This window comes from Pseudomonas fluorescens (genome assembly GCF_000730425.1).
GTDB lineage: Bacteria > Pseudomonadota > Gammaproteobacteria > Pseudomonadales > Pseudomonadaceae > Aquipseudomonas > Aquipseudomonas fluorescens_X.
On the sequence record NZ_CP008896.1, the window covers coordinates 115344 to 173014 of the forward strand.

Annotated in this window: 44 protein-coding genes, 2 pseudogenes and 1 riboswitch (2 of these 47 cut by a window edge); of the genes and pseudogenes, 26 read left to right on the plus strand and 20 right to left on the minus strand. The window is 61.9% G+C overall.

The genetic code is table 11. The annotated features are described in order from the left end of the window. The 3 genes in view from HZ99_RS00310 to HZ99_RS00320 are tightly spaced (each overlapping or abutting the next) and all read right to left on the minus strand, a layout consistent with a single transcriptional unit that may run on beyond the window. Positions 1–70 carry the beginning of an ABC transporter substrate-binding protein gene (locus HZ99_RS00310; protein WP_038440431.1) on the minus strand. Its footprint begins 845 nt before the window's first position, so the window shows 70 of its 915 coding nt (coding positions 1–70); its start codon is at positions 68–70; its stop codon lies beyond the left edge, outside the window. After that, on the minus strand, positions 67–426 hold the full coding sequence (locus HZ99_RS00315) for a (2Fe-2S) ferredoxin domain-containing protein (RefSeq protein ID WP_038440433.1): 360 nt from the start codon (positions 424–426) through the stop codon (positions 67–69). The genes HZ99_RS00310 and HZ99_RS00315 overlap by 4 nt, the downstream gene beginning before the upstream one ends. After that, positions 426–2363 (minus strand): TonB-dependent receptor plug domain-containing protein, encoded by a 1938-nt coding sequence (locus HZ99_RS00320; protein WP_038447727.1) that lies wholly within the window; start codon positions 2361–2363, stop codon positions 426–428. Before HZ99_RS00320 ends, HZ99_RS00315 begins: the two co-directional genes overlap by 1 nt. A gap of 94 nt (positions 2364–2457) precedes the next feature. Next, positions 2458–2663: riboswitch (cobalamin riboswitch) on the minus strand. A 99-nt stretch (positions 2664–2762) separates the two neighbouring features. Between HZ99_RS00320 and HZ99_RS00325 the strand changes: the two genes are divergently transcribed. From HZ99_RS00325 to cobF, 4 genes are all read left to right on the plus strand, one after another. Next, positions 2763–3314 carry a histidine phosphatase family protein gene (locus HZ99_RS00325; RefSeq protein ID WP_038440435.1) on the plus strand — a complete coding sequence of 184 codons (552 nt, stop codon included), beginning with the start codon at positions 2763–2765 and terminating at the stop codon, positions 3312–3314. Positions 3315–3426: 112 nt separating this feature from the next. Beyond that, positions 3427–4917: an AAA family ATPase gene (locus HZ99_RS00330; RefSeq protein WP_038440436.1), complete on the plus strand. Its 1491-nt coding sequence runs from the start codon at positions 3427–3429 to the stop codon at positions 4915–4917. Beyond that, entirely contained in the window at positions 4914–5876 is a 963-nt protein-coding gene (locus HZ99_RS00335; RefSeq protein WP_038440438.1) for a hypothetical protein, read from the plus strand. Before HZ99_RS00330 ends, HZ99_RS00335 begins: the two co-directional genes overlap by 4 nt. A 141-nt stretch (positions 5877–6017) precedes the next feature. Then, entirely contained in the window at positions 6018–6776 is a 759-nt protein-coding gene (cobF, locus tag HZ99_RS00340; RefSeq protein WP_038440440.1) for a precorrin-6A synthase (deacetylating), read from the plus strand. Between the two features lie 147 nt (positions 6777–6923). Here cobF and HZ99_RS00345 read toward each other — a convergent pair whose 3' ends face one another. Continuing rightward, positions 6924–7508 carry a hypothetical protein gene (locus HZ99_RS00345; RefSeq protein WP_038440441.1) on the minus strand — a complete coding sequence of 195 codons (585 nt, stop codon included), beginning with the start codon at positions 7506–7508 and terminating at the stop codon, positions 6924–6926. 73 nt (positions 7509–7581) lie between these two features. Beyond that, positions 7582–9390: a monovalent cation:proton antiporter-2 (CPA2) family protein gene (locus HZ99_RS00350; protein WP_038440443.1), complete on the minus strand. Its 1809-nt coding sequence runs from the start codon at positions 9388–9390 to the stop codon at positions 7582–7584. A gap of 313 nt (positions 9391–9703) precedes the next feature. On the opposite strand from HZ99_RS00350, the gene HZ99_RS00355 reads away from it, so the two are divergent. The 3 genes from HZ99_RS00355 (at position 9704) to HZ99_RS00365 (ending at position 25227) form a co-directional block, all read left to right on the plus strand. Next, the gene (locus tag HZ99_RS00355; protein ID WP_235205545.1) at positions 9704–22156 is read left to right on the plus strand and encodes an autotransporter-associated beta strand repeat-containing protein; all 12453 of its coding nucleotides are present in this window, start codon (positions 9704–9706) and stop codon (positions 22154–22156) included. Positions 22157–22312: 156 nt separating this feature from the next. Then, on the plus strand, positions 22313–23869 hold the full coding sequence (locus HZ99_RS00360) for a DUF726 domain-containing protein (RefSeq protein ID WP_038440445.1): 1557 nt from the start codon (positions 22313–22315) through the stop codon (positions 23867–23869). A 38-nt stretch (positions 23870–23907) separates the two neighbouring features. Then, positions 23908–25227 (plus strand): Nramp family divalent metal transporter, encoded by a 1320-nt coding sequence (locus tag HZ99_RS00365; protein ID WP_038440448.1) that lies wholly within the window; start codon positions 23908–23910, stop codon positions 25225–25227. Between the two features lies 1 nt (position 25228). Here the strand turns inward: HZ99_RS00365 and HZ99_RS28220 are convergent. Beyond that, positions 25229–25360, minus strand: a pseudogene (locus HZ99_RS28220) (LysR family transcriptional regulator); the annotation flags it as partial. Here HZ99_RS28220 and HZ99_RS29075 point away from each other — a divergent pair. Further along, positions 25354–25488, plus strand: a pseudogene (locus HZ99_RS29075) (EamA-like transporter family protein); the annotation flags it as partial. The pseudogenes HZ99_RS28220 and HZ99_RS29075 overlap by 7 nt on opposite strands. A 53-nt stretch (positions 25489–25541) precedes the next feature. Next, positions 25542–25976, plus strand: coding sequence for an SRPBCC family protein (locus HZ99_RS00370; protein WP_404942422.1), 435 nt, complete (start codon positions 25542–25544; stop codon positions 25974–25976). A gap of 26 nt (positions 25977–26002) precedes the next feature. Here the strand turns inward: HZ99_RS00370 and HZ99_RS00375 are convergent, their stop codons facing one another. Together HZ99_RS00375 and HZ99_RS00380 are read right to left on the minus strand one after the other, a co-directional pair. After that, positions 26003–27391: a sensor histidine kinase gene (locus HZ99_RS00375; RefSeq protein WP_038440451.1), complete on the minus strand. Its 1389-nt coding sequence runs from the start codon at positions 27389–27391 to the stop codon at positions 26003–26005. Further along, complete coding sequence (locus HZ99_RS00380) at positions 27369–28052, minus strand: response regulator transcription factor (protein WP_038440453.1); 684 nt, start codon at positions 28050–28052, stop codon at positions 27369–27371. Before HZ99_RS00380 ends, HZ99_RS00375 begins: the two co-directional genes overlap by 23 nt. Positions 28053–28446: 394 nt before the next feature. On the opposite strand from HZ99_RS00380, the gene HZ99_RS00385 reads away from it, so the two are divergent. Continuing rightward, entirely contained in the window at positions 28447–29334 is an 888-nt protein-coding gene (locus HZ99_RS00385; RefSeq protein WP_038440455.1) for a hypothetical protein, read from the plus strand. Between the two features lie 142 nt (positions 29335–29476). Here the strand turns inward: HZ99_RS00385 and HZ99_RS00390 are convergent, their stop codons facing one another. After that, positions 29477–30382 (minus strand): MurR/RpiR family transcriptional regulator, encoded by a 906-nt coding sequence (locus HZ99_RS00390; RefSeq protein WP_038440458.1) that lies wholly within the window; start codon positions 30380–30382, stop codon positions 29477–29479. 239 nt (positions 30383–30621) lie between these two features. Between HZ99_RS00390 and HZ99_RS00395 the strand changes: the two genes are divergently transcribed. The 11 genes from HZ99_RS00395 (at position 30622) to HZ99_RS00450 (ending at position 43972) form a co-directional block, all read left to right on the plus strand. Then, positions 30622–32559, plus strand: coding sequence for a bifunctional 5-dehydro-2-deoxygluconokinase/5-dehydro-2-deoxyphosphogluconate aldolase (locus HZ99_RS00395; RefSeq protein ID WP_038440460.1), 1938 nt, complete (start codon positions 30622–30624; stop codon positions 32557–32559). Positions 32560–32707: 148 nt separating this feature from the next. Further along, positions 32708–33601: a myo-inosose-2 dehydratase gene (iolE, locus tag HZ99_RS00400; RefSeq protein ID WP_038440461.1), complete on the plus strand. Its 894-nt coding sequence runs from the start codon at positions 32708–32710 to the stop codon at positions 33599–33601. After that, complete coding sequence (gene iolB, locus HZ99_RS00405) at positions 33598–34392, plus strand: 5-deoxy-glucuronate isomerase (protein WP_038440462.1); 795 nt, start codon at positions 33598–33600, stop codon at positions 34390–34392. Before iolE ends, iolB begins: the two co-directional genes overlap by 4 nt. 33 nt (positions 34393–34425) lie before the next feature. Next, positions 34426–36357, plus strand: coding sequence for a 3D-(3,5/4)-trihydroxycyclohexane-1,2-dione acylhydrolase (decyclizing) (gene iolD, locus HZ99_RS00410; RefSeq protein ID WP_038440463.1), 1932 nt, complete (start codon positions 34426–34428; stop codon positions 36355–36357). A 19-nt stretch (positions 36358–36376) separates the two neighbouring features. Beyond that, positions 36377–37387: a Gfo/Idh/MocA family protein gene (locus HZ99_RS00415; protein WP_038440465.1), complete on the plus strand. Its 1011-nt coding sequence runs from the start codon at positions 36377–36379 to the stop codon at positions 37385–37387. A gap of 159 nt (positions 37388–37546) precedes the next feature. Then, the gene (locus tag HZ99_RS00420) at positions 37547–38593 is read left to right on the plus strand and encodes a Gfo/Idh/MocA family oxidoreductase (protein ID WP_038440467.1); all 1047 of its coding nucleotides are present in this window, start codon (positions 37547–37549) and stop codon (positions 38591–38593) included. Positions 38594–38960: 367 nt separating this feature from the next. Next, a complete protein-coding gene (locus HZ99_RS00425; RefSeq protein WP_038440470.1) occupies positions 38961–39896 on the plus strand; it encodes a sugar ABC transporter substrate-binding protein in 936 nt (311 codons plus the stop codon). 62 nt (positions 39897–39958) lie between these two features. After that, entirely contained in the window at positions 39959–41497 is a 1539-nt protein-coding gene (locus tag HZ99_RS00430; RefSeq protein WP_038440472.1) for a sugar ABC transporter ATP-binding protein, read from the plus strand. Positions 41498–41517: 20 nt separating this feature from the next. Beyond that, positions 41518–42555: an ABC transporter permease gene (locus HZ99_RS00435; RefSeq protein ID WP_038440473.1), complete on the plus strand. Its 1038-nt coding sequence runs from the start codon at positions 41518–41520 to the stop codon at positions 42553–42555. A gap of 427 nt (positions 42556–42982) precedes the next feature. Then, the gene (locus HZ99_RS00440) at positions 42983–43387 is read left to right on the plus strand and encodes a TraR/DksA family transcriptional regulator (protein WP_010173153.1); all 405 of its coding nucleotides are present in this window, start codon (positions 42983–42985) and stop codon (positions 43385–43387) included. Between the two features lie 381 nt (positions 43388–43768). Beyond that, the gene (locus HZ99_RS00450) at positions 43769–43972 is read left to right on the plus strand and encodes a hypothetical protein (protein WP_029293050.1); all 204 of its coding nucleotides are present in this window, start codon (positions 43769–43771) and stop codon (positions 43970–43972) included. A gap of 7 nt (positions 43973–43979) precedes the next feature. Here HZ99_RS00450 and HZ99_RS00455 read toward each other — a convergent pair whose 3' ends face one another. Both HZ99_RS00455 and HZ99_RS00460 read right to left on the minus strand, forming a co-directional pair. Beyond that, entirely contained in the window at positions 43980–44216 is a 237-nt protein-coding gene (locus HZ99_RS00455; protein ID WP_038440478.1) for a DUF2789 domain-containing protein, read from the minus strand. A 69-nt stretch (positions 44217–44285) separates the two neighbouring features. Next, positions 44286–44552, minus strand: a complete 267-nt coding sequence (locus HZ99_RS00460; protein WP_038440479.1) for a hypothetical protein — start codon at positions 44550–44552, stop codon at positions 44286–44288. A 369-nt stretch (positions 44553–44921) separates the two neighbouring features. On the opposite strand from HZ99_RS00460, the gene HZ99_RS00465 reads away from it, so the two are divergent. The 3 genes from HZ99_RS00465 to HZ99_RS00475 all read left to right on the plus strand — a co-directional run bounded on the left by HZ99_RS00465 (position 44922) and on the right by HZ99_RS00475 (position 46722). Beyond that, a complete protein-coding gene (locus HZ99_RS00465) occupies positions 44922–45392 on the plus strand; it encodes a hypothetical protein (protein WP_038440481.1) in 471 nt (156 codons plus the stop codon). Then, a complete protein-coding gene (locus tag HZ99_RS00470) occupies positions 45392–45589 on the plus strand; it encodes a hypothetical protein (protein ID WP_038440483.1) in 198 nt (65 codons plus the stop codon). Before HZ99_RS00465 ends, HZ99_RS00470 begins: the two co-directional genes overlap by 1 nt. Positions 45590–45705: 116 nt before the next feature. Then, positions 45706–46722, plus strand: coding sequence for an ABC transporter substrate-binding protein (locus HZ99_RS00475; RefSeq protein WP_038440485.1), 1017 nt, complete (start codon positions 45706–45708; stop codon positions 46720–46722). Positions 46723–46791: 69 nt separating this feature from the next. Here the strand turns inward: HZ99_RS00475 and HZ99_RS00480 are convergent, their stop codons facing one another. Both HZ99_RS00480 and HZ99_RS00485 read right to left on the minus strand, forming a co-directional pair. Then, positions 46792–48906 carry a TonB-dependent receptor gene (locus tag HZ99_RS00480; RefSeq protein ID WP_038440487.1) on the minus strand — a complete coding sequence of 705 codons (2115 nt, stop codon included), beginning with the start codon at positions 48904–48906 and terminating at the stop codon, positions 46792–46794. Between the two features lie 95 nt (positions 48907–49001). Further along, positions 49002–49391, minus strand: coding sequence for a DUF2946 domain-containing protein (locus HZ99_RS00485; RefSeq protein ID WP_038440489.1), 390 nt, complete (start codon positions 49389–49391; stop codon positions 49002–49004). Between the two features lie 90 nt (positions 49392–49481). Between HZ99_RS00485 and HZ99_RS00490 the strand changes: the two genes are divergently transcribed. Beyond that, a complete protein-coding gene (locus tag HZ99_RS00490) occupies positions 49482–49919 on the plus strand; it encodes a DUF3995 domain-containing protein (protein ID WP_038440491.1) in 438 nt (145 codons plus the stop codon). Between the two features lie 137 nt (positions 49920–50056). On the opposite strand, the gene HZ99_RS00495 is transcribed toward HZ99_RS00490, so the two are convergent. The 7 genes from HZ99_RS00495 to HZ99_RS00525 all read right to left on the minus strand — a co-directional run bounded on the left by HZ99_RS00495 (position 50057) and on the right by HZ99_RS00525 (position 57223). Next, positions 50057–50425 carry a Na+/H+ antiporter subunit G gene (locus HZ99_RS00495; protein WP_038440494.1) on the minus strand — a complete coding sequence of 123 codons (369 nt, stop codon included), beginning with the start codon at positions 50423–50425 and terminating at the stop codon, positions 50057–50059. Further along, positions 50422–50700, minus strand: coding sequence for a K+/H+ antiporter subunit F (locus HZ99_RS00500; protein WP_038440496.1), 279 nt, complete (start codon positions 50698–50700; stop codon positions 50422–50424). The genes HZ99_RS00495 and HZ99_RS00500 overlap by 4 nt, the downstream gene beginning before the upstream one ends. Next, positions 50697–51185, minus strand: coding sequence for a Na+/H+ antiporter subunit E (locus HZ99_RS00505; RefSeq protein ID WP_038440498.1), 489 nt, complete (start codon positions 51183–51185; stop codon positions 50697–50699). The genes HZ99_RS00500 and HZ99_RS00505 overlap by 4 nt, the downstream gene beginning before the upstream one ends. Next, positions 51182–52864: a monovalent cation/H+ antiporter subunit D gene (locus HZ99_RS00510; RefSeq protein WP_038440500.1), complete on the minus strand. Its 1683-nt coding sequence runs from the start codon at positions 52862–52864 to the stop codon at positions 51182–51184. The genes HZ99_RS00505 and HZ99_RS00510 overlap by 4 nt, the downstream gene beginning before the upstream one ends. Further along, a complete protein-coding gene (locus tag HZ99_RS00515; RefSeq protein ID WP_005789164.1) occupies positions 52861–53205 on the minus strand; it encodes a Na+/H+ antiporter subunit C in 345 nt (114 codons plus the stop codon). Before HZ99_RS00515 ends, HZ99_RS00510 begins: the two co-directional genes overlap by 4 nt. Further along, positions 53205–56132 (minus strand): monovalent cation/H+ antiporter subunit A, encoded by a 2928-nt coding sequence (locus HZ99_RS00520; RefSeq protein ID WP_038440503.1) that lies wholly within the window; start codon positions 56130–56132, stop codon positions 53205–53207. Before HZ99_RS00520 ends, HZ99_RS00515 begins: the two co-directional genes overlap by 1 nt. Before the next feature lie 191 nt (positions 56133–56323). Further along, positions 56324–57223: a DMT family transporter gene (locus HZ99_RS00525; protein ID WP_038440505.1), complete on the minus strand. Its 900-nt coding sequence runs from the start codon at positions 57221–57223 to the stop codon at positions 56324–56326. A 92-nt stretch (positions 57224–57315) separates the two neighbouring features. On the opposite strand from HZ99_RS00525, the gene HZ99_RS00530 reads away from it, so the two are divergent. Then, a protein-coding gene (locus tag HZ99_RS00530; protein ID WP_038440507.1) for a helix-turn-helix domain-containing protein crosses the window boundary here: on the plus strand, positions 57316–57671 show its 5' portion. The gene runs 208 nt beyond the window's last position; only the first 356 of its 564 coding nucleotides appear in the window; it begins with the start codon at positions 57316–57318; its stop codon lies off the right edge, out of view.

Below are 57671 nucleotides of genomic sequence, written 5' to 3' on the forward strand. Positions count from 1 at the left end.
TGCGATAACCGCCAGCCAGGGCGGTTGCGCTGCACAACAGGCTAATGGCAAGCCCTCCCAGGCGTTTCATGGGCGCTCCCGGATCAACAGCTCTTCGAGCACTTCGCCGCCCACCAGGTGTACATCCACCAGGCGCACGGCATCGGCCTTGTTGCGCACGCCATACCAGCAGCGCTCCGGGTACACCGTGAGCACCGGCCCCAGGTTGCACGGGAACTGGCAATGGGTGCGTGTCAGCAGTACGCCGCCGGGCACTTCGATGTGCTGGTGTTCCAGCAGGCGCCGGCGCAGGGTTTTCCACAGCTGCAAGGCGCCGCGCTGGGTACAGCGCGGGCCGGTGCATAGCAGCACATGCCGGGCGTGGTCGGGGATACGGGACCAGTCGGGGTGGGTGTCAACCCCGTCGATTTGCGTGATTTGAGTCATCAAAAACGATACGTGTAACGCACCTCTGAGGTGAACGGTCGGCCCAGGTTGTCGACATTGCTGGAGCGGCTGGTGACGTAGTCGCGGTCGAAGAGGTTTTCTACCAGCAGGCTCACCCGATGTTGATGGGCATTGTCGAGGTAGCGGTAGGCATCGGCATCCACCACCGAATAATGGCCGTACTCGATCCGTTTCGAGCTGATCACATCGTGGATATAGCGGATGGCCGCGCCGGCGCCCCACAGGCGATTCTGCGACTCGAAACCCACCCGCGAGCGGGCGAAGAAACTCGGCACATCATTGATGGTGACTCCGGCGCGCGACTCGGTGAGGTTGCGGGTCATGTCCGCCTGCAGGCTCCACTGCTCGTTGAGTGCCAACTGGGCGTCGGCCTCGAAGCCGCGCATCTGGATCTGCCCCTGGCCGTTGACCCACTGGCTATCGTCGAGGGTGATCAGGTCGGTGATCTTGCGCTTGAACAGGGTCACGCTGGCGCTGAATTCACGGTCGGCCAGCAGGCCCTTGTAGTCCAGGCCCAGCTCGGCGTTGCGGCTTTTCTCCGGCTTGAGGTTACGGTTGCCGATCTCGTCGCCGGGCTCGTTGACGAACAATTGCTCGGCATTCGGCAGCTTGTAGGCGGTGCCGTACTGGCCGCGCAAGGCCCAGTTGGCGTTGAGGTCATACAGCGAGGTGAGCATGCCGACAGTGGCACTGTCACCGCCGCTCATGGTTTCGTGGCGCACGCCGAGGCTCGGGTGCCAGTCGGGCAGGGCGTCGATCTGCGGTCGCAATTGGGTGTACAAGGCATGGGCTTCGGCCTTGTTGTTGTCGATGACCATCACGTCGTCCTGGCCCTTGAACCACTGGTTATCGGAGCCGAACACCAGCACATGGCCGCCCGTAAGCTCAGCCTTGCCTTCGGCCTGTACGCCCCAGTCGGTAAAGCCCCAGTAATCGTTGTGATTGCGCACCACGGTGCCGCCGCCGGCGGTGTTGTTGACCCGTGAGTAGCGGGTGTCCCAATCGTTGATATGGCCTTTGACGAAGTAGCTCAGCCGCTCGTTGACGCGCTGTTCGAAGGTCGTCGTAGCAATCTGCTGCACGCGATCGTTGGTGGTCTTGCGGTGGTTGGTGGCGCCGGCGAAGTCCAGGTTGGCATCGGAGTACTGGTAAAACAGCTCCAGGCGTGAGTCATCGCCAAAGGACTGGATGGCCTTGGCACCGAAGGTGGTGACTTCGTAGGAACGTTTCTTGTCGGTGACATTGCTCATGTCGCGGTTGCGAAACGGCTGGTAGCCCTCGGACGCGTTATGGCTGACGTAGGCCAGCAGCCCCAGGTCGCCCAGGCCATTGCGCAAAATCCGCTCGGCCCGGGCATCGCCGGTGGTACCGCCGAAGGTATCGACGCCGAGGTTGGTTTCGCCGGAAACGTCACGGGTCTGCGGGCTGCGTGTGACGATGTTGATGACCCCAGCCACCGCCTGGGTGCCGAACAACAGGCTTTGCCCACCCTTGAGCACTTCGATGCGCTCCACGGCGTTGGCCGGTAGGGTGTCCAGGTACAGGCCGCCGTACAGGCGATTGTTCAGGCGTACGCCGTCGAGCAGGATCAGGGTGTCGTCATTGCGTCCGCCCAGCAGGGAATAGGTGCCGTAATCGAACGGGCCGTTTTTCGGTGCGACGTAGAAGCCGGGGATGAACATCTGCATTGCCCGGGTGATATCCGCGCTGGGGCCGGCGCGTTCAATCTGCTCGCGGGTGACAATCTCGACCTTGCTGCCGTATTGGGCCATCTCGGCCACCGTGGTGGACTCCACCGACGGTGCGGAAACGGTCTGTGGCTTGAGCTCCAAGGTGCTGTTGTCTGCAAGCAGCAGGGGGCTGAACAGGCAACCCAGCAGGAGGGTCGAGCCAGAGGTAGAGGAACGTTGGAACATCATAGGTCTTCTCGAAAGTATCTTCGCAGAAGCACGCAAGAGAAGGCACCGGGCACACACCGATACCGGCCCATGCCCGCCCACCGCAGGATTATGCCAAACAGAAATTCCAGGCCGGTCTCCGGGCTCTCGCGTATCGAACCCTTCACCTTCCCATGGCGTTCTGGCCACAGTGGTGTGTCGAAGGGGTCACGCGAATACCGTTGCGGGGGCAGCACCGGACTTGCTCGAACGAGCGTACCGGTTTCCCGTTTCACCCCATGCACGGCGGCATGAGGCACCTGAAACAGGCCGGCATCTGAACATTCCCACGACCGTTGGTCAACATTGCGATGCACTGCTGCGAGATCTGATCGTTGTAAGATGCGTCCTTCACCTGATCACCCGAGATCCATACCCATGCAGAGCACACGCCTGACGCTGATTTGCCATGACGCGACCCGGGCTCAGAAACGCGGGCAATGGCCCCTCGACGAGGCCCTGCAAGTACCGCCCACACCCTTGAGACTGGCCGGCCGTTTTAAAAAAGCGCCACGCTTGCTATGTGGGCCAGAACGGCGGACCCGGCAAACGGCGATGCTGTTTGGCGAGGACGCCAGGGTCGATGACGGCCTGCGTGATATGGATGTGGGCCGTTGGCATGGCCAGGATGTCAACGCCATCGATCATGAGGAGATGGCAACCTGGCTTGCCGACAGCACCCGTGCTCCACACGGCGGTGAGTCGGTAGTACAGCTCTGTGAGCGGGTAGGCCAGTGGATGCAGGCCCTGCAAGACCAGCCCGGCCATGTGCTGGCGGTGACGCACCCATCGGTGATTCGCGCGGCCCTGCTGCATGTCATGCAATGCCCGGTTGGTCTGTTCTACCTGATCGATGTGGAGCCGCTGTCCTCCACTGACCTGCGCTTCAACCGTGTCTGGCGTTTGCGCCTGGACGGGCACCGTGAATAACGGATGAGGTGGCAAAATGAAATCATTTGCGTTTATATACGGCGCTGTTTCGGCGATGGCCGTCGTGCGCTATCGAGTGCGTATACATTTTGCAGATTGAGCAAGGACGTTTATGAGGGCAAGAAAGCTGATTGCGGTGGAAACCGGCAAGCACACCTTTGAGTTTGAAAACAAAGAAAGCTTGAAGTGGCAGGGCTTTTTTGATGTGGACACGGTCCGCCTGGTCCTGGGTAACAACGGCTCTGGTAAGACGTCACTCTTGAGCGACATGGCGGCGTCGATCTCCTCGATGCGTGCATTGCCTCAACGTTCTGTGTTTGGTCAGTACGAAGAAGGTGTCGGTAAATTGTCAGCGGCCGAGTTGAGCAAAGTGGGTGTTATCTATTTTTCGCCTTTGCCGTATCGCAGAAGAATCCCGCTCAGAAATAGATTTGTCGATGCCTCGCCTCGATTTGAAAAAAATGCAAGCCTGGATCAGTTGGAACAGTTTTATTCGGTTGCAGCGGAGTTGGGGCTGAGTTCGAGTCTGCGTGCTGCGATCACTTATAGCTCAACGTTATGCAAGGACATCCTTGCGCCGGCACTGCTCTCATTGGTGCGCTCGAAAACAGGGCATTTAAATTCGCCAGTGCTCGAAAGTTTTATCATTGAATATCGAAAGCTGGTGATGAGTGAGGAAGATTTTCGATCACCCTATTATGAACGGGGTCACCCCAATAGTTTATTTGAAAAACGCTTCGATGCGCTCTTGCTGAAGATTGAAGGGGCAGTGTTAAGCAACTTGCCCGCAGGGAAGGGCAGGCTTGCAATGCTGGCTACTTTGGAAAAAATGGTAGAGAAGCATTCAAGTAAGTTGCGTGTGGGTCGGGCTTTTCTAAAATTGAACAGTATGGCCGACTACATGCAGGACCGGCGTGATGACCTGATTACGAAAGATATCGTGAAAAGCTTTGATTCTACGTTGGAGTGGTTGCGCCTCGGGAAAAAGAACCCTGAAAGAAAAAAACGGAGCTATACGTTTACCATTGAGTCGGCTGTGCAAGCTGCGCAGTTGGTCTCCTCCCCAGCAGCCGTCGAGATACTGTTGGGGGAACAGAGTTCGGGTGTGAGGGCATTGGTTGATCAGTTTTTTCTGTTGCGAAAAGCCTTTGAGCGGATGCGTGATAAACGGTTGAATCATGTGCTTGTGTTGATTGATGAGGGGGACGCCTATTTGCATTTGGCTTGGCAGCGTCGTTACATATCTTTATTGAATAAATTTATGGCGGCGGCCAAGAAAAAATTCGATGTTGACGTTTTGCAGCTGGTTGTTGCCACTCACTCTCCGGTGATAACCGGTGATTTTCCAACGTGCATGGTCACTAATCTGGATAAAGAACAAGGATTGGGGGCGACCTTCGCTACACCATTGGAAGATATCGTTTTCAAAGCGTTTGATTCGGTTGCATTAGGTGAGTTTGCTGCAGAAAAAATCAATCAGTTGCACGCACGAATAACAGATCACGCGCTGTTGCCGCAGGATCAGTTATTGCTGGACAGCATTGGTGACGCGGGCATCAAAAATGCGCTGCTGCGTGTGCGCAAGGACAGTCAGAAATCATGATCATTAATGTCTCTGATATGTGGTATAAGGCGCGTACTCGGCATCGAACATTTGTCGCGAGTAAAATCGACGACATGTTGATCGCCCTGCGTCAGTTCAAGGGGCCTTGCCAGGCTGGCGTTATGGTGCAGTATCGATTGGCTGATTTCATGGCGCAGTATAAAAACCAGATATGCCGGGAGTTGGCCGGAAGTTTGCGCGCAATCGCTGAGGACTTTCGTAAAAGATTCAAGTCGAAGTCCGAACGCAAGGCTGTTCGCCAGCTTTTGGAGAACTACTTGAATTATAAGAGTTTCAGCGCCAAGCCTTCGGTTTTTCCGCCAGTTAACTGGTGTGCGTATGCGCTGTGCTCTACGGTTGATTATGTCATTTGTCCGTATTGCCATATGGCAAGCATTGATGTGAGGGAGGGGGACGAGAGCATTTCGGGATACCGGGGGAGCCTTGACCATTATTATCCCAAGGCCGCAATACCATTCCTTTCCCTGACATTGGGTAACTTGGTGCTTGCCTGCGAACAATGCAATGGCTCGTCCATGAAGGGCTCTAAGCGCTTCGACAAAATTGCCCACCTTCATCCTTTTCTGGATCAGGAAAGCATTGGGTTCTCATTGGTGTTCAGAGGCAAGAAACTCAGTGTACAGCACTGGGCACTCGACCTTGATTCAACGATGTATAAAATACGGCTCTCGTTACCGACGGATAATCAGGAACGTAAAAAGGCTATTCATTCAATCCGAACGTTTCAATTGGGCGCGCGCTATCAGCTTTTTGTCGAAAAGGCATTGTCCGTGCAGAGAATCTCCAGGGTTGAAACGCGCCCGTTAGCGGTTAATAGTCAGCTGACCAACTTTAAAGTTACGCGCAATGACTATATAGGCGTGGACCCCCTGAATTATAAAAATACCCTGGCCGGAAAGTTCATGGTGGATATTGCCAAACAATTTGATTTTATTTGAGTGCTGCCCGGTTGTTGAATGCCTGGAACGAACAGTCTGGAGCGCAGGGGCGGGGTGCTGGTGTTTAATCCTGCCGCCAGCGGCCTTTGCATGGCAAAATCCGCACCCTCAGCTTGACCCGTTATCGAGAACACCTGACCCATGAAAAAAATCCTGATCATCGGCATTGGCGCCGGCAACCCCGACTACATCACGATGCAGGCGGTGAAGGCGTTGAACCGCACCGACGTGTTTTTCCTGATGGACAAGGGCCAGAGCAAGGACAAGCTGATCGACCTGCGGCGGGAAATCTGCCAGACCCATATCGATGCCGGGCATGCCTACCGCTTTGTCGAAGCCGACTGCCCCGAGCGGGTGCGTGGCGAGATCGACTACACCACGGCTGTGCAGGATCTGAACCGCGACAAGCAACAAACCTTCGAGCGCATGATCAACGAAGAATTGGCCGACGGTGAAGTGGGCGCCTTCCTGGCCTGGGGCGATCCGGCGTTGTACGACAGCACTATCCGCATCTTGCAGGCGATCCTGGCCGGTGGCGGCAGTGTGTTCGAGTTCGAGGTCATCCCCGGCATCACCAGCGTCCAGGCCCTGGCCGCCCAGCATAAGGTGCCGCTCAACCGCATCGGCCGCTCCATCGAGATCACCACCGGACGGCGGCTCGCCGCCGGGCAGGCCAGTGATGCCGATACCCTGGTGGTGATGCTCGATGCCGAGGATTCCTACCGCAGCGTGGCGGACCAGGACCTGGAGATCTACTGGGGCGCGTACCTGGGCACGCCGGATGAAATCCTGATCAGTGGCAAGGTGGCCGAGGTGGCCGAGGACATCGAGCGCGTGCGCAAGGCGGCGCGCCAGGCCAATGGCTGGATCATGGACACCTACCTGCTGCGCAAGCCGTAGGTGTTCTGGCTGTTGGAATGCAATCAAAAAATGTGGGAGCGGGCTTGCTCGCGAAAGCGGTGTGTCAGTCAATACATCTACTGACTGATCCGCCGCTTTCGCGAGCAAGCCCGCTCCCACATTGGATTTTTGGTGCTTAGGGGGATGTCACTTGCCGCTGGTAATCTGCCTGACCAGCAGTTCATGCCCCGTCACATCCTCGGCCCGGGAAATGGCCTGGATCACCAGCAAGCGGTTGCCGGAGCCGGCCAGGAAGACCGAGTTCAAGGTCTTGCCGCCCCCCATGCTTGCCGTGCCATCAATCTGGCGCAGGCCCACGCCTTTGATCAGCAGTTTCTTCTGTGCCAGTTTCTTGTAGTCCGGCAGGCTGGTGCCTACGTCCTTGAGGAAACCTTCAGCCGCGCTATCGAGAAACAGCGGTTCGTCGTCCTTCAGGTCGATACCGTCATTGCGCAGGGTCTGGGCCACCACCACCACGCTTTTTGACGCCTGGTTGATATACATCGTGCCGTTGGCGCCAGCATTGCCCTTGGCTTGCGCGCCGGCAGGCAAGGCATCGGCGACATAGCCTTTGGGCAGGGTGAAGGTGAATTTGCCGTCCAGGGTCGAGACGATCTGGAAGTCGTCTGGCTTCGCGGTGTCTGGCTTGGCTGCCGCGAACAGCGGGCTGGCGCCCAGGCTGACGGTCAGCGCCAGGGCCAGGCGGGCGGCAGTGTTGCTGAGGCTGAGCATGAGGTCTTCCAATGGATGAACGAAATTGCGCAGTATTCTGTCAGAAAATTCGCAATTTCGTTCGAGTCCATCCTCAAACCTTCCCGGACTCTTCCTCAAGACGGTCCATTTCAAACAACCGCGCCAGTTCCGCCCGGGCTTCCTGGGCCGACTGCATCACCTTGGCTGCGTCATCGTATACCGCGTGCTGTGCTGCCAGCAGTTGCAGGTCGTGATGCTTGAAGCGGTTGATCCGCGCCTCGGCCTGGGCCTCGCTCAACCCTAGGCCGACCAGGGTGCGGCGGCTCATTTCCAGGCTGGAATAGAAGGTTTCGCGCACCGGTGACGCCTCCAGGTCCACCAGGCGATGAACGTGCTGGCGGTTACGGGCGCGGGCGATGATCTTCATGTGCGGGTAGAGGTTGCGCACCAGCTCGGCAGTCTTGATGTTGATTTCGGGATCATCCATGGCGATCACGAAATACTCGGCCTGGTCGACCTTGGCCGCATGCAGGATCTCTGGCCGCTGGGGATCGCCGTAGAACACCGGCATGCCGCCGAAACTGCGGGTCAGCTCGATGGTTTCCACTGAGGTGTCGAGGGCGATAAACGAGATGTTCTGGGCCCGCAGAATCCGCGCCACGATCTGCCCCATACGGCCCATCCCGGCGATCACCACCCGTGGCGCATCGCTCTCGATGGTGCGGTATTCCTGCGGTACTTCCACCGGCTTGGCCTTGGGCCGAAACAGCTTGGGGCACAGCAGCAGCAGCAGGGGGGTGAGGGCCATGGACAGGGTGATGGTCAACACCAGCACGTCGTACAGGTGTGGGGCGAACAGGCCCTGGTCGCGGCCGATCTTGAACACCACGAAGGCGAATTCACCGCCGGCGGCCAGCACCACGCCCAGGCGTACCGCGCTCTCGCGGTTCAGCTCACCGACCATCTGCCCGACGGCGTACAGCAGCGGCAACTTGATGGCGATCAGCAGCAGCGTCAGCCCCAGCACCACAACGGGCGTGCTGAACAACAGGCTGATGTTGGCGCCCATGCCCACGCTGATAAAGAACAGCCCCAGCAACAGGCCCTTGAACGGTTCGATTTGCGATTCCAGTTCGTGGCGGTATTCCGAGTCGGCCAGCAGCAGGCCGGCGAGGAACGCGCCGAGGGCCATGGACACCCCCACCAGCTCCATCAGCCAGGCTGTACCGATCACCACCAGCAGCGCGGTGGCGGTGGACACTTCGCGCAGGCCGGTCTTGGCGACGATGCGAAACACCGGGCGCAGCAAGTAGCGACCGCCGATGATCACCACGGCGATGCTGCCCAGCACCTGCAACCCATGGTTCAGGTCCTGGGCGGTAGTGGTGGTGTCGTTGCTGCCGGCCAGCAGCGGCACCATGGCGATCAACGGAATGGCCGCGATGTCCTGGAACAGCAGGATCGCAAAGGCCAGGCGCCCGTGGGGGCTGTTCAGCTCCTTGCGTTCGGCCAGGCTTTGCAGGCCGAAGGCGGTAGAGGACAGCGCCAGGCCCAGGCCCAGCACAATCGCGCTGTTCCACGACTGGCCAAACGCCCAGAGCGCCACTGCGCCTATCACCATGGCAGTCAGCAGCACTTGCGCAAGCCCCACGCCAAACACCGCCTTGCGCATCACCCACAGGCGTTTGGGCGACAGTTCCAGGCCGATGATGAACAGCAACAACACCACCCCCAGCTCGGAGAATTGCGCGACGCTCTGCGGGTTGCCCACCAGGCCCAGGGCCGAGGGGCCGATAATCACGCCAGCGAACAGATAGCCCAGCACCGCACCCAGTTTCAGGTGCTTGGCCAGGGGCACGGTGAGCACGGCGGCCAACAGGAATACCACGGCCGCTTGTAACAGGTTGCCTTCATGGGGCATCGCTTACTCCAGGATCTTTGAGGCCAATTGACAGGGCGCCATTAGAGCGCGCTTTTACGTTGCTGAATCTGAATTTTTGCCAGGGTGCCGCGCTGTGCGCCAGCGCCTGTTGGATGTCGTCCAAATCCTACAGGACGCTTACGAAAGTATTAATACCATTTATTTCAATGACTTTTGCGCGCGTCAGCTACGGTTCTGACAACAGGATTGTTGTCATCACGGTCAGGTAATTCGCTTTCGGTGCGTGTTGGATCTGTTGCACTGGGCTTCTACGCATTCACGGACGAAAGGCTTGAACCACAAGGAGTAAACCGTGGAAAGAAGACTTGTTGCCGGCGCCAAAACCCGTGTTTCTCCCCTCACTCTTGCGATTCGCCTGGGTCTGCTCGGGCTGGTGGCTAGCCTGGCGAGCCCCGAGGCGTTGGCGGCGTGCTCACCGGGCGCGCCGGTACAGGGAGACGCGGTCTTGTGTACCGGGGTTGCGGTTATACCGGTCGCGCCGAATAACTTTGCCAGCGCGGTGAATGGCCTGCGGGTCACGGTTGACGCCCTGGCGCGGATGAATACGGTGGTGGGTTCAGTGTTGAGCCTGACCGGCAGCGGGGTTTCCCTGACGAACCTGGGTGTCATCAATCCTGCCTTCCTCGGCCCTATCGGCGTCCTGAGCAGTGGGGTGGTCATCGGCAACTCTTCAACCTCGGGCAACGTATCGGTGCTCAACAGCGGCACGATCATGGGCACCATTCCCTTGGTGGATGTGGCCTCGCTGCTCGGCGGCGCAGCGCTGAATATCACCAACGGCGCAGGCTTCACCACGATCCTCAATAACAGCGGCACCATTGGCGCCTCCAGCATCGGCGTATCGGTGCTGCAACCGGCCGATGCGCCCATGGTGGTGGTGCAGGGTGGTTCCCAGGTCAATATGACCAACAGCGGCGTGGTGACGGGCAGGATCGGTTTTGAAGCCTCTGGCAGCGTTGGCGGGGTCGGCAACGCCTTTATCAACGCCGGCACGCTTAACGGCGGCGTATCCCTGGGCGCCGGGCGCGGCGGCAACACCTTTACAGCGGTCACCGGCTCTTTGGTGAGTGCCGGGGCGGGCTTGAGCCTGGGTGGGCTGGTCAATGTCAACCTATCGTTTGCGCCCACCGGCACGGTCGACGGTGGTGCGGGCGGCACCCAGAACACTCTGGTGCTGGATAACCAACTGGCGGGGGTGAACGCGACAACCCAGACAGGCACGGCCTCCAGCGGCCAATACATCAACTTCAACAACCTGCAGATCAAGGGGGGCAACTGGTCCTTGCAAGGGGCGTTGGTCAACGGCTCGACCCTGTTCACTGGCGGCACTGCGGCATTTGATAATAACGCCGCCTTTGGCAGCGGCTTGCTGAGCATCAATGGCGGGACGTTGATCGCCAGCGCCGGCAACCTGAGCCTGGCCAATAACGTGGCGATCGGTTCCGGTGGGCTGACAGTACAGGGCAGCAATGGTTTGACCTTGGGCGGCACCCTCAGCGGCGCGGGCACGCTGAACATGAGCGGCCTCGGGGTTCTGGCCCTCAACGGTGCCAATACCTACTTCAACGGCACGTTTTTAAACAGTGGCGGGTTGTCCCTGGGTAACGCTTCGGCCTTGGGCGCTGGGCCGTTGACCGTCACCGGCAGCAGTTCGCTGGATGCCAGCACCGCACTGAGCCTGAACAACAACATTACACTCAATAACTTGGCCACCCTGACCGTGCCGGGCACTGCCAACCTGACCCTGGGCGGCAATGTGGATGGCGTGGGCGCTCTGCGCAAAAATGGCACGGCTGACCTGACCTTAAGTGGCAACAATACCTATCTCGGGGGGACCACGCTGAACGTTGGGCGTCTGTTGCTCGGCTCGAACAACGCATTGGGCTTTGGCAACCTGGTGGCGGCGGGCAGTACCTCGCTGGTCAGCAAAAGCCAGGTCACCCTCAATAACAACGTCACCCTGCTCGGCGCGGTGAGCCTGCTGGCGGACGGGAACAACCACCTGACCCTGGGCGGGACGGTCACGGGGGGTGGCAGCCTGATCAAGACCGGCACGGGCAACCTGATCGTCAATGGCACCAATACCTATGGCGGTGGCACACAGTTGAGCGCTGGCGCCCTGGTGCTCGGGGCGTCGGGCGCGCTTGGCTCGGGCTTGCTGAGCACCAGCAATGGCACCAGCCTCAATGCCAGCACCCAACTGACCCTGGGCAATCTCCTGGATGTCACCGGCAACCTGACTGTGGGGGGCGCCGGCGATCTGACCCTGGGTGGCGTGATCGGTGGCAGTGGCGGGCTGACCAAGAACGGCACGGCCAAGTTGACCCTCAACAATGCGAACACCTTCCTGGCCGGTACGACGCTCAATGGCGGCACCCTGACGCTTAACAACAACGCGGCCCTGGGCACCGGCAACTTGACGGTTGGCGCTGCGTCGACCCTGGACAACGGGGCCAATACTGCCCTGGCCAATGGGCTGCTGTTAAACGCCGACCTGAGCCTGGCCGGGACCAACGGCCTGGCCCTGGGTGGCGTGATCAGCGGCGCCGGCCAGCTACTCAAGAACGGTGGGGGCAACCTGCTGCTCGGCGTGGCCAATACCTTCCAGGGCGGCACGACCCTCAATGGCGGCAGCCTTACCCTGGGCAATGGCGGTGCATTGGGCAGCGGTGCCTTGACCGTGGCCGGCGCCAGCACGCTCAACAGCACCACGGCCGTGACGGCTGGCAACCAGATCAACCTCAACGCCGCCTTGACGGTGGACGGGGCCAACGCCCTGACCCTGGGAGGCGTGATCCAGGGGGTGGGCGGCTTGATCAAGGCCGGCACTGCCAGCCTGACGCTCAACGGCAACAACACGTATGGCGGCACGACCGCGTTGAACAGCGGCACCCTGGTGGTCGGCAGCAACACCGCACTGGGCAGCAGCAGCCTGTCGGCCAGCGCCGGCACCAGCCTGAGTACCGGCACGGTGTTGGGCGCAGCGATTGCCCTGGGCAATGGCATCGACCTGCTGGGCAACCTGACCGTCATCGGCAGCAATGCCCTGACCCTGGGCGGGGCAATCAGTGGTAGCGGTGGCCTGGTCAAGGACGCCAGCGGCGACCTGATCCTGGGCAGCACCAACAGCTATCAAGGCAATACCGCACTGAACCTCGGCAAACTGGTGGTCGGTGCCAACGGCGCACTGGGTTCAGGCGTGTTGAGCGCGGCCGGCGGTACCACGCTGGATGCCAATGCCACGGCGACCCTGAATAACCAGGTCGACCTCACCGGCGCGGTGACCGTGGCTGGGACGGCGGACCTGAGCCTCACGGGGCCGATTATCGGGGTCGGCAGCCTGACCAAGAATGGCAGCGCCAACCTGAGCCTCAGCGGCAACAACCTTTTCCAAGGTGGTTTGAACCTCAACGCCGGCACATTGACGGCAGGCAGCAATACGGCGCTGGGGGTGGGCAATTTGACCGTGGGCGGCGCGGCAACCCTGGACAGTAGCTCAGCGGTGACCCTGGCCAATGACATTACCCTCAACGCCGGCCTGACCGTGGCGGGCAGCAACGGCCTGACCCTGGGCGGTGCCCTTGGCGGCACCGGCCCGCTGATCAAAGAGGGCGCGGCCAACCTGACCCTCAATGGCATCAATACCTATCAGGCAGGCACTGTGCTCAATGCCGGCAGCCTGACCCTGGGCAATGCATCGGCCCTGGGCAGCGGCGCGTTGACGGTCGGTGGTGCGGCGAGCCTGGACAACAGCGCGGCTTTCACCCTGGGCAACGACATCACCCTCAACGCCAACCTGGCCCTGGCCGGTAACAACAACTTAACCCTGGGCGGGGTCATCAGTGGCGCCGGCGGCCTGACCAAAAATGGCGTGGCCGACCTGACCCTGACCGGCAACAACACCTTTACCGGCGCCATCAACATCCTGGGCGGTACTGTGTTCGCCGGCAGCGCTGCTGCCCTCGGTGACAACGCCGGGCTGAACATCGGTGCCGGTGCCAGCCTCAACCTGGCAGGCAATGGCGTGCTTGGCGACTTGAGTGGTGCCGGGGTTGTCGACGTCGGCTTGAACAACAGCTTGACCGTCGGGGGCGCCAACACCAGTACGACGTTTGGCGGCAGCCTCACCGGCAGCGGCAGCCTGATCAAAGTCGGCAGTGGCCAGCTCGACCTGACCGGGGTCAACAGCCTCAGCGGTAATACCCAGGTCAATGCCGGCATCTTGAAGGTGAGTAGCTCGTTGGGCAGTGCTGTCGTCGATGTGAATGCCGGGGGCACCCTGACCGGGGGTGGGGCAGTGCTGGGCACGCTGAATATCAACAGCGGTGGCCATCTGGCCTTGAACAGTGGGGATACGCTGTCCGCGGCTTCGCTGGTGGTGGGCAGCGGCGCCAATCTGGACGTGAACCTGGGGGCTCCGTCACTGACGCCGCTGCTCGACGTCGGCGGCAATGTGAGCCTGGATGGCAACCTGAATGTGAGCAATGGCGGGGCCTTCGGCGCGGGCATCTATCGGCTGATCAACTACGGCGGCAGCCTGACCGGGCAGGGCTTGACGGTGACCGGCGTACCACAGGGCTTCAACCTCGGCGACGTGCTGGTGGATGTCTCCACGGCCAGCCAGGTGAATGTGGTGGTGTCGGTGGCCAACATGTTGTTCTGGGACGGCAGCCAGACGTCCGGCAATGGCACCGTCGAGGGCGGCAACGGCACCTGGAGTGTCGGCGCCAGCAACTGGACAGCCATCGGCGGCACGCCCAACTCGGCCTGGGCCGGCGGCTTTGCCGTATTCACCGGCGCGGCGGGCACGGTCAGCGTAGACGGCACGCAGCAGTTCACCGGGATGCAATTTGCCAGCGACGGCTACAGCGTCGTGGGCGGTGCGGCGGGGCAACTGACGGCGGTCAACGGCAGCACTGGCAACACGGCGATCCGCGTCGATCCAACCCTCACCGCGACCCTGGGGGTGAATATCGACGGGGCCGGCAAACTGGCCAAGCTCGACAGCGGCACCCTGGTGCTCAATGGCAACAACAGCTATACCGGCGGTACTGCCCTCGATGGCGGGGCACTGGTGGTCGGCAGCAATACCGCACTGGGCAGCGGCCTGTTGAGCGCGGCCGCAGGCACCACACTGTCGAGCAACAAAGCCGTGATCCTGGGCAATGACGTGGCCCTGGCCGGCGACCTCAGCGTCGCCGGCAACAATGCCCTGGCCTTGAATGGCGTGATCAGTGGTGCAGGCGGGCTGGTCAAAAATGGCACCTCGCAGCTCACGTTGGGCGGTGTGAACACTTACCTGGGGCCCACCGCACTCAACACCGGTGGCCTGATCCTGGCGAACGGCGGCGCCCTGGGTAACGGTGCGTTGAATGCGGCGGGCGGCACGACCCTGGATAGCAGCACCGCTGTCAGTGTCGGCAATAGCATCAACCTGGCGGGCAACCTGGGCATCGGCGGTAGCGCCGACCTGACCCTGGGCGGCGCGATCAATGGCGCCGGTAGCCTGACCAAGGAGGGCGCCGCCAACCTGATCCTCAATTCGGCCAATGGCTTTCTCGGTGGCATCACCCTGAATGCAGGCACCCTGACCCTGGGCAATGCCGGGGCACTGGGCCTGGGCAGCCTGACCGTGGGGGGCGCATCGACCCTGGGCAACAATGCGGCGCTGAACCTGGGTACCCAGGCGGTGCAGCTCAATGCCGACCTGACCCTGGCCGGCACCCAAGACCTGACCCTGGGCGGTCTGGTCAGCGGTGCGGGAGGGTTGATCAAAGACGGCGGGGCGAACCTGACCCTCAATGGTCTGAACACCTACCAGGGCGGCCTCACCCTCAAAGCGGGAACCCTGACCCTGGGTAACGCTGCGGCACTGGGCACCGGCGGCCTGATCGTCACGGGCAATGCGACCCTGGCCAACAACGCACCGCTGGTGCTGGCCGGCGGGCTGACCGTCAACGCCGGCTTGACTGTGGGCGGCAGCCATAACCTGGCCCTGGCCGGAGTGGTCGCAGGCAATGGCAGCCTGATCAAGACCGGCACCTCAGACCTGACCCTGTCGGGCAACAACACCTTCAGCGGCCTGCTGGATATCCAGGCGGGCAGTCTCAGCACCCTGGGCAATGGCGCGCTGGGCAACAACAGCACGCTCAACCTGGCGGCCGGTACTGCCTTGAACCTGGGCAGTTCCGCCAGCTTGGGCAACCTCAGCGGCGCGGGCACTGCGCTGGTCGGCCTGGGCAATACCTTGAGCCTGGGCGCCAATAATCAGAGCAGTACCTTTGGTGGGGTTCTTGCCGGCCTGGGCAATGTCGACAAACTCGGCAGCGGCACACTCACGTTGTCCGGGAGCAGTGTACTGACGGGCAATACCCAGGTCAGCGCGGGCACCCTGAACGTCAATGGTCAACTGGCCAGTGCCGGGGTCAATGTGAACAGCGGCGCGACCCTCGGTGGCGCCGGCACTTTGCTGGGGGCGGTGAATATCGCTGACGGTGGCCACCTGGCGGTGAAATCCGGCAGCACCCTGACCACCGGCTCGCTGGTGCTGGGGGCCAACGCCAACCTGGATGCCGGCCTCGGCGCACCGTCCACAGGCGGCACCGAGCTGCTCAAAGTGCTGGGCAACCTGACCCTGGATGGCACCCTCAACATCAGTGATATTGGCGGCTTTGGCGCCGGGATCTATCGCCTGATCGACTACACCGGCGTGTTGACCAACCATGGCCTGCAACTGGGCAGCCTGCCCGGCAGCATCCTGCCTGGCAGCCTCGATCTGCAAACCGCCATCGGCAACCAGATCAACCTGCTGGTCAATGGCAGCACTAACGTGCAGTTCTGGGATGGCAGCCAACTGGCGGGCAACGGCGCCATCGAAGGTGGCAATGGCACCTGGAACGCGGCGGCGACCAACTGGACCGGGCTCAACGGCGGTTTCAACCAGGGCTGGACACCCAACAGCCTGGCGGTATTCCAGGGCACGGCGGGCACCGTCACCGTGGACGGTGCGCAGGCGGTCACTGGCCTGCAGTTTGTCACCGACGGCTACAACCTGGTGGGCGGCACGGCAGGGGGCTTGACCCTGTTCAATGGCACTGGCGGCACTACCGCGGTGCGGGTCGATCCCACTGTCACCGCGACCCTGGATGTGAACCTCAACGGCGGCGGCACCCTGGCCAAGCTCGACAGCGGCACCCTGGTGCTCAACGGCAGCAACACTTACACCGGCGGTACGGCGCTCAATGGCGGGACCTTGATCCTCGGCAATAACAGCGCCCTGGGCAGCGGCCTGCTGACCACCGCCAACGGCACCACCCTGGACACTAACGCTGCCGTCGCGCTGACCAATGGCGTGGCGCTCAACGGCAACCTGACCCTCGGTGGCAGCAATGCCCTGACCCTGGCGGGGACCGTCAGCGGCGCCGGCAGCCTGATCAAAAACGGTATCGCCAGCCTGACCTTGAGTGGCAACAACACCTACGTGGGGCCTACCGCCCTGAATGCGGGCGGGCTGATCCTGGCCTCCAACAGCGCCCTGGGCGCAGGTGCCTTGAACACCAGCGCCGGGACCACCCTCGACACCACCACGGCAGTGACCCTTGCCAATGGGCTGAACCTGACCGGCAACCTGGGCATCCTCGGCACGTCGGACCTGACCCTCAACGGCCCGGTCAACGGGGCCGGCGGCCTGATCAAAAGCGGCATCGGCAACCTGACCCTGGCCGGCAACAATGGCTATGTGGGCGGCACTCAACTCAATGCCGGCAGCCTGACCGTCGGCACGGGCAGTGCCCTGGGCTCTGGCGCCTTGCTGGTCAACAGCCCGGCGAGCCTCGATAGCAGCGCGAATGTGACGCTGGGCAATGCCGTGACCCTCAATGGCGCGCTGACAGTGGCTGGCAGCAATGGCCTGAGCCTCGACGGGATCATCGACGGCGCCGCGCAATTGATCAAAAACGGTGGCGCCAACCTCAGCCTCAACGGGGCCAACAGCTACGGTGGCGGTACATTGCTCAACGCCGGTACGCTCACCGTCGGCAGCAGCACTGCGCTGGGCAGTGGCAACCTGAGCGTGGGCGGCATGGCCACCCTGGATAACAGCGCACCGCTGGTGCTGGCCAATGCCATCGACCTCAATGCCGACCTCACCATTGCCGGCAGCCACGACCTGACCCTGGCTGGCGTCTTGGCCGGGAATGGCGCGTTGATCAAAAACGGCACGGCAGGCCTGACCCTCAGCGGCAACAACCTGTTGACCGGGCCGTTGAATGTCATGGGCGGCACATTGACCACGGTCGGCGCCGGTGCCTTGGGCAACGCCTCCGGGGTTACCGTGGGTAGCGGTGCAACCCTTGACCTGGGCAGCAGCGCCGCGTTCAACACCCTGGCTGGCAACGGTGCGTTGCAAGTGGCGGCGGGCAATACGCTGACCATCGGCGGCAATAACACCTTCGGCGGCAGCCTGGGCGGCGGCGGTGCGCTGGATAAAGTCGGCACCGGCACGCTCAACCTGACCGGCAACAGCAGCCTGAGCGGTGCTACCAGCGTCACCGGCGGCACGCTCAATGTGGCGGGCAGCCTGGCCAGCAGCAGCGTGACGGTCAACAGCGGCGCGACCTTGAGCGGTGGCGGCACCTTGAGCGGCGCGGTGACGGTGGCCGATGGCGGCCATCTGGGCTTGAGCAGCGGCAGTGCACTGACGGTGGGTTCGCTGGTGCTGGGGGGCAATGCCAACCTGGATGTTGGCCTTGGCACACCGGTAGTCGGTGGCGGCGGTGGGCTGCTGAATGTCGGCGGCGATCTGGTGCTGGATGGCAACCTCAATGTCAGTGACCTCGGCGGTTTCGGCACTGGCGTCTATAACCTCATCAACTACAGCGGGGCCCTGACCAATAACGGCCTGACCCTCGGCACGCTACCGTCCAGCGTGATTGCCGATGACCTGCAACTGCAAACCGCGATCAACAACAAGGTCAACCTGGTGGTGATCGCGCCCAATACCACCGTGCAGTTCTGGGACGGCGGCCAGTCGATCGGCAACGGCGCCATCGAAGGCGGCAACGGTACCTGGGGCAGTGGCACCAACTGGGCCAATGTCGACGGCAGCCTCAACCAGAACTGGAGCGACAAGTTTGCGGTGTTCCAGGGTGCAGCTGGCACCGTCACGGTGGAGGGCAGCCAAAGCCTGACGGGCATGCAATTTGTCAGCGACGGCTACAACCTGGTGGCCGGTACCGCTGGCCAGTTGAACCTGGTCAATGGCGGCACCGGCAACACGGCGGTGCGGGTCGATCCCAACGTCACCGCGACCCTCGGTGTAACCCTCAACGGCAGCGGTACCCTGGCCAAGCTCGACAGCGGCACCCTGGTGCTCAACGCCGCCAATGGCTACACCGGTGGCACCGCCCTCAACGGCGGCACCCTGGTGGTGGGCAACAACAGTGCCCTGGGCACGGGCGTGTTGACCGCCGCCAACGGCACCACCCTGGCCAGCAACACCGCCGTCACCCTGGGCAATAACGCACTGCTCAACGGCGCCTTGACCGTGGGCGGCGCCAACGCCTTGACACTGGATGGCGTGCTCAGCGGCAATGGCAGCCTGGTGAAAACCGGGACGTCCAGCCTGACCCTCAATGGCGTCAACACCTACAACGGCGGCACCGGCCTCAATGCCGGGCAGTTGACCCTTGGCAACAACGCTGCACTGGGCAGTGGTGCCCTGAGCGTGGGTGGCGCGGCGCAGTTGGATGGCAGCAGCGCCCTGCAACTGGCCAATGCCATTGCCCTGGGGGGGCAGTTGACGCTGCTGGGCAGCCATGACCTGACCTTGAGTGGGGCAATCAGCGGCAGCGCCAGCCTGGTGAAAAGCGGCAACGGTGCGCTGTTGCTCACTGGCAGCAACACCTATGGCGGCGGGACCCTTCTCAATGGCGGCAGCACCACCGGCAGCACCAGTAGCCTGCAAGGGGCGATTGCCAACAACGCAGCACTGACCTTCGAGCAAAATGCCGACGGTACCTACACCGGCAACCTCACCGGCAGCGGTTCGTTGACCAAGACCGGCACGGGCGATCTGCTGCTGACCGGCAACAACACCTTCACGGGTAGCACCCACGTCACGGCCGGCGGCCTGGTGGTCAACGGTACCTTCAACAGCGCCGCGATCCAGGTCGCCAGCGGCGCCTCCCTGGGCGGCAGTGGGCAATTGGCGGGGGCGGTGAGCATGGCGGATGGTTCAACCCTCACTGGCGGGGCTGCGACGCCGTTGTCCGTGGGCGCCCTGGCCTTGTCGGCGGGGACCCATCTGGACTTTGCCCTCGGCGCACCGGGCGCCTCGACCACGGTGGTCAACGTGGCTGGCAACCTGACCCTGGATGGCACCCTTAACGTCAGCGACGCTGGCGGGTTTGGCGTCGGCGTCTACCAGTTGTTCCGCTACGGTGGCAGCCTGACCGACAACGGCCTGCTGCTGGGCACCTTGCCAACCTCGATTGTGCCGGGCGCATTGAGCCTGCAAACGGCGCTGGCCAACCAGCTCAACCTGCTGGTGCAAGCCACGCCTGGGCAAATCCAGTTCTGGAACGGCGGCACCACCAGCCCTGACGGCACGGTACATGGCGGTAGCGGCACCTGGGGGCCTGGCACCAACTGGACCGACCCTACCGGCACCCAAGGCCAGGCCTCGAACAACCAGTTCGCGGTGTTTGGCGGGCAGGGCGGTACCGTGACCGTGGCGGGCAACCAGGCCTTCACCGGTCTGCAAGTGCTGGACAGCGGCTACGCCCTGGTCGCCGGCACGGGTGGCAGCCTCAGCCCCACCAATGCCGCAGACGGTAGCCTGGCGGTCGTGCGCATCAATGCCGGCGTGACCACCGAAGTCTCGGCCCCCCTGGTGGGGAGCGGTGGGATCAACAAAACCGACGCGGGCACCTTGTTGCTGAGCGGCGCCAACACCTACAGCGGCGGGACGACCGTCAGCGGCGGGACGTTGGTGGGGAACACCACCAGCCTGCAAGGCGCAATCACCAACAACGCCAACCTGTTGTTCCAGCAAGACAGCAACGGCCAGTTCAATGGCACACTGGCCGGTACCGGCACAGTGATCAAGCAGGGCAGTGGCAGCCTGTTGCTGACCGGCAATCAGCCGCTGAGCGGTGCGGTGGCGGTCAACCAGGGCTTGCTGCAAGTGGGCAATGCCAGCAACCCCGGGACGGTGCTGGGCGGTCAGGTGACCGTCGCCAATGGCGCCGGCCTGAGTGGCAACGGCAGTGTCGGCTCGTTGATCAACCACGGTGTCGTCACCCCCGACAGCGGCAAACTCAGCGTCGCCGGCAACTTCACCAACGCGGCCGATGGCACCCTCAATCTGCTGATCACTCCCTCGGCGGCCGGTTCCCTGGCGGTCGGTGGCAGTGCGAACCTGGCGGGTAGCCTGAATGTGGTGAACCTGGCGCCTTACACCGGGCCTGCCACCTATACCCTGCTGACGGCTGGCGGTGGGGTGACTGGTACCTTTACCCACACCAACCTGGAGAACCTGGCGTTCCTCGATACTGCCCTCAACTACAGTCCGAACCAGGTGGCATTGGCCGTGAGCCGCAACACCACCAGCTTCGCCAGCGTGGCGGCCACCGGCAACCAGCGGGCGGTGGCCACCGCCTTGGGCAGCGGCGCGGCAGTGGGCGGCAGCGCCGTCCAAAATGCCTTGCTCACCGGCAATGCAGCCGGTGCCCGCGCGGCCTTCGACAGCCTGTCAGGGGAGATCCACGCCAGCACCGCCAGCGCCTTGCTTGAAGACTCGCGCTACGTGCGTGACGCGGTCAACGAGCGCATGCGCCAACCGGGCTGCTACCGTCAGGACGATCCGCGCAACAGCCTGGCACCCAGCGAAAACCGCCTGAGCAGCGCTGGCTGCCACGGCGAAATGGTGGGCTGGATGCGTGTCCTCGGTACTTGGGGCCATATGGGCGGCGACAGCGACACCGCGCGCCTGGACCGCAACCTCAGCGGCTTCCTGCTGGGCACCGACAAGCAACTGGACGACACCTGGCGTGCCGGCGTCGCTGCCGGCTATACCCGCAGTGACCTGGACGCCAAGCGCCGCCACTCCAGTGCCGATATCGACAGCTACCACCTGATGGCCTACACCGCGTACCAGCAAGAGGCCTTCGCCGCGCGCCTGGGCGTGGGTTACACCTGGCACGATATCGAAAGCAAACGTGACGTGGCCGTGGGCGCCGAAGGCCAGCGCCTGAAAGCCGACTACAAGGCACGCAGTGCGCAAGTGTTCGGTGAAGTCGGTTACACCCTGCAGGCCGGTGGCCTGGCCGTGGAGCCGTTCGCAGGCCTTGCCTACGTCAACTACGACAGCGATACCCTCAAGGAAAAAGGCGGTTCTGCGGCGCTCAAAGGGGATGCCGACCAGGACATCACGTTCTCCACCCTTGGTGTGCGCCTGGGTAAAACCATCACCCTGGGCAACGGTTCGAGCATCACCCCACGGGGCAGTATCGGCTGGCGCCACGCTTTCGGCGATACCCAGCCGGATGCCGATCTGAGCTTTATCAACGGCGGCGCTTCCTTCAGCACTCAAGGCGTGCCGATTGCCAAGGACAGCGCAGTGGTGGAGGCGGGCGTCGACTATCAGATCAGCCCTAACGGCAAATTGGGGCTGGGTTATTCGGGCCAACTGTCTCGCAATGACAAGGACCATGCGATGACTATCAGTTTTTCCCTCGGTTTCTGATCAAGGCCGAGTTCTTCAAGCCGCCCGCGAGGGCGGCTTTTTTTGGCTTAAGATCCACCGGATACAGGCCAGTGCGAATCCCTTGTAGGCGCCAGGGCTCGACAGCTCCCACATTTGTTACTATCGCTCTGCGTTTTCACCAGGAGCCAGCGCCTCATGCAACACCAGTGGGATGAAATGCACCGCACCCGCAAGCCCTCGTTCGTGCTGTGCGGCGAGCCCCAGGGGCCGGTGCTCAATCTCTATGTCCATGGCTATTCCGCGTTTTTCAATCAGCAGCAGTTGGCCAACTTCCAAGGGCAACTGGCGGGGATCGAGGGTTCGACCAACCTGATGCTGTTCTGGCCGGCCGGGCATTTCCTGGAAAACCTGTTCGCCCCCTTCAAGGACATCATCGCCTCGATGCTCGGCGGCGGCACCCTGGGCGCGGCGACGGTGGGCCTGGGCAAGGCCGTGGGTTATTTCCTCGATCACTACAAAAGTGTCGAGGCGCGGGTGGACGAAGTGGCCCGGACGCTGTTGGCGGAGCTGGCCAACTACCTGCATGCCGAGTCGATCGAGGTGCGCCAGATCAACCTGGTCGGCCATTCCCTGGGCGCACGCCTGCTGGTCAAGAGCCTGTTGGCCAGCCCGGAACTGGCCCGGGAGCTGCCGCTCAATCACCTGTTGTTGATGGGCGGCGCGATTTGTACCTCCAGCCCCTGGGAACAGGTGTCGGCGCCACTCAAGGGACGGGTGATCAACTGCCATTCCAGCAAGGACTGGGCCCTGGCGCTCAAGCCGGATACCGAGCGCTGCATTGGCCGCTACGCCATTCCCCTGACCCCATCCCTCAAGGGCAAAGTGAGCAACGTGCACCTGGTCACCTTCGATCACGCTGCCTACTGGCCGCAGTTGAAGACGGTGGTGCAGTACACCGACTTGCTGCACGAGCGCCGCGGCATGATCCGTGCGGATTCGCGCAGTGCCGAGGTGCGCTTTGCCGAAGACGATGTGGACCTGCTTCCCGTACTGCGCCAGGCCCGGGTGGCGGAGTTGCAGTTTCTCGCCGAGCTGATGGCCGCCAAGCGCAGCGCGACCATCGATGCCGATGTGCGCGACCCGCTGAAGCTGGCTATCGAATTGCAGCGCATGGGCGGCGACAGCCTTATGAACCTGGCCCGTGGACATGGTGTGAGTTACCGCCAATTGGCCCAGGATGTGGCCCTGCGCGTCGGCATCAAGTTTGACCAGCCCATCGATAGCGTGGCGTTGGTGAGCCTGGAAGAGCGGGTCGCCGAGGCCCTGATCGAGCAGTACAAGGACAAGCTCAGCCTGGCCGACCGCCAGGTGTTCGAGGCCGAACTCAGGGCGGCAGCGCAGAAGGAACAGGGGTTTTTCAAGCGTTTCGATGTCGGCCGTTCGGCCACCACCGCCTTGAGCGGTACGGCGTTGGCCGGGTTGACCGGGTTTATCCTGCGGCGCGGTGCGGCCACGGCGATTCCGGTGGTGGGGCAGGCGCTGGCGGCGGCGATGCTGCTGGTGAGCGGGGTGCGCGCGTTTTCCGGGCCGGCATACTCCATCACGACCCTGGCGGTGCTGGTGCTGGGGGTGATTCGCCAGCGTATGGAGCGCGAGGCGCTGAACCAGGAAATGGACTTGGCGGTGCAGGTGGTCGAGGCGTTCGACCTGCCCCGGGAAACGCTGATGCGCACGGTCGCGCCTGACTGCTAAGCTGCGTGCTTGTCTTGCGTGTCTGCCGGGTACCCCGCGTGAAATTCAGCCTGCCGAAAATTGCCACCGCCCCTTTCTGCCCACCGGAAGTGGCGGGCACCATCCCTGTCGATCCCCGCGCGTCGTTCTTCAAACGGGTGCTGCAGTTTGCCGGCCCCGGCCTGCTGGTTTCCATCGGCTACATGGACCCCGGCAACTGGGCCACGGCCATCGAGGCCGGGTCGCGCTATGGCTACAACCTGTTGTTTGTGGTGTTGCTCGCCAGCCTCGCGGGGATAGCGGTGCAGTGTCTGTGTTCGCGGCTGGGCATCGCCACCGGCAAGGACCTGGCGCAGCTGTGCCGCGAACGCTACAGCCGGCGTTCAGCGCGCACGCAATGGGTGCTGGCGGAAATCTCGATCATTGCCACCGACCTGGCCGAAGTGCTGGGCTGTGCCCTGGCGTTCCACCTGCTGCTGGGGGTATCGATGACCACCGGCATTGTCATCACCGCGTTCGACACGCTGCTGATCCTGGCTCTGCAAAACCGTGGCTTCCGGCGCCTGGAAGCGATCATGCTGGCGCTGGTGGCGACCATCGGCGTGTGTTTCTTTGTCGAACTGGTGTTGATCAAACCCTATTGGCCGGACGTACTGCGCGGCTTCACGCCGTCCCTCTCGGCGATCAGCGACGCCGCGCCGCTGTACCTGGCCATCGGTATTCTCGGGGCTACTGTGATGCCCCATAACCTGTACCTGCACACGTCCATCGTGCAAACCCGCCTGTTCGGCAAGGATTTGGCCAGCCGCCAGGACGCGGTCAAGCTGGCGCGTATCGACACCATCGGTTCCCTGGCCCTGGCCTTGCTGGTCAACGCCGCGATCCTGGTACTGGCGGCGGCAGCCTTCCACCAGAGCGGTCATACCGAGGTGGTGGAAATCCAGGACGCCTACCACATGCTGGACCCCCTGGTGGGCGGTGCCTTCGCCAGTATTCTGTTCGGCATTGCCTTGCTGGCGTCCGGGCAAAGCTCGACCTTTACCGGCACCATCGCCGGCCAGGTGATCATGGAGGGCTACCTCGACCTGCGCATTCCCTGCTGGCAGCGCCGCCTGATCACCCGTGGCCTGGCGCTGATCCCGGCATTCCTCGGGGTGTGGTTGATGGGGGACGATGCCATCGGCAAATTGCTGATCCTCAGCCAGGTGATCCTCAGCCTGCAGTTGCCCTTTGCCCTGTACCCGTTGATCCGCATGACCGGCGATCGGCAATTGATGGGGCCGTTCGTCAATCGCCTGCCCACCAGGATCCTGGCGTGGAGCCTGTTCACCGTGATCAGCGGCGCCAATGCCTGGTTGATCGGCCAGTGGCTGTTCTGATTCAGCGGTCCCAGTAGGGCACGTTGCCAAAGCGCTCGACAAAGAAGTCGATGACCGTGCGCACCTTCACCGACAACCGCTGGCTGCCCGGCCACAGGGCGGCAATCTGCTGGGGCTCCAGGGGGGTGGCAACTGATCGACCACTTCGGCTGGCTGGGCAACACGGCCATCGAACTGTCCGCCAGCCGGATGCTGGCGATGCTGTGCCTGGCGTTGGCCCGGGTATTCATGTACCGCAGCAGTACGCGCCAGGCAGATTAACGGCCGATAGCGCTCGCGCCGACAGGCAGCGTAAGCTGGCCTCCCTTTTCCTGATGTTGTGGAGTTTTATCGTGGCCAAAGCAGCTGCTTGCATTGAAATTCCGGTTTCGGCCGACGAAGTCTGGCAATTGGTCGGCGGTTTCAATTCGTTGCCTGATTGGTTGCCGTTGATTGCCAAGAGCGAGCCGGGCGAAGGCGGGCGCGTGCGTCACCTGCAAACCGTGGAGGGCGCGGTGGTGGTCGAGCATTTGCAGACCTTCGACAACGTTGCGCGCACCTACAGCTACACCCTCAGCGAGTCGCCGTTCCCGGTCAGTGCCTATCTGGCGACATTGCAGGTTGAAGCACTGGGCGAGCACTCGGCCAAAGTCACGTGGTCGGGTGTGTTCACCCCGGTTGCCGGCGTGACCGAGGCCGAAGTCGAAGCGCTGTTCAGCGGCGTCTACACCGGCGGCGTCGAGGCCCTGCGCAAAAACTTCCCGGCCTGAGGTTGTAGGCGCCGGCAAGCCGGCGCCTACAGTGGGGTTTGTGGGCGGCATTCCAGGCTTAGTCGCGCGCCACCACGCTCGCTGCTGCCGACTTCCAGCCGGAAGCCATGCAGGTTGATGATCGCTGCCACAATCGACAGGCCCAGGCCAAAGCTGCCCTGCTGATTGCCGTCATCGACCCGATAAAAGCGCTGGAACACCGCCGCCCGTTCCGCTTCGGGAATCCCCGGACCGGAATCCAATACGTCGATGCGCGTACTGCCCGCATCGTCGATCCCTCGCAGAATCACTTCGCCGCCCGCCGGGGTGAACTTGATCGAATTGCTCAGCAGGTTGGCCAGGGCCTCGAACAACAGCGCACGGTCGCCGGTAATGGGTGGTAATGCCGTGGGGGCTTGCAGCAGCAGCGCCAACTGGCCTTCTTCGGCCAGCGGCAGGTAGAAGTCATGCAGTTCCTGCAGCAAGGGCAGGGGGTCGAACACCAGGAAGCCGGAGCGTCGTTGCCGGTCCTCCAGTTCGGAAATACGCAGCAAGCCACGAAAGCGCGCCATCAGCGTGTCGGTTTCGTTGATCACTTCATCGAGCTGCAAGGCATGGGGCGAATCTTCATTGGCCTGCTGCCTGATCCGGTACAACTGCGCACGCAGGCGGGTCAATGGGGTGCGCAGGTCGTGGGCAATGTTGTCGCACACGCCCTTGACCTCGTTCATCAGCTTTTCGATGCGTTCAAGCATGGCGTTGACGATGGCCGCCAGCATGTCCAGTTCGTCGCGGCGGTTGGACAGCGGCAGGCGGTGGGTCAGGTCGCCGGCGACGATGGCTTCGGCGCTGGCCTGGATCCCGCGAATCCGCCGCAACGGGCGCCGGCGTAGCAGATGCCAGCCGGCGACGCCGGGGATGATGGTCAGGGAGACCGCCCAGAGCAGGGCTTGCAGGATAATCCGGGTCACGCCCAGCAACGAACCGTTGTCACGCACCAGCACCAGCCAGCGGTCATCCTGGGTGCGGGTCGCTACAGCGTCGCAGCTGCCCCTGGGCAGTTTCGGGTCATCGGATTCGGTGCAGTTGGCCAAGGCATGGATGTGCCCGTCCAGGGGCAAATCGGCGGGGATCTGCTGGATCGGGCCGCTCAGGGGCTGTTGTTGTTCATCGAACAGGCCATAGGCGTCAATGCCCTTCATATCGAAGGTCATGCTGGTGGCCAGGGCTTCATCCAACTGCTCACCCTCGAACCGCTGGAACAGGTGCTGGCGCTGCATCAGCGAGTGGCGCGACAACTCACCCAGGTAGCCCGAGACTTCGTAGTACAGCACCCCCATGAGGATGCAGCTCCAGGCCACGAACAGCGAGCTGTACAGTGCCAGCAGGCGGCTGCTGGAGGAGCGCCAGCCGTTAGACGGGTTCAGCAATGACATAGCCCGAACCTCGTACCGTGCGGATCAGGGGCGTCAGGCCCGGTGGGTCGATTTTCTTGCGCAGGCGGCCGATGTGCACGTCGATCAGGTTGGTGCCCGGGTCGAAGTGATAGCCCCAGACTTCCTCGAAAATCATCATCCGCGAGAGGATCTGCCCCGTGTTGCGCATCAGGAATTCCAGCAGCTTGTACTCGGTGGGCAGCAGGCTCAAAGGCTGGTCGGCACGACTGGCTTCGCGGCTGATCAGGTTCAGTTCCAGGTCGGCCACGCGCAGTGCGGTTTGTGCGGCCTTGACCGCGTTGTTGCGGCGCAGCAGCACCTCGACCCGGGCCGCCATCTCGTCAGAGGCGAAGGGCTTGGTCAGGTAATCATCGCCACCGGCGCGCAGGCCCCGCACCCGTTCATCCACGTCGGAGAGGGCGCTGATCATCAGGATCGGTGTCGACACCCCGAGGGTGCGCAAGGTGGTGACGATGGCCAGGCCATCGAGCTCCGGCAGCATGCGGTCGAGGGTGATCAGGTCGTAATCGCCACTGACTGCCCGTGCCAGGCCTTCGCGGCCGTTGTCGACCCAATCCACCTCCAAACCATGACTGCTCAGCTCGGCGACGATCTCGCGGGCCGTCACGGCGTCGTCTTCGATGGTCAAAATGCGCGTCATAAGGGGTACCTGGTCACACTGGAGTGGGGCATTTTGCCAAGAAATGATCGCGAAGTTTCTAAAAGAAAATTCATGTAGGCAGTTCTTAAGGCTACCTCGGTCAACATGTGGGAGCGGGCTTGCTCGCGAAAGCGGTGTATCAGTACGTGCACCCGGTGCTGATACACCGCTTTCGCGAGCAAGCCCGCTCCCACAGGGGTTGGTGGATGGTTTGGGAATGCATAACGCCCGCCAGTTACGCGGCGTTCTTGCAAGTTGCATGGTCTTAGGAAGTTCAACTTACTTATCTTTTTGAAACGTATAGGTTTTTATTTATCTGGCGACTGGCACGCCGCCTGCACTGTCCCTTTCGACAGATGTAACACCATTTTTCAATGCCTGGAGCACAACAACAATGATGACATCCTCATCCACTTTGCAAGAGTCGAGCACGCTCTCCGGGGTTTCCTGGGGGGCGATCTTTGCCGGGGCCGCCGCCGCCGCTGCGTTGTCCCTGGTCCTGGTCCTGCTGGGCTTCGGCCTGGGCTTTTCGGCGGTGTCGCCGTGGGCCGGCAGTGGCATCAGCGCCAAGGGCCTGGGCATTTCCACGATTGTCTGGCTGGCCTTCACCCAGATTGTCGCAGCGGGGCTGGGCGGTTACATCGCCGGCCGGCTGCGGGTCAAGTGGGCCAATATGCATGGCGATGAGGTGTACTTTCGCGACACCGCCCACGGCTTTCTCGCCTGGGCCGTGGCCACGCTGGTGACTGCGACCCTGGTGGTCGGTTCGGTCAGCAGCATTGTCGGTGGCGGCGTACAGGCGGGTGCGAGCGTGGCCTCGGGTGCCGCCAGCGGCTTGACCCAGGCGGCTGGCAACGCGGCCAATGGCGATGACTTCGGCTATTACGTCGACAGCCTGTTGCGCGATGATCGCCCGGCAGCGGCCAGTGATGACGCGGTGCATGGTGTAGTGGCGCGGATCTTCGCCCGTACCCTGGGCAACGACGGCCAGTTGGCCCCGCAGGACCGTGTCTACCTGGCGCAGTTGATCAGCCAGCGCAGCAACCTCAGCCAGGCCGATGCCGAACGGCGTGTCGACCAGGTCTACGGTGACGCCCGCAAAGCCCTGGAAGAGGCCAAGTTGAAGGCCAGGCAGGCCGCCGACACCGCCAGCAAAATCGCCGCCGTGACCTCGCTGTGGACCTTCGTCGCCCTGTTGCTGGGGGCCTTCTTTGCCAGTTTCGCCGCAACCTTCGGCGGTCGTCGCCGGGACGCCGTGGTGTATCTGGAAACCGTTCGTTAATTCAAGGAGAACGTCATGCGCTCATTACTGCTGTGGTTCCTCGGTGTGCCAATCCCGGTCATTATCCTGATCGCGATCTTCATGCACTGATCCATCGAGGTGCTTGACCAAGGCTGCTCCTGCATTGCAGGGGCGGCCTTTTTCAGTCGTCAAACCCCACCTGTTCGTGAATCTCATCGACCTTCAGCTCCAGCCGGTATGCCACGGCGATAAACAGCGCCTGGCACAGGCACAGCGTTGCACTGAGGGAGCGGAACGCAAACGATGAACCTTCATTGACCAGCAATACCGTGTTGGCACGCTTGGCCAGTGGTGACAGGTTGCTGTCGGTGATGATCAGCGTCTTGGCCTGGTGATGCTGGGCGATGCGCAGGCAGTGCTGGGTTTCCTTGCCGTAGGGCGTGAAGCTGATGGCGATGACCAGGTCATTGGCGCGCACGCTGCGCATCTGTTCGCGGTAGCTGCCGCCCAGGCCCGAGATCAGGTGGATGCGCTTGTTGGTGTGCTGCAGGTTGTAGACCAGGTAGTCGGCCACTGCAAAAGACCGGCGCACCCCGACCACGTAGATGTTGTCGGCGTTGACCACCAGGTCCACGGCTTTCTCGAAGGCTGCGTCGTCCAGTTCCAGGCCCAGGCGTTCGATGCCCGACAACGTGGCATTCACGCATTCACGAGCCAGGTCGCCGCCGCTGGCTTTCTGCGACTTGTTGGCGATCATGCTGCGGATGCGCTGCTGGTAGTTCTGCACCGGCGTGGTCTTGTGGGTATACGCCTCGCGAAACAGCGCCTGCATTTCACTGAAGCCGCTGAAACCAAAACGCTGGGAAAAGCGCACGATGGCCGAAGGATGGACTTCGCATTCCCGGGCGATATCGCTGATGCGGTCGACCATGATCCGATCGCTCTGCTGGCTCATGTAGCTGGCGATGCGCTTGAGTTGGCGGGGCAGGCTTTCGTATTCATCGGTGATCAGTTGCAACAGACGTTCGGCATTGATCGGAGGGCTGGCGAGAATCTCGGCGGGAGCCTGCTGATCGGTGCGGGACATAGGCAATCCTTCTGGCTTGTTCTTATAGGGCAGGTGACGGGCACCTCCCCCTGACAATAGGTCGATGGGCGCAAGTCTACAGGGAAGGTGGCAAAAAAATCCTAATGGAAAATATATTCCACATAAAAAATTTATAGAATAAATATTGATTGATGGCGCCGGACGTCCTAGTCTGCATCCACCAAGAGCGTCGCCGTCACGACGGCAGGCGCGGGCTGATAAAAATAACAGGAGCCAGCATGGGCCAGACTCGTTTTGCCAGTGGGCGTCAATTGGATCTGATTTGTCTTGGGCGCCTGGGCGTCGATCTTTATGCGCAGCAAGTCGGCGCGCGCCTGGAAGATGTCTCAAGTTTTGCCAAGTACCTGGGCGGTTCGTCCGCCAACATCGCCTTTGGCACTGCACGGCTGGGGCTCAAGTCGGCAATGTTGAGCCGGGTCGGTGACGATCACATGGGGCGCTTTCTGGTGGAGTCGCTGGTGCGTGAGGGCTGTGATGTCAGTGGCATCACCGTCGACCCGCAGCGCCTGACCGCCATGGTCTTGCTGGGCCTCAAGGATCGCGAAACCTTCCCCCTGGTGTTCTACCGCGAAAACTGCGCGGACATGGCCCTGTGTGCCGCAGATATTGGCGAAGACTTTATTGCCAGCAGCAAGGCGCTGTTGATCACCGGCACCCACTTTTCCACCGACGGCGTGTACCAGGCCAGCCTCCAGGCCCTGGCCTACGCCGAGCGGCACGGGGTCAAGCGCGTGTTGGATATCGACTACCGCCCGGTGCTCTGGGGCCTGGCGGGCAAGGCTGACGGGCAGACCCGCTTTGTTGCCGACCAGAGCGTCAGCCAGCACTTGCAAGGCATCCTGCCGCGCTTCGACCTGATTGTCGGCACCGAGGAAGAGTTCCTGATTGCCGGTGCCGGCCACGACCTGCTCGGCGCCTTGCGCAATGTGCGCCAACTGACGGCGGCGACCCTGGTGGTCAAGCTCGGCGCGCAAGGCTGCACGGTGATTCATGGGGCCATTCCGGCGCGCCTGGAAGACGGTGCGATCTACCCCGGTGTGCAGGTCGAAGTGCTTAACGTGCTGGGGGCCGGCGATGCGTTTATGTCGGGCTTTCTCAGCGGCTGGTTGAACGACGCCGATGATCCGCGTTGCTGCCAACTGGCCAATGCCTGTGGCGCTCTGGTGGTGTCGCGCCATGCCTGCGCCCCGGCGATGCCGACCCCGGCGGAACTCCAATACCTGTTCAACAGCCCGGTGCCCATCACCCGCCCGGACCAGGACCCGGTCTTGCAGCGCCTGCATCAGGTCAGCGTGCCGCGCAAGGCCTGGAAGCAGTTGTTTGTGTTCGCCTTCGACCATCGCTGGCAACTGCTGGAACTGGCGCAAAAGGGTGGCCAGGATCTGGCGCGGATCAGTGCGATCAAGCAGCTGTTTATCCAGGCGGTCGAGCGCGTCGAAGGCAAGCTGCGCGAGCAGGGCGTCGAGGCCGATGTGGGCCTGCTGGCTGACCAGCGTTTTGGCCAGGATGCACTGAACGCCGCCACCGGCCGTGGCTGGTGGATCGCACGCCCGGTGGAGGTCCAGGGGTCGCGGCCGTTGGCGTTCGAGCATGGGCGTTCGATTGGCAGCAACCTGATTGCCTGGCCCCAGGAGCAGATCATCAAGTGCCTGGTGCAGTTTCATCCCGACGACGAGCCGCTGCTGCGCCTGGAACAGGAAGCCCAGCTCAAGGGCCTGTATCAAGCCGCGCAAGCCAGCGGCCATGAGCTCCTGCTGGAAGTGGTGCCGCCCAAGGACCACCCCTCGACCTACCCGGATGTGCTCTATCGCAGCCTCAAGCGCCTGTACAACCTGGGCATCTACCCGGCGTGGTGGAAGATCGAGGCGCAGACTGCCGAGCAGTGGCACAAGCTCGATGAGCTGATCGAGGAGCGCGACCCCTATTGCCGGGGCGTGGTATTGCTGGGCCTCAATGCCCCGGCGCAATCGTTGGCCGAAGGCTTTCAGCAGGCCAGCCAGAGCCGGACCTGCCGTGGGTTCGCGGTGGGCCGCACGATCTTCCAGGAGCCGAGCAGGGCGTGGATGGCGGGTGAAATTGACGATGAAACCCTGATCCAGCAGGTGCAGCAAACCTTCGAGCAGCTGATCCATGCCTGGTGCAGCTCCAGAATTTAAACACGCTCAACTGTAGGCGCCGGCTTGCCGGCGATAGCGGTCTGTCAGATACCTATTAAGTGCCTGATCCATCGCTCTCGCAGGCAAGCCAGCGCCTACAGAAATCAGATCCCGGTGATCTCAGGTTAAAACAATAAAAGGTGCAGCCATGCCCGCAATCCGTATTGGCATCAACCCCATTTCCTGGAGCAATGACGACCTGCCGGCCCTGGGCGGCGAAACGCCCCTGAGCACCGCGCTCAGCGAGGGCAAGGCCATCGGCTACGAAGGTTTCGAGCTCAACGGCAAGTTCCCCAAGGACGCCAAGGGCGTGGGCGATGTGCTGCGTCCCTATGACCTGGCGCTGGTCTCCGGCTGGTACTCCAGCCGCCTGGCCCGGCGCTCGGTGGCCGAGGAAATCGACGCCATCGCCAGCCATGTGCAACTGCTGCGCGAGAACGGTGCCACGGTGTTGGTCTACGGTGAAGTGGCCGACTCGATCCAGGGTTCGCCGATCCGCCTGATCGAACGCCCGCGTTTTCACAGCGAACTGGCCTGGCAGGCCTATGCCGACAAACTCACCGAGCTGGCGCGTTTTACCCTGTCCCAGGGGGTGCGCCTGGCCTACCACCACCACATGGGCGCGTACGTCGAGTCCCCGGAGGACATCGACACGTTGATGCGCCTCACCGGCCCGGAGGTCGGCCTGCTGTTTGATTCGGGGCACTGTTACATGGGCGGCGGCGAACCGGTCGAGGTGCTGCGCAAGCATCTGGATCGTATCTGCCATGTGCATTTCAAGGATGTGCGCAAACCGGTGGTGCAACTGGCGCGCAACCAGATGTGGAGCTTTCCCGACTGCATCGTCAACGGCACCTTCACCGTGCCGGGCGATGGCGATATCGACTTTGCCCCGTTGCTGGATGTGCTGTTGGGCGCTGGCTACAGCGGTTGGCTGGTGGTGGAGGCCGAGCAGGATCCAGCCGTGGCGCCCAGCTATATCTACGCAAAAAAAGGTTTTGATACGTTGCGTGCCTTGTTGGATGCGAGGGCCGGACGATGAGCCTGTTGGTCAAAAGCACGCCGCGCGGGCAAGCCATGGTCGCGCTGCCAGCAGGCAGCCTGGAGTATGTGGGGTTTGCTGCCTACCGCCTGAGCCTGGGGCAAACACTGCCCGTCAGCGCCGACGACAAAGAGCTGTGCCTGGTGCTGCTCAGTGGCCGGGTGACGATCGACGGTGAAGGTTTCAGCTGGCAGAACCTTGGGGATCGCCAATCGGTATTTGAAGACAAATCGCCGTTCGCAGCCTATCTGCCGCCCGGCACCGTTGCCCAAGTGACCGCCCTGAGCGATGTGCAGATCGCGGTCTGTGCTGCGCCGGGCTCCTCTGCCGCCGCTCTCGCGCCCCGGCTGATCCGCCCTGAACACTGCCGGCGCAGCGTGCGCGGCAAGGGCGCCAACACCCGCTACGTCTGCGACATCCTGCCCGACAGCGAGCCGGCCCATTCGCTGCTGGTGGTGGAAGTGCGCACGCCGTCCGGGCATTCGTCCAGCTACCCACCGCACAAGCACGACACCGACGACCTGCCGCACCAGAGCTTTCTGGAAGAAACCTATTACCACCAGGTCAACCCGTCCCAGGGCTTTGTGTTCCAGCGGGTGTACACCGATGACCGCAGCATCGACCAGGCCATGGCCGTGGAAAACCATGATCTGGTGGTGGTGCCCAAGGGTTATCACCCGGTCAGCGTGCCGTATGGCTACGAGTCGTATTACCTGAATGTGATGGCCGGCCCCAAGCGCGCCTGGCACTTCCACAACGACCCCCGGCACAGCTGGTTGCTGGATCTATAACAACGCCAACTCAAACAGACACGGGTGCGAAACATGACCACAACCCGATTGACCATGGCCCAGGCCCTGGTGAAGTTTCTCGATAACCAGTACATCGAAGTCGATGGCGTGCAGAGCAAGTTTGTCGCCGGGGTGTTCACCATCTTCGGCCATGGCAATGTGCTGGGCCTGGGCCAGGCCCTGGAGCAAGACAGTGGTGACCTGGTGGTGCACCAGGGCCGTAACGAACAGGGCATGGCCCATGCCGCGATTGGTTTTGCCAAGCAGCATCTGCGGCGCAAGGTCTATGCCTGCACCGCGTCGGTCGGCCCCGGCGCGGCGAATATGCTGACCGCCGCCGCGACCGCCACCGCCAACCGGATCCCCTTGTTGCTGCTGCCCGGCGACGTGTATGCCTGCCGCCAGCCGGACCCGGTGTTGCAGCAGATCGAGCAATTCCATGACTTGAGCATCAGCACCAACGACGCCTTCCGTGCCGTGAGCAAATACTGGGACCGCATCAACCGCCCCGAACAATTGATGAGTGCGGCGATCCACGCCATGCGCGTGTTGACCGACCCGGCCGAAACCGGCGCCGTGACCCTGGCCTTGCCCCAGGATGTGCAGGCCGAGGCCTGGGACTACCCCGATGACTTCCTGCAAAAACGCGTACACCGCCTGGAGCGCCGCCCGGCTACCGAAGCGATGCTGCAGGACGCTGTCGCGCTGCTCAAGTCCAAGGGCAAACCGCTGATTATCTGTGGCGGCGGGGTCAAGTACGCCGGTGCGAATGCCGCGCTGCAGGCCTTTGCCGAGCGCTTTCAGATCCCCTTTGCCGAGACCCAGGCGGGCAAGAGTGCGATCGTCTCCAGCCATCCATTGAATGTCGGCGGCATTGGTGAAACCGGCTGCCTGGCCGCCAACCTGCTGGCCCGGGATGCCGACCTGATCATCGGTATCGGTACGCGCTACAGCGATTTCACCACGTCGTCGAAATCGCTGTTCCAGCACCCCGAGGTGCGGTTTCTCAACCTCAATATCGGCCCCGGCGATGTCCTGAAACTCGACGGTGTGCAGGTACTGGCAGATGCCAAGGCCGGGCTGCTGGCATTGGCCGACGCACTGGGCGATTACGCCACGCAATGGGGCGAGCAACCGCGCCAGGCCCTCGCGCAGGGGGATGCCGAGGTAGACCGGGTCTATCAGGCGCGCTACACCGACGCCGACTTCACCCCAGAGATCAGCGACGCGATGGACCCGGCGGTACTGCGCGAATTTATCGAGCTGACCGGCTCCTGCCTGACCCAGAGCCAGGTGCTGGGCGTGCTCAACGGGACCCTGGCCGACGACGCGGTGATTGTCGCCGCTGCCGGCAGCCTGCCGGGAGACTTGCAGCGCAGCTGGCGCAGCAAGGGGGTCAACACTTACCACGTCGAGTACGGTTATTCGTGCATGGGCTATGAGATCAATGCCGCCCTGGGCGTGAAGCTGGCGGAGCCGGAGCGCGAGGTCTACGCCCTGGTCGGCGACGGTTCCTACATGATGCTGCACTCAGAGCTGGCGACTTCGATCCAGGAGCGGCGCAAGATCAACGTGGTGCTGCTGGACAACATGTCCTTCGGTTGCATCAACAACTTGCAGATGGGCCATGGCATGGGCAGCTTCGGGACCGAGTTTCGCTTTCGCAACCCCGACAGCGGCCAGCTCGATGGCGGCCTGGTGCCGGTGGATTTCGCCATGAGCGCGGCCGCCTATGGCTGCAAGACCTACAAGGTCACGACGATTGCGCAACTGCACGCCGCGTTGGCGGATGCGCGGGCGCAAAGCGTGTCGACGCTGATCGATATCAAGGTGCTGCCCAAGACCATGATTCACGGCTACCTGTCGTGGTGGCGGGTTGGCGTCGCCCAGGTGTCTACCAGCGAGCGCACCAATGCCTGCGCCAAACAACTCAATGAACGCTTGGCCAAGGCCCGGCAGTACTGACAATAAGAGGAGTGTTGCCATGTCTTTGAAGCTGGGTGTGATCGGTACGGGCGCCATTGGCAGGGACCATATCCGCCGCTGCAGCCAGACCTTGCTCAACAGCCAGGTGGTGGCGGTCACCGATATCAACCTTGAGCAGGCGGCCCAGGTGGTGGCTGATCTGCAACTCAATGCCCAGGTATACGCCGATGGTCATGCGCTGATCGAATCGCCCCAGGTCGAGGCGGTGCTGGTTACTTCCTGGGGCCCGAGCCATGAGGCGTTTGTGCTGGCGGCGATTGCCGCGGGCAAGCCGGTGTTCTGTGAAAAACCCCTGGCGGTCACGGCCCAGGGTTGCCGCAACATCGTCGAGGCCGAAATAGCCCACGGCAAGCGCCTGGTCCAGGTGGGGTTCATGCGCCCATACGACCAGGGCTACCAGGCGCTCAAGGCGGTGATCGACAGCGGCCAGATCGGCGAGCCGTTGATGCTGCACTGCGCCCACCGTAACCCGACGGTGGGCGAGAACTACAACACCGGCATGGCCATCACCGACACCTTGATCCACGAATTGGACGTGCTGCGCTGGCTGCTGGCCGACGACTATGTGTCGGTGCAGGTGGTGTTCCCGCGTAAAACCAGCAAGGCCCTGAGCCATTTGCGCGATCCGCAGATTGTGCTGCTGGAAACCGTTCGGGGTACGCGGATTGATGTGGAAGTGTTTGTGAACTGCCAGTATGGCTACGACATCCAGTGTGAAGTGGTGGGGGAGACCGGCATTGCCAGGTTGCCGGAACCCTCCCAGGTGCAATTGCGCAGTGGCGCCAAGCTGTCGAATGCGATTTTGATGGATTGGAAAGACCGCTTTATTGCGGCCTATGACGTCGAGTTGCAGGCCTTTATCGATGGCGTGCGCGCTGGCCAGGTGGGCGGGCCGTCGGCCTGGGATGGCTTTGCGGCGGCGGTGGCGGCGGATGCGTGTATCGAGGCCCAAGGCAGTGGGCAGATCGTCAAGGTCAGCCTGCCGGATCGCCCGGCGTTCTACGGCTAGCGCCTCCCATCCCACAGGTGAAACGCGGTCGTTGTAGGAGCTGGCTTACCTGCAATGGCGGGAGATCAGTCAAGTATTTCTAACCTGATCCACCGCCATTGCAGGCAAGCCAGCTCCTACATTTTGATGGGGTTTGCACTTCAAGCAAGGAGTTGGTTCATGCGTATCGGACTGGTTGGATATGGCCACGGGGGCCGTGTTTTTCACGCCCCGCTGATTGCCACGCTACCCGGGGCGACCTTTGTCGGCGTGGTGACCCGCTCCCCCGAGCGGCGCCAGCAACTGGCGACGGATCACCCCGGTTTGCCGGCATTCGACAGCATCGCGCAGATCGTCGAGGCGGGGGTGGATGTGCTGGTGATTTCCACCACGCTCAAGGGCCGCCCGGCCCTGGTGCTGGAGGCCATTGAGCAGGGTGTGGCGGTGGTCAGTGACAAACCCTTCGCCAGCAATGCCGAGCAGGCGCGGGCGCTGATCAGCGCCGCTGAACGCGAAGGGGTCAAACTCAGCGTCTACCAGAACCGGCGCTGGGACTCGGACTACCTGACCTTGCGCAAGCTGATCGAGGCTGGCGCCCTGGGCACTATCACCCGCTTTGAATCCAGAGTAGAGCGCTACAGCCCACAGGCGGTGGGCAACGCCAGCGGCGGCGGGTTCCTGCGGGATCTGGGCAGCCATCTGGTGGACCAGGCCTTGCAACTGTTCGGCCCGGTGGCGCTGGTGTATGCGCAATTGCAGTACAGCGCCGAGCATCCGATGGTCGATCATGGCTTTTTTGTCTGCCTGACCCACGCCAACGGGGTGGTTTCCCACTTATGGGGCAGCGCCCTGCAAAACAGTCAGGGCCCGCGTTTTCGGGTCAATGGCACGGCGGGTTGCTATACCGTCGAAGGCCTGGACGGCCAGGAAGAGGCGCTGCTGGCCGGCAAGACCCCGAAGACCGAAGGCGAACACTGGGGCGCCGAAGAGCATCGTCGCTGGGGCTGGTTTGAACAAGGCGCGGAACGCGAGCGTATCCCCTCGGAAAAGGGCGCCTGGAACCAGTTCTATGGCCAGTTGCAAAACGCAGTCCAAGGCCGGGGAGTGTTACCGGTGGAGCCGCGCGATGCCTGGGAAACCACGCGCGTGCTGGATGCTGCCAGGCTCAGTGCCGAGCGCCGACAAGTGGTGGAGATGGCGACGCTGGAAGGGGGAGAGTGGAAATAGAATAAAATTCTAAAATGAGTTGATATGGAAATTATTTTCCAATAAAGTCATTTCCAGGTTGCCGAAAGTCCGTCTCGACCTTCCTTTATAAAGGAGGCAGTGGACTCAACAAAAACAAGATAAAAAAACAACCAGGTACCGTCAGATGAAAATCTTCAACGCTGTACTGCGAGTGTTACGTTCTGCCTTCCTGCCCCGCGCACGGCCTTTCTATTTTTCTTTTCTCAATGTCCTTTGCGTCGAAAGCAAGGGTGCCCTGGTGTGCTGCATTCCGGGGGCGCCGGTGGTACGGCTGCCAACTGCACGCCCATCGCTCTGATAAACGCTACGTCCAGAAAACCAACAAGAAAGTGGAGACAGACCGTTCATGAAGACCCAGATCCGTTTCGCCTCGCTGGCCTTGTCGATGATGCTTGCCAGTGGCTTGGCCGCAGCCGCCGATATCAAGATCGGCGTCAGCATGTCGCAGTTCGACGACACCTTTCTCACCTATCTGCGCGAGGACATGGACAAGCAAGCCAAGTCCTATCCCAAGGGTGACGGTGTGCAACTGCAGTTCGAGGACGCCCGTGCCGACGTGGTCAAGCAGTTGAGCCAGGTCGAGAACTTTATCAGCCAGAAAGTCGATGCCATGGTGGTCAACCCGGTGGACACGGCCTCCACCGCACGCATCACTAAAGCGGCGGTGGCGGCCGGTATCCCGCTGGTCTACGTCAACCGCCGTCCGGACCAGGCCGACCTGCCCAAAGGGGTGGTGACGGTGACATCCAACGACGTGGAGGCCGGCAAACTGCAAATGCAGTACCTGGCCGAGAAGATGGGCGGCAAAGGCAACATCGTGATTCTGCTGGGCGACCTGGCCAACAACTCCACCACCAATCGTACCAAGGGCGTCAAGGAGGTTCTCGGTCGGTATCCGGACATCAAGGTTGAACAGGAGCAGACCGGGATCTGGCTGCGGGACAAGGGCATGACCCTAGTGAACGATTGGCTGACCCAGGGCCGCGAGTTCAATGCCGTCGTGGCCAACAATGACGAAATGGCGATTGGCGCGGCCATGGCGTTGAAAACCGCCGGTGTCAAACCGGGCAGTGTGTTGATTGGCGGCGTCGATGGCACCCCCGACGGGTTGAATGCGATTACCAAGGGTGAGATGGCGCTCTCGGTGTTCCAGGATGCCAAGGGGCAGGCGGTCGGTTCAGTGGAGGCTGCGGTGAAAATGGCCAGGGGCGAGGCAGTCGAACAAAACGTCGTGGTGCCATTCCAATTGATCACCCCGGACAATGTCGCGTCATTCAAGTAGCGTTCAATAACAACAATAAGCGGGCAGGGTGGTCGCAATCGCCCTGCCGATGGAGCCCCGATATGCTCGCTCAAGCGACTGCTGTGCCGCCCGCAGGTCAAGAACAACCCTACCTGCTGGAAATCGCCCATATCAGCAAAGGCTTTCCCGGCGTCGTGGCCCTGGACGATGTACAACTGCGGGTGCGCCCCGGCTCGGTCCTGGCGCTGATGGGAGAGAACGGCGCTGGCAAGTCGACGTTGATGAAAATCATCGCCGGCATCTATCAGCCCGACGCCGGGGAAATCCGCCTGCGGGGCAAGCCTGTGGTGTTTGATACGCCCCTGGCTGCCTTGCAGTCGGGCATTGCGATGATCCACCAGGAACTCAACCTGATGCCTCATATGAGCATCGCCGAGAATATCTGGATCGGCCGCGAGCAGCTCAATGGCCTGCGCCTGGTCAATCACCGGGCCATGCACCGTTGCACGGCACAGTTGCTGGCCCGGCTGCGGATCAACCTCGACCCCGAGGAGCAGGTCGGCAACCTGAGCATTGCCGAGCGGCAGATGGTGGAGATTGCCAAGGCGGTGTCCTATGACTCCGACATCCTGATCATGGATGAGCCAACGTCGGCGATTACCGACAAGGAAGTGGCCCATTTGTTTTCGATCATTGCCGACCTCAAGGCCCAGGGCAAAGGCATCATCTATATCACCCATAAAATGAATGAAGTGTTCGCCATCGCCGATGAAGTGGCGGTGTTTCGCGACGGCGCCTATATCGGCCTGCAACGGGCCGACAGCATGGACAGCGACAGCCTGATCTCGATGATGGTCGGACGCGAGTTGAGCCAACTGTTCCCCGTGCGCGAGACGCCCATCGGCGAGTTGCTGCTGTCGGTGCGCGACCTGCGCCTGGACGGGGTATTCCAGGGGGTGTCCTTTGACCTGCATGCGGGTGAGATTTTGGGTATTGCCGGGTTGATGGGCTCGGGCCGCACCAATGTGGCGGAAACGATCTTCGGCATTACCCCCAGCGACGGCGGCGAGATCCGTCTCGACGGCCAGGCGCTGCGCATCAGTGACCCCCATATGGCGATCAAGCAGGGCTTTGCGCTGTTGACCGAGGACCGCAAGCTCAGTGGCCTGTTCCCGTGCCTGTCGGTCCTGGAAAACATGGAAATGGCGGTGCTGCCCCACTACTCGGGCAATGGTTTTATCCAGCAAAAAGCCCTGCGGGCCTTGTGCGAAGACATGTGCAAGAAACTGCGGGTGAAAACGCCCTCCCTTGAGCAGTGCATCGACACCCTGTCTGGCGGCAATCAGCAAAAGGCCCTGCTGGCACGCTGGCTGATGACCAAGCCACGGCTGTTGATCCTCGATGAACCGACCCGTGGCATCGACGTCGGCGCCAAGGCCGAGATCTACCGCTTGATCGCCTTCCTGGCCAGCGAGGGCATGGCGGTGATCATGATTTCTTCGGAACTGCCCGAGGTGCTGGGCATGAGCGACCGCGTCATGGTGATGCACGAAGGCGAGTTGATGGGCACCCTGGGCCGGGCCGAGGCCACCCAGGAAAAAGTCATGCAGTTGGCTTCCGGTATGACGGCAGTCCACTAACGAATAAAAGGTGACGGGTAATGAACGCAATACTGGAAAGCAAACCCGAGGAAAAGAAGCCCGCTGCGGCACCGGCCAAGAGCCGGCGGCGGTTTCCTACCGAACTGAGTATTTTCCTGGTGCTGATTGGCATCGGCCTGGTATTCGAGGTGTTTGGCTGGATCGTGCGTGACCAGAGTTTTTTGATGAATTCCCAGCGTCTGGTGCTGATGATCCTGCAAGTGTCGATCATTGGTTTGCTGGCGATTGGCGTGACCCAGGTGATCATTACCACGGGGATCGATCTGTCTTCGGGCTCGGTACTGGCGTTGTCGGCGATGATTGCCGCGAGCCTGGCGCAAACCTCGGACTTTTCTCGCGCGGTGTTTCCGTCGCTCACCGACTTGCCGGTGTGGATCCCGGTGGTGGCCGGGTTGGGCGTGGGGCTGCTGGCGGGAGCGATCAATGGCAGCATCATCGCCATTACTGGCATCCCGCCGTTTATTGCGACCCTCGGCATGATGGTCTCGGCCCGTGGCCTGGCGCGCTATTACACCGAAGGCCAGCCGGTGAGCATGTTGTCTGATTCCTACACGACCATCGGCCATGGTGCGATGCCGGTCATTATCTTTCTGGTGGTGGCGGTGATCTTTCATATTGCCCTGCGCTACACCAAGTACGGCAAGTACACCTACGCCATTGGCGGCAATATGCAGGCGGCGCGTACGTCGGGGATCAACGTCAAGCGGCACTTGATCATCGTCTATAGCATTGCGGGGCTGCTGGCCGGGCTGGCCGGTGTGGTCGCCTCGGCTCGGGCGGCTACCGGGCAGGCCGGGATGGGCATGTCCTACGAGTTGGATGCGATTGCTGCTGCGGTGATCGGTGGTACCAGCCTGGCAGGCGGGGTAGGGCGCATCACCGGCACCGTGATTGGCGCGCTGATCCTCGGGGTGATGGCCAGCGGGTTTACCTTCGTGGGGGTGGATGCCTATATCCAGGACATCATCAAGGGCCTGATCATCGTGGTGGCGGTGGTGATCGACCAGTATCGCAACAAGCGCAAACTCAAGCGCTGAGCGAGTCCTGCGCCTGTAAACGCTCTTGGCTTGTGTGGGAGCGGGCTTACCCGCGATGGCGGTGGGCCAGTTGATAAATACTTGACTGACCCACCGCCATCGCGGGCAAGCCCGCTCCCACATTTGTCCACCGGCAGCCGTTCGCTAACCGTTTGTCTCCTATATAGCTCCACAACACTGAATTTCTTGCTATAAACGCACTCCGATAACCGCCTGCCAAGCCCGTCCGGGTGTCTTTCGGGGGCGTGTCGGACAAATTGCCTGTCATTTCAGTTGCTGCGCCCTCAAGTCAGCCGTAGACTGCCGCCCCTCGTAAATTGAGTGCCGGGTGGCGCTTGGAATGGACGGCGTCTTTCCCCGATCTGCAGAGGTTGGCCGGAACGCTCCCTTATTCGCCTTAATGCACGTATTTTTTATAGAGAAATCAATGACAAAGGAAAAGTTGCTGGCCATGCCGGCGGATGACTACATGAATGCCGAGCAGCACGCTTTTTTCGAGCAGTTGTTGCAAGACATGAAGGTCGAGCACCACGAGCGCATTGAGCAGAACCGTATCGCCATTGAAAGCCTGGACACCCCGGCTGATCCGGCTGATGCCGCTTCGGTAGAAGAAGAGCGCACCTGGTTGGTCAACGCCATCGACCGTGACCAGCGCATGCTGCCGCAACTTGAACAGGCCCTGGGCCGTATCAAGGAAGATTCCTTTGGCTGGTGTGACGACAGCGGCGAGCCTATCGGCCTCAAGCGCCTGCTGATCAGCCCGACCACCAAATACTGCATCGAAGCGCAAGAGCGCCACGAGCAAATCGACAAGCATCAGCGCCAAGCCTGATCTGTTTGATTGTGTAGGAGCTGGCTTGCCAGCGAAGGCGGTCAGTCAGACGCTTCATTGTTGATTGGCACACCGCTATCGCCAGCAAGCTGGCTCCTACAATGATCCTGTGCGTGTCATCCCCCCCCTGTCTGTCGATCTACCTCTGCGTGCCCGCGGCCCTGTTCCATGCCGTGGAGCCGATGCGCAGTGACTTGACTGTCAGCGATCAGCAGGCCCGGCAGTTGGCCGCAGCGGCCTCGACGACCTTTCCCTGGCTCTGGCGCGGATTGTTGCGCGTTATGCAAGGAAGCTTTTACGCCAATAGCTTTTTCCGGAGAAAGGAACAGCTTAAGATGCTGCAAATTGTTAGCTAGCTAACTAATCCTGCGGAGAACTTCCATGCAAAGCAAAGTCGATGTGGCGGTGATGATTGGCAGTGGTGTGCCACAAACCCTGCGTGCGCTGGGCCTGAGAGCCTGCTGGGTCGTGTTGCTCAACGGTGAGCAGCGCGGCACGGCCTTCGCCAGTCGCGACGAAGCCCAGGAATGTCGCGCCGCCTGGCAGGCATTGCTGGACCTGGAGCAATCAGACCGCCTGCATTGAGTGGCGGTTATCCGCTTTGGTGCAGGCGTTGGTTCAACTCATCGACGGCAATCGCCCAGTCCGCATCTTCGCGCAATTGCTCCTTGAGAAACTGCGCCTGTTGCGGGGTCCAGAAGGGCGCATCGATCAGTTTCACATCCTCCACCAGGGGGTGTTCGCCAATAAACTGGTCAATGGCCGCAGGCGAAGCCTCCAGGCCCAATTGTGCAAACAGGTCTTGCAGGGTGTGTGTTGGCGCGTCCATTTCATTCTCCACGGTAAGTAAGCTTCTACTCGTATGGGAGGCATGCTGGCGCGCAGAGTTCGATTTCGCTCAAGCCGATACTTGACGGGCAGTCGTGTAGAGGAGGGCCTCCAACTCTCTGGCCAGTGCGCAGGCTTTGTTGTGATCGCTGCGAAAGCCTTTTATTCGGCCGCTGGGCACTTCCAGGATATGGAAAAAGTTCTTCCCCGCCGGGACGACTCGGTACAGTGCGAAATCCGCGTACACGGCATTGGCATACACGCTGTAGAATAGCGCGCTATCCTTGCAGGATGAGGCGCCGGAAGTCTGTGTCGGTTGGCGTTGAACTCGTTGCATGGCCAGCTCCTGTTGATCTGTTGACCTGCTTGCAGCATTTCGGGTGGTTTTAAGCCGTGTTGCTGTTCTAATATTGTTGTCGGCAGCCCATATTCAGTTCCATCCAACGTTTTTCCTTTGTTTTGGCTGTCGGAAACCACCCTTTCAAAAGGGGGATTCTCTGAAGTGGGGCGTCCAGTGTTCTCTGGACGATAAACCTGTGATTTCCTGCAATGCCTGACGACCTTGCACAAGGTCTGTCAGGCCCGGCTGTACGAGTCTGGCGGGGATCAACTTCAGTCAGTTTTTTAATGTGTCGTGCCGTATCGGCCTTTTTTTGTGCTGCCTGCCCAGGGCGGGCAGCGCTTTTTTAGATGTGGGGGCGTTTCCTTGGCAGTCAGTAATCTGGATATGCACGCATTGTTCGTGCTGGGTGATTTGCGCGCGAAGTTGGTTAAACAGTTTCAGTCGCGGTTTGTTTACATCACGGAACAAAACCCGGAAGGCATTTACATTGCCGAAATCGATACCGAAACAGCGCTTGTGGTAGATGACAAGCCCCGATTGGAACTCAAAGTCGGCGATCATTTTCGTGCGGCAGTATTGCCCAGTCGTGAAGGTGGCAAGTTCGAGCTGAAGTTTCGCGACATCAAGTTGACGGTCTATGGCCTGGGTGACTACGCGTTTGTTTCCACGGCGCAGGGCGAGGGCATTGTGTTCAAGGAAGGCCATAGCGTGATGTTGGTGTTCGCCGCCAATGAACAGTTGCAGGAAGGCCTGAGCAAAACCCTCAAGGCGGCGACCGGTAAGGCTGCCAAGTGGCGCAAAGGCGAATTGGTAAGCTTCAAGGCCAGCGAATAATGAGCGAAGGCCGGGCCCGGTTTCACCAGCAGCACCTGGCGGATGCCCAGGCCAAGGCCGTCGAACTGCTTGCCCGCAAAGATGATCTGCAAGGTGCCTGGTTGAACTGGGTGGCCAGCCAACTCTATGCCTTACGACCTGCCGAGTACGCCAGCATGGTGCGCCGAGAGTTGCAGCGTCTGCATCGGCGGCCCTGAATATCGGCATCCGTTTGAACCTCTACTACAGTTGGGTGGACTTAATTGTTCAGGGGCTTTCGCGACATGACAGCAAAGCCATCCGCCATGGCTGTGCAAACGCGAGGTTCAAAGGCATGAAAGCAATTCGAGCGCTGTTGGCAGCGTCCCTTACCACCCTGGGCCTGTCGATGGTGGCCGCACCGGTAACGGCTGCCCAGGCGCCCATTCACTTTGCCGACCTGAATTGGGAAAGTGGCAGCCTGATCACCGAAGTACTGCGGTTTATCGTCGAGAAAGGCTACGGCCTGCCCACCGACACCCTGCCTGGTACCACCATCACCCTGGAAACCGCCCTGGCCAAAAATGACATCCAGGTGATTGGCGAGGAATGGGCGGGACGCAGCCCGGTGTGGGTCAAGGCTGAAGCTGAAGGTAAGGTGGTGGGCCTGGGCGATACCGTCAAGGGCGCAACCGAAGGCTGGTGGGTGCCGGAGTACGTGATCAAGGGCGACCCGGCCAAGGGCATCGCGGCGCTGGCTCCCGAGCTGCGCAGCGTAAAGGACCTGGCGCGCTACAAGGATGTGTTCAAGGACCCGGAAACTCCCGGCAAGGGGCGCTTTCTCAATAGCCCAATTGGCTGGACCTCGGAAGTGGTCAATAAGCAGAAGCTCAAGGCTTACGGCCTGGATGACAGCTACGTCAACTTTCGCAGCGGTTCAGGTGCTGCGCTGGATGCCGAGATTGCTTCGTCGATCCGCCGTGGCAAGCCGATCCTGTTCTATTACTGGTCACCGACCCCACTGATGGGGCGCTACAAGTTGATCCAGCTGGAGGAGCCGCCGTTCGACGCCGAGGCCTGGAAGACCCTGACCGATGCCGGCAACCCCAACCCCCAGCCTACGCGTTCGTTGGCGTCCAAGTTGAGTATTGGCGTTTCCACGCCATTCCAGCAGCAGTATCCGCAGATTGCGCAGTTCTTTGAGAAGGTCGACTTTCCCATTGGCCCGCTCAATCAAGCCCTGGCAACGATGAGCGAGAAACACACCCCGCCCCGTGAAGTGGCGCAGGCGTTTCTCAAGGAGCATCCGCAGGTCTGGAAGGCATGGCTCACGGAGGATGTGGCCGCAAAGGTCGAAGCCAGCCTCAAGTAACCTTCCATATGAGGACCAAACTGTGGGAGCGGGCAAGCCCGCTCCCACAGTTTTAACCGTATTCCAGCCCTAGAACTTGGTCTGCACTGCCAGCTCGAAGGTGCGCGGCGACCCCAGGTAATAGGCCGGCGACACCTGCACAAACTGCGCGTACACCTCATTGGTCAGGTTGCGCACCCGGCCTGTTATCGAGGTATGTTGATCGACCTTGTAGGTCAGGAACGTGCCGAACAAGGTATACGCCGGCACCGTCATGGTATTGGCATTGTCGGCATACACCTGTGCCACATAGCGCGCATCCACGCCGCCTTGCCAGGCGGGGGTGATGTCATAGGTCAGCCACAGGTTACCCACCCGCTTCGGCACGTTGGTCGGTGTATTGCCCTTGCGCGACACCACTGCGCCGCTGGCGATTTTCTCGTTGAAGTCATCGTATTGCGCATCGACCCAGGCGAAGTTGCCTTCCGCCAGCAGCTTGGGGGTTATGCGCAGCGAACTGGCCAGTTCGATGCCCTTGGACGACTGTGCGCCCACCGCAATACTGCGGGTAGGGTCCTGTGGGTCGGTCACGGCGAAGTCCTTGCGCTCGATCCGGTAGGCGGCAACGGTGGCTGAACCGCGACCGTCCAGGTAATCGAACTTGCTGCCCACTTCCCATTGCTTGCCGGTGGAGACATCAAACACCTGGGTGGTACTGGTGGGCTGTTCGGCTGCCGTGCTGTATTGCACATAGACATTGGCCGATGGGATGAACTGGTAGGTCAGGCCGACGCGCCCGGTGACCGGTTCCCAACGGCGCTTGACGTTACCCAGGTTGTCGCGGTGGCTGGTCACATCCAGGTCGATGGCGTCATAGCGCAGGCCGGTCAGCAGCGAAAGTTCGTCGGTCAGGCCCAGGCGGTTCTCCACAAACAGCGCCTTGGTCGTCACTTCGTTGGTCTTGTCCTTGATAAAGCCAGGCTGGGTGCCGGGCAGGTCGTAGAAGCGCCCGGGGTTGTAGTTGTTCGGGTCCACCGCGTTCTTGCCGGGCACGATCATCGGGCTGTTGGTGGTGCTGTTGACCTTGTATTCGAAACCGCCGGACCAGGTGGTGGCCAGGCCGAACACACTGCTTTCATGGCGTAGCTCGAACTGGTTGCCCTTCTGTTTACCCTGATGGCGCACCTGATAGGCCGTCGAACGGTTCACCAGGCTATTGTCGGCGTTGTACTGGTAGGTCTCCAGGTTGCGGTAGTCGCGCTGGCTGTCCAGGTGATAGAGGGTATTGCGCAGGCTGGTGCTGTCGTTGATCCGGTAGTCGATGATCGAGCGGGCCCAGATCGTGCGTTGTTCGTAGAGGCCATCGGCAACGTTGTAGTTGTTGAAGCGGTTGTGCCGGTCGATCTTCAACTCGCCGGCCTTGGGATTGAGCACCGGGGTGCCCCAGTACGGGCTGTCCTCGTGCTCATCCTGGTATTCCAGGGCCAGGGTGTGGGACAGGTTGGGCGTCAGGTCACTGAGCAGGGAAAAAGCCACGCTCCAGGCATCGCGTTGCTGGCGGTCGATATGGGTATGGTTGGTATTGCGGCTGACATCCAGGCGCGCGTAGTGCTGGACCTCGGCACCAGGCTCGGTCAGGGCATGGTTGAGGCCCAGGGCGATACCGGTGGTGTCGTAGCTGCCATAGTTGATCTGACCTTCCACGGCCCGCTCCTCGCGGGTGGCCAGTTTGGTCACGTAGTTCAGCGAGCCGCCCACGGAGCCGGCGCCATTGATCAGCGAAGAAGGCCCGCCAACCAGTTCGACCCGGTCATAAATCCATGCATCCACCGGCCGTGCCAGGCCACCGGCGACGTTGATGCCATTGAACATCTGGGTGATCTGGCTGCTGGTAAAGCCCCGGTAGGAGACAAATCCGCCAAACCCCGGCGGCGCACTGGCGTTGACCCCGGGCAGGGTGTTGGCTGCATCCTGGAAGGTCTTGGCGCCTCGGCGCTCGATATCGTTGCGGTCGGCGATGCTGATCGAGGCCGGGGTTTCCCGCACGCTCAGCCCCAGGCGCGAGGCCATGCCGCTGGATTGGTCCAGGGCCAGGCCCGGTTCGTTGGTGGCTGTGCCGTCAATGGTGGTGGGGGCCAGCTCAAGGGCCCAGGTGCTGAAAGGCAGGCAGCCGCACAGGCCCGCCAAGAGAGGTAAATGTTTCATCGATAAATCCTGAAAAGCATGGCTTGCAAGCAACGCACAGCCGTTCGCGCCTCCCTGGGGAAACAGCGCGGTGTGCGGATCAAAAAGCGCAGGTATCAGGCGTAGGCAGGTGGGGCGCGCGGATTAGCCGCAGGCCAGGTGACGCGGGTGGGAATGTCAGCTGTGGCCACCACGGCGGGCGGCGGAGCGTGAGGCTGTGGCAGTACCGCGACGTTAAGGCTGGAGTTGAGCGCCGGGCCCATGCCACCGGTGGAGCACAGCGGGCAACCGAAGGCCTTGGACAGCGTGGGCAGTGACTCATCGCCCGTGTTTACAGGGGCTGGCGCCTGGGTGCGAGGGTCCACCGTACAGAACTGGCCGCTGATGCCGTTGAGCTGCATGCCGACCATTTGCCCATGACCAATACTGCAGGCGAACACATTGAACAGGACGCAGCCATAGAGCATCCAGGCAATCAATGAGCGGTCGGCACGGGCGAGTTTCATGGGGCGTAACTTTACCATCGGATGACTAAATGCCTGCAAACAATCTGAAAAGGACTATCCTCTTTCGGACTTTTTAAAGGGTATCCAGCCATGAGCTTTGTCATTGCGAGGTGGGTTGTCGGGGTATTTGCATTGATCAGCATGGTCCACGTGTACTGGGCCGCAGGTGGCAAGCGGGGCAGTACGGCGGCGATTCCGCAACTGCCCGGCGAATTCGCCGGCGGGCCACGGCCAGCGTTCAAACCGTCGGCGTTGGGCACGTCCCTGGTGGCCCTGGGGCTGGTGCTGATTGCATTGTTGGTGTGCCTGCGGGTGGGGTTGTTTTTCCAGGCGGTGGGCCATCAGGCCCTGCAGTGGGGGATCAGCGCAATTGCCTTGATCCTGTTTGCGCGGGCGATTGGTGATTCGGAACTGGTGGGGTTCTTCAAGAAGGTCGGCGGTTCACGGTTTGCCCGGCTGGATACGTTTTTTTATTCGCCGTTGTGCCTGGTGTTGGGTGCAGGGCTGTTGGTCGTTGCCTGGGCCTGACTGACGGTATGCAGGGCCAAATGTGGGAGCGGGCTTGCTCGCGAAAGCGGCGGGTCAGTCAAATAGTTACCAACTGATCCACTGCTTTCGCGAGCAAGCCCGCTCCCACATTTTTTACCGCGTGTATTCCACAGGGATCAGCTGCCGCTGTCAGTCCTGCGGCTGCTGACCTCGGCCGGTACATCCTCTCCCGCCATGCGCTTGCGAAACAGCGACGTGCGCGCCAGCAGCAGTGTGGTCACCGGTACGGTGATCGACAGCAGGATCGGAATCAGCCAGCCGTGCAGTACCGGCCCGGATTTGAGTGTCGAGAAGTAGATAATCGACGCCAGGGCCACGCACCAGGCGCCCAGGGTCGAGGCCAGTGCCGGCGGATGCATGCGCTGGAAGAAATCCTTCATGCGCAGCAACCCGATCGCGCCAATCAGGGCAAACAGGCTGCTGAGCAGCAGCAGGATCGCCACGAGGATTTCCACCCACAGTGGCAGCTCACTGACATTGATCATTCGATCACCTCTCCACGCAGCAGGAACTTGGCCAAGGCAAACGAGCCGACAAAACCGAACAGCGCAATCAGCAGCGCTGCTTCGAAGTAGGTATCACTGGCATACCGAATACCCAGCACCAGCATCATCAGCATGGCCAGGATATACAGGTAATCCAGGGCCAGGACCCGATCCTGGGCCGAAGGCCCCTTGAACAGGCGCACCAGGGTCAGAACCATGGCCAGGGAAAACAGGAACAGGCTGAGCAGGATCGCATTGGCGAGCAGGGCACTCATTCGAAGATCTCCATCAGGGGCCGTTCGTAGGCCTGCTTGAAGTGCTCGATAAACTGCGCGTCGTCATCCAGGTCGAACACGTGCAGCAACAGGATGCTGCGGTCCAGGGCCAGTTCCGACCACACGGTGCCGGGGGTCACGCTGGTGATCATTGACAATACCGCCAGGCCGTTGGCGTCCCGCAGGTCCAGGGGGATTTTCACAAAGCGCGAGCGCGGCGGCCGTGTGCCGCAGGTCAATACGCCCCAGGCCACGTGCAGGTTGGAGATGATTACATCGCGCCCGACCAGGAAGAACAGGCGAATAATCACCCCTGGGCGGCGAATGCGTACCGGCAGCGGGCGCAGCGGCGCCATCATCAGCGGTGCGAGAAAGCCCAGCATCGCCCCCAGCAGCAGGTTGCCGGGGCTGATCGACAGGTTCAGCACCAGCCACAGCACCCCCAGTGCCAGCGACAGCCATGGGGCAGGGAACAGGCGTTTCATGGCTGCACCTCCACGGCGGCGGCCTGGGCTTGGGGACTAGGCACCGGGCGAGTAGCCATGACCGCCATGACGTAGTGCTCGGGGTTGTTCAGTTTGTTGGCGGTGTCCTGAGTAAAGCGCATGAGCATTTCTGCCTTGAAGGTCAGGCCAATCGCCAGGCCGAGCAAGATGAAGATCGGTATGCACTCAAGCCGTCGCAGCAGCGGCGAAGGCCGCTCTTCCGGGGTCCAGAAGCGTTGGATGCCCAGGCGCGCAAAGGCGATCAGCGAAGCCAGGCCCGAGAAAATCAACAGCACCACCAGGCCCCAGGCTGCCGGGCGGATCGGCTGGTCCACGGCCTGGCCCAGCCCCAGCGGGTTGATCAGGGCACTGAGCAGGCTGAGCTTGCCGATAAATCCCGACAGCGGCGGCATGCCGATGATCAGCAGGGCGCAGGCAATAAAGCTCAGGCCGAGGAAGGCCATGGTCCACGGGATGACCTGGCCGATCACGGCCTTTTGCTCATCGTCCAGGTTGGTACCCTTGGGTGGATGCTGGGATTCAACTGGCCGTGGCAACACCTCGGCTTCATCGTCCAGGGGCAGTTCATTGGCCGAGCGCGAGCGTTCGATCAGCTCCGCCAGCAGGAACAGCGCGCTCAAGGCCAGGGTCGAACTGACCAGGTAAAACAGCGCGCCGGCGGTCAGGCTGGGCTGGGCAAAGCCCACCGCCGACAGCAGGATACCGGCTGAAACGAGGATGCTCAGGCTGGCCATGCGCTCCAGGCGCTGGGCGGCGAGCATCGCCAGGGCGGCGCAGAGAAGGGTGGCCATGCCGCCATACACCAGCCAGTCGCCGCCAAACAACGCCGAAGCGCCGGCCTGCCCGGAAAACAGCAGGGTCCACAGGCGCAGCACGGTGTACACGCCGACTTTGGTCATGATCGCAAACATTGCCGCCACCGGCGCGCTGGCTGCGGAGTAGGCCGGTGCGAGCCAGAAGTTCAGCGGCCACATGCCGGCCTTGGCCAGGAAGGCGGTGGCGAGGATCGCCGCGCCGGCATGCAGCAGGCCGCGATCGGCCTCTGGGACCAACGGGATCTTCAGTGCCAGGTCAGCGAAGTTCAGGGTACCGGTGACCCCGTAGATCAGTGCCGCACCAATCAGGAACAACGACGAAGCCAGCAGGTTGATCGAGATGTAATGCAGCCCCGACGACACCCGCGCCCGGCCCGAGCCGTGGAGCATCAGGCCGTAGGACGCCGCCAGCAGCACTTCGAAGAACACGAACAGGTTGAACAGGTCGGCGGTGAGGAAGGCGCCGTAAAGGCCCATCAACTGGATCTGGAACAGCGCATGGAAACTGGTGCCGGCGCGGTCCCAGCGGGCCATGGCGAACAGCAGGGCGCAGACGCCGATGATCCCGGTGAGCACCAGCATCAGTGCCGACAGTTGATCCACCACCAACACGATGCCGAACGGCACCTGCCAGTTGCCCGGCAGGTACACGCCGATGGAGGCGGGGCCGCCTTTTTGCGTCCAGTACAGCATCAGGATGGCGATGCCCAGGCCGGCCATGCTCGACAGCAGGTTGATCTTGGCCTTGAGCGGGCGGTGTTTCTCGCCCAGCATCATCATCAGCGCGGCGGTCAGCAACGGCAGCAGGATCGGCGCGATGATCAGTTGGTTCATCCAGCTCATTCCTTGGGCTCCCGGCCGTCCACATGGTCAGTGCCGGTCAGGCCCCGGGACGCCAGCAGCACCACCAGGAACAGGGCGGTCATGGCGAAGCTGATCACAATCGCCGTCAGCACCAGGGCCTGGGGCAGCGGATCGGTGTAGTTGAGCAGGTCCTGGGGCACGCCGTCCTTGATGATCGGCTCCTTGCCGATAAACAGGCTGCCCATGCTGAAGATGAACAGGTTGACCCCATAGGACAGCAGGCACAGGCCCATCACTACCTGGAACGTCCGTGGCCGCAGCACCAGCCACACGCCGGAGGCCGCCAGGACCCCAATGGCAATTGCGATGACTTCTTCCATCAGGCGGCAGCTCCTTGTGGTGGCATGGCGGCGGCTTTCGCCTGGTTGCCGGGTTTATGGGCCCGCACCGATTGGTGACCCAGGGCGGTGAGCATTAGCAGGGTCGAGCCGACCACCATCGCGTACACGCCCACGTCGAAGAACAGCGCGCTGGCGATATGGATGTCGCCCAGCACCGGCAAGCTGAGGTGCAGGGTACTGGTGGTGAGGAACGGGTAGCCGAAGAGCAGCGCGCCAAGCCCGGTCAACGTTGCCGACAGCAGGCCGAAGCCCATCCAGCGCATCGGTCGCAGGTTCATCTGCGCCTCGACCCATTGGGTACCAGCGACCATGTATTGCAGGATAAACGCCACCGACATCACCAGGCCGGCGACAAAACCACCACCCGGCTGGTTATGGCCGCGCATGAACAGGTAGAACGACACTACCAGGGCAATCGGCAGCAGCAGGCGCACCAGCACAGCGGGCACCATCATAAAGCCCAGGGCTGTGTCGCTGGCCTGGCGTGGGTTGACCAGGTCGGTCGCCACGTCCGGTGCCAACAGCCGCTGTTGTGCAGGCAGTTGCTCGCTTTCCTTGGGCGGACGGAAGCGGCGCAGCAGTGCATACACCGTCAAGGCCACGGCGCCCAGCACGGTGATCTCGCCCAGGGTATCGAAGCCCCGGAAGTCGACGAGCATCACGTTCACCACGTTGCTGCCGCCGCCTTCAGGCAGGGCGCGGCTGAGGTAGAACGAGGAAATATCGTTGGGGGTCTGGCGGGTCAGCATTGCATAGGACAACAGTGCCATGCCGCCACCGACCACCGTGGACAGCAGCAGGTCGCGCAGCCGGCGAATACGCGCCTTGCGCAGTGAGTTGGGCAGCGGCGAGACCTCTTCGATCCGCCGTGGCAGCCAGCGCAGGCCGAGCAGGATCAGCACAGTGGTCACCACTTCGACCACTAGCTGTGTCAAGGCCAGGTCCGGCGCAGAGAACCAGACAAAGGTCACGCAGGTCATCAAGCCACAGACGCTGACCATGGTCAGGGCGGCCAGCCGGTGATACTTGGCTTGCCAGGCGGCGCCCAGGGCACAGGCAATCGCCAGCAGCCACAGGGTGACGAAGACGATGGAGCCGGGAATCTTCGGCCGGTCGCCCCAGCTCAGGCTGCTGCCCAGCATCGGGATCATCCCGACGACCACCGCCGCCAGCACCAGCAGGAACAACTGGGTCTGCAGGCGCTTGGTGCTGATGTATTTTTCGAGCCTGCGCACGCCGCGCATCATCACCACCAGGCTGCGCTCGAACATGCGCTTGCCATTGAAGTAGCTGATGATCGGCGGGTACTTGAAACGCCCGCGCTTGAGTTGCTTGCGCAGCAGCAGGTACAGGATCACGCCTCCCGTCATGGCTACCAGGCTCATGATCATCGGTGCGTTCCAGCCGTGCCAGATCGCCAGGCTGTACTCGGGCAGTACACCGCCGACCACCGGCAGGGCGGCGGCGGCAAGGATCGAGCCCACCACCTGGGCCGGGAAGATTCCCACCAGCAGGCAGGTAAAGACCAGCAGTTCCACCGGCGCGCGCATCCAGCGCGGCGGCTCATGGGGGGTGTGTGGCAGGTCGGTGGCCGCGGGGCCGAAGAAGACATCCACGGTGAAGCGCAGGGCATAGGCCACGCTGAACGTACCGGCGATGGTCGCGATCACCGGCAGGGCGATTTCCACCCATTGGGTCGAGGAGATGAACACCGTCTCGGCGAAGAACATTTCCTTGGACAGGAAGCCGTTGAGCAGCGGCACCCCGGCCATGGAGGCGCTGGCGACCATGGCCAGGGTCGCGGTGAACGGGATCAGGCGGACCAGTCCGCTGAGTTTGCGAATGTCGCGGGTGCCGCTTTCGTGGTCGATGATGCCCGCGGCCATGAACAGCGAGGCCTTGAACGTGGCGTGATTGAGGATGTGGAACACTGCCGCGACGGCGGCCAGCGGGCTGTTGAGGCCTAGCAGCAGGGTGATCAGGCCCAGGTGGCTGATGGTGGAATAGGCCAGCAGGCCCTTGAGATCGTTCTGGAACATTGCGCAGTACGCGCCGAGCAACAGGGTCAGGGCGCCGGCACCGCCGACCATCCAGAACCATTCTTCGCTGCCCGACAGCGAGGGCCACAGGCGGGCCAGCAGGAACACGCCGGCCTTCACCATCGTGGCCGAGTGCAGGTAGGCCGACACTGGCGTCGGTGCGGCCATGGCGTGGGGGAGCCAGAAGTGGAAGGGGAATTGCGCGCTTTTGCTCAGGGCGCCGATCAGGATCAGCGTCAGCAGGACAGGGTAGAGGGCGTGGGCACGGATCTGGTCGCCGGCGGCGAGTACCTGGTCCAGATCGTAACTGCCGACGACATGGCCGAGCAGCATGACCCCCGCCAGCAGGCACAAACCGCCGGCACCGGTGACCATCAGCGCCATATAGGCACCCCGGCGCGCATCGGAACGGTGGTGCCAATAGCCAATCAACAGGAACGAGAACAGGCTGGTCAGTTCCCAGAAAAACACGATCTGGATCAGGTTGCCGGAGATCACCAACCCGAGCATCGCGCCCATGAACGCCAGGAAAAACGCAAAGAAACGCGGCACCGGGTCATCCGGCGACATGTAATAGCGGGCGTACAAAGACACCAGGCTGCCAATGCCCAGTACCAGCAGCGAGAACAACCAGGCGAAGCCATCCATGCGCAACACGAAGTCCAGGCCCAGGCTGGGCAACCAGGAAAACTCTTCGCGGATCACGCCACCGTCGGCGATCTGGGGGTAGAGCAGGGCGACTTGTACAGTGCCAACCAGGGCCACAAGGCCGGCCAGCAGGGATTCAGTATTACGTGCGTTATGCGGCAGCAAGGCCGCCAGACAGCTGCCGATGAAAGGCAGAAGCAGTAGAACTATCAGGGACATAGGCTTCTAATCTGCAGTGGTTTGGGATGCATCATACGTGCCGGAATCCGGATTACCAAACGGCAACCTGTGGCAGGATCCTACAAGATGGACCGAAAACGCCCAGATGTCGCTGTGTAGGAGCCAGCTTGCGGGCGATAGCGGTCTCCCTGCTAGTCCATCATTGCCAGGTACGCCGCCATCGCCCGCTCCTACAGGGAGACGGCCTTTTGCTCGCGTGTCTTCATCTCACTGACAATCACCGCCGCCACAATCAACACAGCCCCCAGCATCGCAATCGGTGGGAAGCGTTCACCGGCAATCCGCCCGATAATCCCGGCCCATACCGGTTCACCGGCATAGATCAGGGTGGCGCGGGTTGGCGAGACGCTTTTCTGCGCCCAGTTCATCGCCAGTTGAATCACCGCACTGGTCAGGCCCAGGCCCACGGCGCTAAATAGCAGCACCCAGGAAAACCCCGGCAATGCCTCGCCCGTAGGCACCACCAGCAGGAACGAAAGAAGCGACGCCGTGGCCAGTTGCACCACCGTCACGCGGCGCACATCCACTTGGCCGGCGTAGGCGCTGATCAGGATGATTTCGGCGGCAATTGCAATGGCGCCGATCAAGGTGGCGATTTCACCAGGGCTGAAATTCAGCGATGCGCCAGCCGGGCCGGTCAGCAGCATCAGGCCGGCGAAGGCCAGCATGATGCCAATGCTCGGCATCAACCCCGGGCGCCGCCCCAGCACCAGCCATTGCAGCAGCGGTACGAAGGGGACATAAAGCGCGGTGATAAAGGCCGACTGGCTACTGAGGATCGTCTGCAGGCCAATGGTCTGCAGGCCATAGCCCAGCATGATCGCCGTGCCGATAAAGACGCCGGCCTTGAGTTCAAACAGGGTCAGGCCACGCAGGTTGCGCAGGGAAAGCAGGCCCACTACCAGCGCGGCTGCGGCAAAGCGCAGGCCGACGAAGAACATTGGCCCGCTGACGGTCATGGCGTGTTGTACCAGGATAAATGTGCCGCCCCAGATCATGGTGATCAGCACCAGCACGCATTCGGCTTTGCTGAAGCGGGAAAACAGCGGGGAGGCAGTCGAGGTGGTCATGGCGGCTCTGGTCTTGCACAGGAAGGGCGCGGAACGCACAATGCGCCGCAGCTGGGCAGTATACTGCGCAAACCCATCGAGTGAGCAATATAGTGCACAAAGAAAATCCGCAACGGGCCTCGGTCTTGCAGCACGTCAGTCAGAACGTTCGTCGTCTGCGCCATGCCTGCGACTTGAGCCAGACGGCCCTGGCGCAAAAGTCCGGGGTCAGCCGGCGCATGCTGGTGGCCATCGAGGCGGGTGAAAAGAACGTCAGCCTGTCCACCCTCGACCGCGTGGCCGAAGCCCTGGACGTGGCCTTCAGCGACCTGATCCAGGCCCCCGACGCCCGTGACCACAGCCGCATCAACGAGCTGGCCTGGGCCGGGGAAATCGATGGCAGCAAGGCGGTGTTGCTGGCCAAGGCCACTGCCCGGCGTGAGGTCGAGTTATGGGAATGGCGCCTGGA

Coding starts and splice junctions, on each gene's coding strand:
- HZ99_RS00315 (WP_038440433.1), bottom strand. CDS start 426: ATGACTCAAATCACGCAAATCGACGGGGTTGACACCCACCCCGACTGG.
- HZ99_RS00320 (WP_038447727.1), bottom strand. CDS start 2,363: ATGTTCCAACGTTCCTCTACCTCTGGCTCGACCCTCCTGCTGGGTTGC.
- HZ99_RS00325 (WP_038440435.1), top strand. CDS start 2,763: ATGCAGAGCACACGCCTGACGCTGATTTGCCATGACGCGACCCGGGCT.
- HZ99_RS00330 (WP_038440436.1), top strand. CDS start 3,427: ATGAGGGCAAGAAAGCTGATTGCGGTGGAAACCGGCAAGCACACCTTT.
- HZ99_RS00335 (WP_038440438.1), top strand. CDS start 4,914: ATGATCATTAATGTCTCTGATATGTGGTATAAGGCGCGTACTCGGCAT.
- cobF (WP_038440440.1), top strand. CDS start 6,018: ATGAAAAAAATCCTGATCATCGGCATTGGCGCCGGCAACCCCGACTAC.
- HZ99_RS00345 (WP_038440441.1), bottom strand. CDS start 7,508: ATGCTCAGCCTCAGCAACACTGCCGCCCGCCTGGCCCTGGCGCTGACC.
- HZ99_RS00350 (WP_038440443.1), bottom strand. CDS start 9,390: ATGCCCCATGAAGGCAACCTGTTACAAGCGGCCGTGGTATTCCTGTTG.
- HZ99_RS00360 (WP_038440445.1), top strand. CDS start 22,313: ATGCAACACCAGTGGGATGAAATGCACCGCACCCGCAAGCCCTCGTTC.
- HZ99_RS00370 (WP_404942422.1), top strand. CDS start 25,542: ATGTTGTGGAGTTTTATCGTGGCCAAAGCAGCTGCTTGCATTGAAATT.
- HZ99_RS00375 (WP_038440451.1), bottom strand. CDS start 27,391: ATGTCATTGCTGAACCCGTCTAACGGCTGGCGCTCCTCCAGCAGCCGC.
- HZ99_RS00380 (WP_038440453.1), bottom strand. CDS start 28,052: ATGACGCGCATTTTGACCATCGAAGACGACGCCGTGACGGCCCGCGAG.
- HZ99_RS00385 (WP_038440455.1), top strand. CDS start 28,447: ATGATGACATCCTCATCCACTTTGCAAGAGTCGAGCACGCTCTCCGGG.
- HZ99_RS00390 (WP_038440458.1), bottom strand. CDS start 30,382: ATGTCCCGCACCGATCAGCAGGCTCCCGCCGAGATTCTCGCCAGCCCT.
- HZ99_RS00395 (WP_038440460.1), top strand. CDS start 30,622: ATGGGCCAGACTCGTTTTGCCAGTGGGCGTCAATTGGATCTGATTTGT.
- iolE (WP_038440461.1), top strand. CDS start 32,708: ATGCCCGCAATCCGTATTGGCATCAACCCCATTTCCTGGAGCAATGAC.
- iolB (WP_038440462.1), top strand. CDS start 33,598: ATGAGCCTGTTGGTCAAAAGCACGCCGCGCGGGCAAGCCATGGTCGCG.
- iolD (WP_038440463.1), top strand. CDS start 34,426: ATGACCACAACCCGATTGACCATGGCCCAGGCCCTGGTGAAGTTTCTC.
- HZ99_RS00415 (WP_038440465.1), top strand. CDS start 36,377: ATGTCTTTGAAGCTGGGTGTGATCGGTACGGGCGCCATTGGCAGGGAC.
- HZ99_RS00420 (WP_038440467.1), top strand. CDS start 37,547: ATGCGTATCGGACTGGTTGGATATGGCCACGGGGGCCGTGTTTTTCAC.
- HZ99_RS00425 (WP_038440470.1), top strand. CDS start 38,961: ATGAAGACCCAGATCCGTTTCGCCTCGCTGGCCTTGTCGATGATGCTT.
- HZ99_RS00430 (WP_038440472.1), top strand. CDS start 39,959: ATGCTCGCTCAAGCGACTGCTGTGCCGCCCGCAGGTCAAGAACAACCC.
- HZ99_RS00435 (WP_038440473.1), top strand. CDS start 41,518: ATGAACGCAATACTGGAAAGCAAACCCGAGGAAAAGAAGCCCGCTGCG.
- HZ99_RS00440 (WP_010173153.1), top strand. CDS start 42,983: ATGACAAAGGAAAAGTTGCTGGCCATGCCGGCGGATGACTACATGAAT.
- HZ99_RS00450 (WP_029293050.1), top strand. CDS start 43,769: ATGCAAAGCAAAGTCGATGTGGCGGTGATGATTGGCAGTGGTGTGCCA.
- HZ99_RS00455 (WP_038440478.1), bottom strand. CDS start 44,216: ATGGACGCGCCAACACACACCCTGCAAGACCTGTTTGCACAATTGGGC.
- HZ99_RS00460 (WP_038440479.1), bottom strand. CDS start 44,552: ATGCAACGAGTTCAACGCCAACCGACACAGACTTCCGGCGCCTCATCC.
- HZ99_RS00470 (WP_038440483.1), top strand. CDS start 45,392: ATGAGCGAAGGCCGGGCCCGGTTTCACCAGCAGCACCTGGCGGATGCC.
- HZ99_RS00475 (WP_038440485.1), top strand. CDS start 45,706: ATGAAAGCAATTCGAGCGCTGTTGGCAGCGTCCCTTACCACCCTGGGC.
- HZ99_RS00480 (WP_038440487.1), bottom strand. CDS start 48,906: ATGAAACATTTACCTCTCTTGGCGGGCCTGTGCGGCTGCCTGCCTTTC.
- HZ99_RS00485 (WP_038440489.1), bottom strand. CDS start 49,391: ATGAAACTCGCCCGTGCCGACCGCTCATTGATTGCCTGGATGCTCTAT.
- HZ99_RS00490 (WP_038440491.1), top strand. CDS start 49,482: ATGAGCTTTGTCATTGCGAGGTGGGTTGTCGGGGTATTTGCATTGATC.
- HZ99_RS00495 (WP_038440494.1), bottom strand. CDS start 50,425: ATGATCAATGTCAGTGAGCTGCCACTGTGGGTGGAAATCCTCGTGGCG.
- HZ99_RS00500 (WP_038440496.1), bottom strand. CDS start 50,700: ATGAGTGCCCTGCTCGCCAATGCGATCCTGCTCAGCCTGTTCCTGTTT.
- HZ99_RS00505 (WP_038440498.1), bottom strand. CDS start 51,185: ATGAAACGCCTGTTCCCTGCCCCATGGCTGTCGCTGGCACTGGGGGTG.
- HZ99_RS00510 (WP_038440500.1), bottom strand. CDS start 52,864: ATGAGCTGGATGAACCAACTGATCATCGCGCCGATCCTGCTGCCGTTG.
- HZ99_RS00515 (WP_005789164.1), bottom strand. CDS start 53,205: ATGGAAGAAGTCATCGCAATTGCCATTGGGGTCCTGGCGGCCTCCGGC.
- HZ99_RS00520 (WP_038440503.1), bottom strand. CDS start 56,132: ATGTCCCTGATAGTTCTACTGCTTCTGCCTTTCATCGGCAGCTGTCTG.
- HZ99_RS00525 (WP_038440505.1), bottom strand. CDS start 57,223: ATGACCACCTCGACTGCCTCCCCGCTGTTTTCCCGCTTCAGCAAAGCC.